The sequence below is a fragment of the Mucilaginibacter sp. P5_A6 genome, assembly GCF_056400585.1.
This window is the reverse complement of record NZ_JBFUKZ010000028.1, coordinates 57672-104397: the sequence shown is the minus strand read 5'-3', so window position 1 is coordinate 104397 and position 46726 is coordinate 57672. Positions and strand designations below refer to the sequence as shown.

General features: G+C 40.8%; 44 protein-coding genes, 1 tRNA gene and 1 pseudogene (1 of these 46 running past the window's edge). 41 read left to right on the top strand and 5 right to left on the bottom strand.

Going from position 1 to position 46726, the window contains the following annotated elements; translation table 11 throughout:
* The 27 genes and pseudogenes from AC1DO4_RS24415 to AC1DO4_RS24285 form a co-directional block, all read left to right on the top strand.
* Nucleotides 1-332: pseudogene (locus tag AC1DO4_RS24415) on the top strand (hypothetical protein); the annotation flags it as partial.
* Nucleotides 272-1108 carry an FkbM family methyltransferase gene (locus AC1DO4_RS24410; protein WP_477420173.1) on the top strand — a complete coding sequence of 279 codons (837 nt, stop codon included), beginning with the start codon at nucleotides 272-274 and terminating at the stop codon, nucleotides 1106-1108. The pseudogene AC1DO4_RS24415 and the gene AC1DO4_RS24410, both read left to right, overlap by 61 nt.
* A 3-nt stretch (nucleotides 1109-1111) precedes the next feature.
* The gene (locus AC1DO4_RS24405) at nucleotides 1112-1885 is read left to right on the top strand and encodes a DUF5672 family protein (protein ID WP_477420171.1); all 774 of its coding nucleotides are present in this window, start codon (nucleotides 1112-1114) and stop codon (nucleotides 1883-1885) included.
* Nucleotides 1882-2829 (top strand): glycosyltransferase family 2 protein, encoded by a 948-nt coding sequence (locus AC1DO4_RS24400; RefSeq protein WP_477420169.1) that lies wholly within the window; start codon nucleotides 1882-1884, stop codon nucleotides 2827-2829. The genes AC1DO4_RS24405 and AC1DO4_RS24400 overlap by 4 nt, the downstream gene beginning before the upstream one ends.
* A 10-nt stretch (nucleotides 2830-2839) precedes the next feature.
* Nucleotides 2840-4060, top strand: a complete 1221-nt coding sequence (locus tag AC1DO4_RS24395) for a glycosyltransferase family 4 protein (RefSeq protein ID WP_477420167.1) — start codon at nucleotides 2840-2842, stop codon at nucleotides 4058-4060.
* 3 nt (nucleotides 4061-4063) lie between these two features.
* Nucleotides 4064-4987 (top strand): glycosyltransferase family 2 protein, encoded by a 924-nt coding sequence (locus tag AC1DO4_RS24390; RefSeq protein WP_477420165.1) that lies wholly within the window; start codon nucleotides 4064-4066, stop codon nucleotides 4985-4987.
* 86 nt (nucleotides 4988-5073) lie between these two features.
* A complete protein-coding gene (locus tag AC1DO4_RS24385; protein ID WP_477420164.1) occupies nucleotides 5074-6210 on the top strand; it encodes a glycosyltransferase family 61 protein in 1137 nt (378 codons plus the stop codon).
* Nucleotides 6198-6731 (top strand): acyltransferase, encoded by a 534-nt coding sequence (locus AC1DO4_RS24380; RefSeq protein WP_477420162.1) that lies wholly within the window; start codon nucleotides 6198-6200, stop codon nucleotides 6729-6731. The genes AC1DO4_RS24385 and AC1DO4_RS24380 overlap by 13 nt, the downstream gene beginning before the upstream one ends.
* A complete protein-coding gene (locus tag AC1DO4_RS24375; RefSeq protein WP_477420160.1) occupies nucleotides 6728-7636 on the top strand; it encodes a glycosyltransferase in 909 nt (302 codons plus the stop codon). Before AC1DO4_RS24380 ends, AC1DO4_RS24375 begins: the two co-directional genes overlap by 4 nt.
* A gap of 29 nt (nucleotides 7637-7665) precedes the next feature.
* A complete protein-coding gene (locus AC1DO4_RS24370) occupies nucleotides 7666-8523 on the top strand; it encodes a hypothetical protein (RefSeq protein WP_477420159.1) in 858 nt (285 codons plus the stop codon).
* Nucleotide 8524: 1 nt separating this feature from the next.
* On the top strand, nucleotides 8525-9568 hold the full coding sequence (locus tag AC1DO4_RS24365) for an acyltransferase family protein (RefSeq protein WP_477420158.1): 1044 nt from the start codon (nucleotides 8525-8527) through the stop codon (nucleotides 9566-9568).
* Between the two features lie 110 nt (nucleotides 9569-9678).
* A complete protein-coding gene (locus AC1DO4_RS24360) occupies nucleotides 9679-10479 on the top strand; it encodes a hypothetical protein (RefSeq protein ID WP_477420157.1) in 801 nt (266 codons plus the stop codon).
* Nucleotides 10464-11267: a glycosyltransferase gene (locus AC1DO4_RS24355; protein ID WP_477420156.1), complete on the top strand. Its 804-nt coding sequence runs from the start codon at nucleotides 10464-10466 to the stop codon at nucleotides 11265-11267. The genes AC1DO4_RS24360 and AC1DO4_RS24355 overlap by 16 nt, the downstream gene beginning before the upstream one ends.
* 2 nt (nucleotides 11268-11269) lie before the next feature.
* Nucleotides 11270-12226: a glycosyltransferase family 2 protein gene (locus AC1DO4_RS24350; protein WP_477420155.1), complete on the top strand. Its 957-nt coding sequence runs from the start codon at nucleotides 11270-11272 to the stop codon at nucleotides 12224-12226.
* A gap of 17 nt (nucleotides 12227-12243) precedes the next feature.
* Nucleotides 12244-12630, top strand: a complete 387-nt coding sequence (locus AC1DO4_RS24345; RefSeq protein WP_477420154.1) for a hypothetical protein — start codon at nucleotides 12244-12246, stop codon at nucleotides 12628-12630.
* The gene (locus tag AC1DO4_RS24340) at nucleotides 12627-13784 is read left to right on the top strand and encodes a glycosyltransferase family protein (RefSeq protein WP_477420153.1); all 1158 of its coding nucleotides are present in this window, start codon (nucleotides 12627-12629) and stop codon (nucleotides 13782-13784) included. Before AC1DO4_RS24345 ends, AC1DO4_RS24340 begins: the two co-directional genes overlap by 4 nt.
* 10 nt (nucleotides 13785-13794) lie before the next feature.
* Nucleotides 13795-14997: a glycosyltransferase family protein gene (locus AC1DO4_RS24335; RefSeq protein WP_477420152.1), complete on the top strand. Its 1203-nt coding sequence runs from the start codon at nucleotides 13795-13797 to the stop codon at nucleotides 14995-14997.
* Entirely contained in the window at nucleotides 14987-15940 is a 954-nt protein-coding gene (locus AC1DO4_RS24330) for a hypothetical protein (protein ID WP_477420151.1), read from the top strand. The genes AC1DO4_RS24335 and AC1DO4_RS24330 overlap by 11 nt, the downstream gene beginning before the upstream one ends.
* Before the next feature lies 1 nt (nucleotide 15941).
* Entirely contained in the window at nucleotides 15942-16679 is a 738-nt protein-coding gene (locus AC1DO4_RS24325; RefSeq protein WP_477420150.1) for an FkbM family methyltransferase, read from the top strand.
* On the top strand, nucleotides 16676-17956 hold the full coding sequence (locus tag AC1DO4_RS24320; protein ID WP_477420149.1) for a glycosyltransferase family protein: 1281 nt from the start codon (nucleotides 16676-16678) through the stop codon (nucleotides 17954-17956). The genes AC1DO4_RS24325 and AC1DO4_RS24320 overlap by 4 nt, the downstream gene beginning before the upstream one ends.
* The gene (locus tag AC1DO4_RS24315) at nucleotides 17943-18836 is read left to right on the top strand and encodes an FkbM family methyltransferase (protein WP_477420148.1); all 894 of its coding nucleotides are present in this window, start codon (nucleotides 17943-17945) and stop codon (nucleotides 18834-18836) included. The genes AC1DO4_RS24320 and AC1DO4_RS24315 overlap by 14 nt, the downstream gene beginning before the upstream one ends.
* A gap of 61 nt (nucleotides 18837-18897) precedes the next feature.
* Nucleotides 18898-19998 carry a glycosyltransferase family 4 protein gene (locus tag AC1DO4_RS24310; RefSeq protein WP_477420147.1) on the top strand — a complete coding sequence of 367 codons (1101 nt, stop codon included), beginning with the start codon at nucleotides 18898-18900 and terminating at the stop codon, nucleotides 19996-19998.
* Nucleotides 19988-21397: an exosortase Y-associated Wzy-like protein gene (locus tag AC1DO4_RS24305; RefSeq protein ID WP_477420146.1), complete on the top strand. Its 1410-nt coding sequence runs from the start codon at nucleotides 19988-19990 to the stop codon at nucleotides 21395-21397. The genes AC1DO4_RS24310 and AC1DO4_RS24305 overlap by 11 nt, the downstream gene beginning before the upstream one ends.
* Nucleotides 21394-22533, top strand: a complete 1140-nt coding sequence (locus AC1DO4_RS24300; RefSeq protein ID WP_477420145.1) for an XrtY-associated glycosyltransferase XYAG1 — start codon at nucleotides 21394-21396, stop codon at nucleotides 22531-22533. The genes AC1DO4_RS24305 and AC1DO4_RS24300 overlap by 4 nt, the downstream gene beginning before the upstream one ends.
* Nucleotides 22530-23945: an exosortase Y gene (xrtY, locus tag AC1DO4_RS24295; RefSeq protein WP_477420144.1), complete on the top strand. Its 1416-nt coding sequence runs from the start codon at nucleotides 22530-22532 to the stop codon at nucleotides 23943-23945. Before AC1DO4_RS24300 ends, xrtY begins: the two co-directional genes overlap by 4 nt.
* Nucleotides 23938-24492 (top strand): WcaF family extracellular polysaccharide biosynthesis acetyltransferase, encoded by a 555-nt coding sequence (locus tag AC1DO4_RS24290; protein WP_477420143.1) that lies wholly within the window; start codon nucleotides 23938-23940, stop codon nucleotides 24490-24492. The genes xrtY and AC1DO4_RS24290 overlap by 8 nt, the downstream gene beginning before the upstream one ends.
* A gap of 15 nt (nucleotides 24493-24507) precedes the next feature.
* Nucleotides 24508-26079 carry a hypothetical protein gene (locus AC1DO4_RS24285; protein WP_477420142.1) on the top strand — a complete coding sequence of 524 codons (1572 nt, stop codon included), beginning with the start codon at nucleotides 24508-24510 and terminating at the stop codon, nucleotides 26077-26079.
* An 80-nt stretch (nucleotides 26080-26159) separates the two neighbouring features.
* Here the strand turns inward: AC1DO4_RS24285 and obgE are convergent, their stop codons facing one another.
* The 4 genes from obgE to AC1DO4_RS24265 all read right to left on the bottom strand — a co-directional run bounded on the left by obgE (nucleotide 26160) and on the right by AC1DO4_RS24265 (nucleotide 28612).
* Nucleotides 26160-27158, bottom strand: a complete 999-nt coding sequence (gene obgE, locus AC1DO4_RS24280; RefSeq protein ID WP_477406345.1) for a GTPase ObgE — start codon at nucleotides 27156-27158, stop codon at nucleotides 26160-26162.
* Nucleotides 27159-27269: 111 nt separating this feature from the next.
* A complete protein-coding gene (locus AC1DO4_RS24275) occupies nucleotides 27270-27842 on the bottom strand; it encodes an adenylate kinase (protein ID WP_477420141.1) in 573 nt (190 codons plus the stop codon).
* Nucleotides 27843-27898: 56 nt separating this feature from the next.
* Nucleotides 27899-27972 (bottom strand) — tRNA-Arg (locus AC1DO4_RS24270).
* A gap of 178 nt (nucleotides 27973-28150) precedes the next feature.
* Nucleotides 28151-28612 (bottom strand): redoxin domain-containing protein, encoded by a 462-nt coding sequence (locus AC1DO4_RS24265; protein WP_477420140.1) that lies wholly within the window; start codon nucleotides 28610-28612, stop codon nucleotides 28151-28153.
* Nucleotides 28613-28756: 144 nt separating this feature from the next.
* Between AC1DO4_RS24265 and AC1DO4_RS24260 the strand changes: the two genes are divergently transcribed.
* The 5 genes from AC1DO4_RS24260 to atpC all read left to right on the top strand — a co-directional run bounded on the left by AC1DO4_RS24260 (nucleotide 28757) and on the right by atpC (nucleotide 35813).
* Nucleotides 28757-29953, top strand: a complete 1197-nt coding sequence (locus AC1DO4_RS24260; protein ID WP_477420139.1) for a redoxin domain-containing protein — start codon at nucleotides 28757-28759, stop codon at nucleotides 29951-29953.
* Nucleotides 29954-30165: 212 nt separating this feature from the next.
* Nucleotides 30166-32556, top strand: coding sequence for an ABC transporter permease (locus tag AC1DO4_RS24255; RefSeq protein ID WP_477420138.1), 2391 nt, complete (start codon nucleotides 30166-30168; stop codon nucleotides 32554-32556).
* A gap of 209 nt (nucleotides 32557-32765) precedes the next feature.
* On the top strand, nucleotides 32766-33761 hold the full coding sequence (locus AC1DO4_RS24250) for an NAD(P)H-quinone oxidoreductase (protein WP_477420137.1): 996 nt from the start codon (nucleotides 32766-32768) through the stop codon (nucleotides 33759-33761).
* Between the two features lie 150 nt (nucleotides 33762-33911).
* Entirely contained in the window at nucleotides 33912-35417 is a 1506-nt protein-coding gene (atpD, locus tag AC1DO4_RS24245; protein WP_477407234.1) for a F0F1 ATP synthase subunit beta, read from the top strand.
* Nucleotides 35418-35558: 141 nt separating this feature from the next.
* Nucleotides 35559-35813: an ATP synthase F1 subunit epsilon gene (gene atpC / locus AC1DO4_RS24240; RefSeq protein WP_477420136.1), complete on the top strand. Its 255-nt coding sequence runs from the start codon at nucleotides 35559-35561 to the stop codon at nucleotides 35811-35813.
* Nucleotides 35814-35903: 90 nt separating this feature from the next.
* On the opposite strand, the gene AC1DO4_RS24235 is transcribed toward atpC, so the two are convergent.
* A complete protein-coding gene (locus AC1DO4_RS24235) occupies nucleotides 35904-36683 on the bottom strand; it encodes a Fic family protein (protein WP_477420177.1) in 780 nt (259 codons plus the stop codon).
* A 507-nt stretch (nucleotides 36684-37190) separates the two neighbouring features.
* Here AC1DO4_RS24235 and ilvD point away from each other — a divergent pair.
* The 9 genes from ilvD to leuB all read left to right on the top strand — a co-directional run.
* Nucleotides 37191-38900 carry a dihydroxy-acid dehydratase gene (gene ilvD / locus AC1DO4_RS24230; RefSeq protein ID WP_477402890.1) on the top strand — a complete coding sequence of 570 codons (1710 nt, stop codon included), beginning with the start codon at nucleotides 37191-37193 and terminating at the stop codon, nucleotides 38898-38900.
* Between the two features lie 114 nt (nucleotides 38901-39014).
* Nucleotides 39015-40769, top strand: a complete 1755-nt coding sequence (gene ilvB / locus AC1DO4_RS24225; RefSeq protein WP_477420135.1) for a biosynthetic-type acetolactate synthase large subunit — start codon at nucleotides 39015-39017, stop codon at nucleotides 40767-40769.
* A gap of 54 nt (nucleotides 40770-40823) precedes the next feature.
* A complete protein-coding gene (ilvN, locus tag AC1DO4_RS24220; protein ID WP_477402888.1) occupies nucleotides 40824-41426 on the top strand; it encodes an acetolactate synthase small subunit in 603 nt (200 codons plus the stop codon).
* Nucleotides 41427-41596: 170 nt separating this feature from the next.
* Nucleotides 41597-42655 (top strand): ketol-acid reductoisomerase, encoded by a 1059-nt coding sequence (gene ilvC, locus AC1DO4_RS24215; protein WP_477402887.1) that lies wholly within the window; start codon nucleotides 41597-41599, stop codon nucleotides 42653-42655.
* A 157-nt stretch (nucleotides 42656-42812) separates the two neighbouring features.
* Nucleotides 42813-44228, top strand: a complete 1416-nt coding sequence (leuC, locus tag AC1DO4_RS24210) for a 3-isopropylmalate dehydratase large subunit (protein ID WP_477420134.1) — start codon at nucleotides 42813-42815, stop codon at nucleotides 44226-44228.
* Between the two features lie 83 nt (nucleotides 44229-44311).
* The gene (locus tag AC1DO4_RS24205) at nucleotides 44312-44632 is read left to right on the top strand and encodes an antibiotic biosynthesis monooxygenase family protein (RefSeq protein ID WP_477420133.1); all 321 of its coding nucleotides are present in this window, start codon (nucleotides 44312-44314) and stop codon (nucleotides 44630-44632) included.
* A 20-nt stretch (nucleotides 44633-44652) separates the two neighbouring features.
* A complete protein-coding gene (gene leuD / locus AC1DO4_RS24200; RefSeq protein WP_477420132.1) occupies nucleotides 44653-45243 on the top strand; it encodes a 3-isopropylmalate dehydratase small subunit in 591 nt (196 codons plus the stop codon).
* 69 nt (nucleotides 45244-45312) lie between these two features.
* Nucleotides 45313-46110 carry a methyltransferase domain-containing protein gene (locus AC1DO4_RS24195; RefSeq protein WP_477420131.1) on the top strand — a complete coding sequence of 266 codons (798 nt, stop codon included), beginning with the start codon at nucleotides 45313-45315 and terminating at the stop codon, nucleotides 46108-46110.
* 46 nt (nucleotides 46111-46156) lie between these two features.
* Nucleotides 46157-46726, top strand: the 5' portion of a protein-coding gene (gene leuB / locus AC1DO4_RS24190; RefSeq protein WP_477420130.1) for a 3-isopropylmalate dehydrogenase. It continues 501 nt past the right edge of the window; the window shows 570 of its 1071 coding nt (coding positions 1-570); it begins with the start codon at nucleotides 46157-46159; its stop codon lies off the right edge, out of view.

Below are 46726 nucleotides of genomic sequence, written 5' to 3'. Positions count from 1 at the left end.
ACATATGGGACTACCAATGGATGTATACCATTTACAAACAAAACGGTATTTCCATAAATCCAACGGCTAATTTAACCAAAAACATAGGCTTTGATAAAAATGCCACACATACTACTAATGCCGATTCAATTTATGTTAAATTAAAGCTGGATTCCCTTTCCCAAATTAAGCATCCCGATGGCATGGCTATAAACATTGAAAATGATATACTATATTATAAACATTACCTTAATTTCGATTCTCAGGCTGAGCTGGAAAAAAGAAGACTTTCATGGAAATTAAAAAACAACTTAAAAAGATTAAAAAGAAGGTTTCTGGCCTGTTTCAAGTAAACATGGTACTTTCAGGTAAGGAAAAACGCAGACTTGAAAATCTGGATAGATTTCAGCCAACAGAAATTAATTTCTATGGCAAAAAAATAAAAATTGTTGATGCACTTACATTCCTGGGTTCGTATAAAGAAATATTCCTAAGCGAGATTTATAAATTCACATCAATAAAAGAAGACATCATCATAATTGATTGCGGCGCTAATATTGGCCTGGCAACTATATATTTTAAAATCCATTTTCCACAAGCTAAAATTGTTGCTTTTGAGCCCGATCCCAATATATTCAAAGCTTTAAAGCAAAATGCTTCGGCATTTGGCGATGACAATATTTTTTGTCGCAATGAGGCCGTCGCCAACCAGGATGCTACGTTAAACTTTTGGTTAGAAGGTGGTCATTCAGGCATGATCACTAACGATACTGATGGTAAAAAAACTGCACCTGTAAAAGCAATCCGTTTAAAATCTTTCTTAAGTGGTTTTGAAAATATAACTTTTTTAAAAATCGATATTGAAGGTGAGGAAATAAATGTAATACCGGATATAGCAGAAGAGCTAAAAAAAGTGGATTATCTTTTCCTTGAGTATCACTCTTTTATAGATAAGCCACAAGGCCTTAATAAACTGTTAAGCTTTATAACAGCAGCTGGTATGCGATATTATATTAAAGAAAGCGCAGACAAGGCTTACCCGTTTATCAATAAGGAAATATTTTTAGGTATGGATATGTTGATTAATATTTTCTGCTATCGGGACGAACCTATTGAGAACAAAAATTAAAGAATGCATAGCAATTTGGTTGCCGTAATTATTCCAATATATAAACAACAGCCGGATGCTAATGAGCTTATTTCTTTAAAACAATGCCTCAAAGTTTTTAAAAAATATCCTATCATATTTATAGGTCCAGGTAAATTGGATACGACCGCCTATCAAAATATATGTGATGACGCTTTATTTAAGTTAATAACCTTCCCTGATTTTTATTTCAGCAATATAGCAGGCTATAATCAATTAATGCTATCTCCGGTTCTGTACAAAACTTTTCTCAACTATAAATTTATTCTTATTTACCAGTTAGATGCCTATGTGTTTAAAGATGAGTTAACTTACTGGTGTAGTCAAAAATATGATTTTATTGGCGCGCCACATTTGCCGCACGAAAATCAACAGAATCAGCTACAGTTTTTAAAAGGCTACTCCAAATTGATAAAGATTGTTAATAGCCTTTTTAAGGCTAACCATAAAATAAGTAATGTGGGTAACGGGGGCTTTTGTTTACGAAAAACCAAAACCTGTTACTGGCTTCTTAAAATATTAAAAGGAAAAGTTAAGGCCTGGGGAACTCACAATGAAGATGGCTTTTTTAAATATTGGGGAAATTTACTTTACCCCTTTTTTAAATTGCCGACAGACGAAGTAGCCATAAGATTTTCTATAGAAGATTCGCCAAACCAATCATTAAAAAAACTAAAAGGCGAATTGCCTTTTGGTTGCCATGCTTTTGAAAAGCACGATTGGGAAACCTGGAAGCCCTTTATTTTAAATAAATCGTGAAATTGAATACACTTCTGCCTGATCTTTATGCATATAAATTATCATTTATAAATAAAGGCGCGAGTTTCCCCTTGCCAATAGTGAATGTAGAAGAGAAAGGGTTATTAAAATTACTGCCCACGCCACCGAGAGATAAAACAGGTTGGCCGTGGACAGAAGAAACCAGTCCGGCTATTTTTACAAATAATATAAAATGGCCCAAATTAACTATTATAACCCCCTCTTTTAACCAAGGCCAATTTTTAGAACAAACAATAAGGGCCGTACTTTTACAAAATTACCCCAACCTTGAGTTTATTGTAATTGATGGAGGAAGTACTGATGGATCAAAAAAAATCATCGAAAAATATGCTCCCTGGATAAGCTATTGGCAAAGCGAAAAAGACAGAGGTCAAAGCCATGCCATCAATTTAGGTTTTAGCCTTGCCGCCGGTGATTATTATGCCTGGATAAACAGTGATGATTATTATTTGAAGAATGTACTCCACCTGGTAACYGGCAAATTTTTATCCTCCGGGGTTGATTTTATATACGGATACGGCTATAATTACCATGTAAAAACCTCGGAATTTGAACTATCAAAGGTATACCCGCTTTTAGATTATTTTATCCGGATCCCAGCTTTGGCACAACCATCATGCTTTTGGAGCGCCGGCATCCATCAGCCGGTTAATGAAGAGTTACAATGCTCATTGGATTATGAACTTTGGCTGCGCCTGGTAAAAGGGAATACAAGAAAGCTGATTAAACAGCCCCTATCTGTGGCTAATGTACATGAGGATGCAAAAACAACAAGCCCCAAAATGAATGCGGCCCGGGAAAAAGACCATCAGCTTATCTGCAGCAAAGATATGCACGGGCCTGTATATGATTGGAACAGAAGAACCTTCCTGCATAGGATTTATACCCGCATTAATAACCTTATTGATAGATTCAATTTATAATTAATATACTGTGAAGGTTATTTTTTGCGCCTATGACGGAAAAAACATTATCAACGGAATTAACACCTGGTTATTAAGGCTGTTACCAGAATTAGCAAAAAAAGGAATTGAGATAAGCGTAATATTTATAGCCTGGGCAGCCGAAAAGGATTGCACTACTATTCCATTATTGAGGGCAAAGGGGATAAGATGTACAGTGATACCCACAATTCATTATACAGGAAAACAAGTTAAATGGATGTTGAAACATCTCCGTTCAGAGAAACCGGATGTATTTGTACCCGGCAACATGGTACCGGCTTTACATGCGTCTAAATGGGTTAAAGAAGCCGGTATTGCAACAATTGGAGTATTGCATAATGACGACCTGGAGTATGCAGCTATAGCTGATAAATTTATTTCAAAAGGTAATGACGTTAATCTTTCTGCTGTTGTTACCGTATCACTTGGTTTAAATCAAAAAGTAAAAGATCTCAATAAAGATATTAAAACTTATCAAATCCCATGCGGGGCGCCTGTTCCTGAAAAGAAAGCTACATTAACTCCGGGTTTGCCATTTAAAGTTATCTATGTCGGGCGAATAGTGGCGGAACAAAAAAGAATAGATGAAATAACAGCATCTTTTTGCGAATGCGCGCAAAGCTTACCCGATGTTGAATTTTACATTTATGGCTCGGGGCCAGATGTTAATTTAGTAAATAATATTATTAACAAATACCAAAACCCTCGAAACGTATTTTTTAAAGGAAGTATTCAGCCTGATACGGTTCAGCAAACTTTACTTACCTGTCATACAATAGTATTGATGTCTGATTATGAAGGCATCCCGGTTGCATTAATGGAAGCAATGGCTTGCGGGGTAGTACCGGTTTGCAGATCGATCAAATCGGGCATACCAGAACTGGTACATGATAATGTAACAGGTTTTTTAATAAATGCGCCAATGGAATTATTATCAAAAATTGATTTTCTTATACGCAACGCTGATAAGTGGAATGAACTTTCTATTAACAGCAAAAAACTGATGGATAGCTCCTTTTCCTCACATAAAAACCTGGCCAATTGGCTTGGGTTGTTAAACGAAATGACCAAAAAAAGTAAATCAACAATTACCAGCCCTTTTTGGTTAGGTTTGCCCCCTGTTCATCCGTACTTAACGGAACTCGACCGTAGGGAACCGGCTATAGCGATTAAAGCCATTAAAAAGCTAAAAAGACTATTTTACAATTAAGGTGTGTTTAGTTTATTAGTCCCTTGTTATAATTCAGAAAGATTTATTGATGGTTTTTTAGCCAACATTGATAAACTCAACAAACCTTTTGATGAAGTTATATTTTATGATGATGCAAGTACAGATAATACCGTTACACTGTTAACAAAAAGAGGTTGTACCGTAATTAAAGGCGACGAAAACAAGGGCCCCGGCTTTGCCCGCAATACGCTTGCCGCAGCCGCAAAAGGACAATGGTTTCATTTTCATGATATTGATGATTTTTTAGACCCTGATTACCTGGCAAAAACAGCCACTATGGCCCAAACAGGTAATTATGATGTGGTGCTATGTAATGTTGATTGGTACGATACCGATCAAAAAAACATATTAATCAGCTGGAAATATTCAAACGGGCAAATCAATCAAGATGCTGTTTCATACACCATTGCCCATTCCATTGGCGGCATAAACGGGTTGTACCGCAAAGAAAAATTTTTAACCACCGGAGGGTTCAATACCAACCTCCGCATTTGGGAGGATGCCGATTTGCATGTTAAATTGGCCGGTAGCGGCGCCCGGTTCTATGTTATTGAAGAAGTGCTTTCCATATCCATACGTTATTCAAATTCTGCAAGCGCCGATCAAACAGCAGGCTGGCTAACCCGGCTAAATCTCTTAACATCCTATCAAAAGCTATATTTTGATAAAACCATAAGGATTGTAATAGGTAGGCAAGCCCAGTTAGCCGCAAGTATTCTTATCATGTCACAGCAATACGATGCTGCTAAACGAGCACTAAAACTGAGCGAACAATGCGGGTTGAAAGTTCCGGATGGTAAAAGTTCAGTTTGGCGCATGTTACACATTATACTGCCCGCCTGGTTAAGGATCAAACTGCGCATGGTGCAACTCAAAATTGCATTTAAAAAAAGCGAAAATGGCTGATATACAAATTCAGTTAGGTTATGATAAAATTTAGCTTTGATAATACAATTGGAACTTTATAACCCGGTAAAATGATTGTGAGGTTTTTGAAAAAATTATGGATAATATGCTTTACAAATAATCCATATCGTATTAAAAGCTTTGGCGATTTATATGGGCCCAAAACCGGAGAAGCAATTGATTGTCCTGAATCACTTTCGTGCATTTTGCTGGATGAAGCCGGTCAACCCATGACTTACAATTTACCGCTGGTTACTTACAACCAAACCGTTCCGCAGCAAACCATTGATAAACAACCGAGGTTTAAACTCAACGGTGTTTATAAGGAGCCCGAAAGGTGCTTGTATAGTGTCTCAAAGGGTACAGTTTGGAGCGCCATAGGGTTGGTATATGATAGTGATAAGAGAAGCTTTATAGATGAATCGGCTAAGGATTGGACTGTTAATCTTACCAACTCACGCCTGGTAAATGTTGCTCACTTGCCCCCCAAAACATACCTGGCCGGTGCTACCCTTTCCTGCTTAACAAATGGTGCCGATGGAGGCTTTTACCATTTTTTATTTGAATCAATTATCAAGATCCATTTTGCGCAACCAGTAATTGACCACGTTGACCAAATTCTTTTTAACGGACCAGAAACTGAATGGAAATTAAAATGGATCAAAAAGGCAAATATTGACATCTCAAAAATAATCTGGACTGATAATTTAGCACATTACGAATGCGAACAGCTATTGTTTACCAATAGGTTAGTTAACGATCAGCAAATTAGCCCATGGTGTGTTAATGCATTAAAAGCGTTGTTCAATATCCAACCAGCAACGCAAAAAAATTCCAATAAAGTTATCTGGATCACCCGAAAAGGGGCGTCATCAAGAAATATAAATTGGGAAGATCAGCTCCTGAAGTATTTCCCATTGATTGAAACCGTTGATCTTTCGGCTTTGGAAGCGATAGAAACCATCGAAAAAATGCGATCTGCTACACACATTATTGGCCCTCATGGTGCCGGACTAAGCAATATATATCTATGTAATAAAGGCACACATGTTTTAGAACTATATCAGGCAAATACAGTGTACAAACCCTGTTTTCACAGGTTATCATCGGTTTGCCATCTTAAACATCATGTTGCCTGGCTCAATTTTAAGGATGAAACCGACACCAAACAAGGCCTGTCCTTTTTAAAAACCTTATTGACTCAATTTGTATGTCAAAATTAATAAGTAACCTGTATGTTATGTTTTACCGGTTCCTGGGTATAACTATCCACCAGGCTGTTATCATAAAACCCGGCGCCTTTTTATCGAGGGGATTTTTAAACGGACAAAAAGGAAGTATTACCATTGCCCCTCAATGCGAGTTATCGCGCGGCGTAATTGTTAAGGCTTACGGCGGATCTGTCTCCATAAATAAAAACACTTTTTTGGGTGAATATGTATGTATTTACGGTCATGGAGGCGTCGAAATAGGCGAAAATACATTAATTGCCATGCATACCTGTATTGTTAGCTCCAATCATACTATACCTGGCCCGGGCATTTCTATACGCTCAAAAGGTGATATTTTATTACCGGTTAAAATCGGCAGCGATGTATGGATAGGGGCGGGTGCAAAAGTTTTAGGTGGCGTAACCATTGGTGATGGATGTGTGATAGGGGCAGGCGCTGTTGTTTCAAGGGATCTACCTCCCTATTCAATATCAGTTGGTGTGCCCGCAAACGTGATCAATTACCGCAAATGACAACGCTATTATCTGTTATAATATGTACTTATAATCCTGATGCAATCCGCCTGCAGCAAACTATAACAGGCTTGCAAAATCAATCATTACCATTTGATAATTGGGAACTGATCATTGTTGACAATAATTCATTCCCGGCGATAAACATTGATCTTTCCTGGCATCCCCGTAACCAAATAGTAAAGGAGCAAAAACCCGGTTTAACTTATGCCAGATTAAAGGGCTTTGGGCAAGCAAAAGGCGCATTTATTGTGATGGTTGACGATGATAACATTTTGAATAAAGACTATCTTAAAAAAACATCAGCCATATTCACATCAAATAGTAAGCTGGGCGCAATAGGAGGTAAATCACTCCCTTTGTTTGAAAAAAAACCACCCAAATGGTTAAAGGATTTTTATGGTAGCCTGGCTTTAAGAGATCCTGGTGAAGATGAAATGATTGCCGGGTGGAATAACGAATATCCGGCATGTGCACCTATTGGCGCGGGTATGGGGATAAGGAAAAAGGCGCTTGAAACATATATTGAAAAGGCAAAAAAGGGGAATATTACTATAGCTGACAGAACAGGAAACGCCCTGAGTTCGGGCGGAGATAATGATATAGTTATTGAAATTTTAAAATCAGGCTGGCAGGTTGGGTATTCCCCGGTATTAACATTAAAGCATATTATACCCAAACAGCGCATGCAGGTTCATTATATGGCCCGACTATTAAATAATACCAACCGGTCATGGGTACAGCTTTTAGAAATCCACGGTATTAACCCCTGGATAAAAATTCCAAAATGGACTGTTCCGTTCAGAAAAATAAAATCCTGGTTTATTTACCGGGCCTGGCAAAATACCAGCAATTACATCAAATGGCATGGTGCATGTGGCATGTACGATGGTTTATCCCAATAGCATAATTATAATTGCCCAAATCAGATACTTTGCTTAATAAAATTAAWGGATCGTTAGCTTTCAGATTGCCTCACTTATACAGGAGGCTGCTTGGTTTAAGGAAAATAAATGTACCTGCAAACAAAGAACAATCAGACATAGTTGTTTTGATGATGACAGGCAAGCACTTTATTGATATGACCCGCCTGTCTGTATTATCCATTGTCAATACATGGATTACGTTACCTAAACTTATTGTCAATACCGATGGAACAATGTCTGCCTCGGAAATTCGAAAAGCTTTGAGTTTTTGGCCAGCCAACGTAACCGTTGAAGATTGGAGAAGCACAGAGGAATACCATTTGTTTAAAGGAAGAAAAGCTCTTGTAAGCTATGGAAACTTACATCCCTTCGGTAAAAAGTTAGCCTTGATACTTCGTTATGCCGAAAAATGCCCGGTGCTATGGATTGACAGCGATATTTTATTCTTTAAGGATTTCACTGCTTTTCTGCCTCAACCTGTTACAGATTTTGCATGCGGTGGAACAGAAGACTTTGCAGCGGCCTACCACCAGGAAGTTATTAATGGAACAGGCAGCAACCTATATGATTTGTATAAATTTAATGCCGGGTTATTATATGTTTATGGTAAAAACATTTATGAGAATTTTGAATTAGAAAGGCTCATTGCAGGCATTCACCCCCGTTATGACTTTTGCACAGAGCAAACCATATTTGCACATATCGCCAGTAAATCATTGGGCATCATTTGGTCAAAAGAAACGATTAAAAATTTCAATCACGACTCGCAGGAAATTAATGCAATGGCGTTGGATAATGTTGTAGCAAGGCACTACACCAGTAACGTAAGACACCTGTTTTGGCGAGATGCTTTTTTCAGGATATAGTATGAAACACACACACAACTACGTTATTGATATGCTCCGTTTTTTTGCAGCCTTCATCGTAGTGCTATTTCATTTAAATTTATTTGTGCCTTACGTAGATAACTGGTATCGCAATTTGGTTAAATATGGATGGCTTGGTGTCCCCATGTTTTTTGTGATAAGTGGATATTGTATCATGCTATCAGCCAGTAATTCTTCGAGAAGCTCAAGCTTTTTAATAAAGAGATTTTTCCGCATCTACCCTACTTATTGGGTAAGCCTGGTTATTGTTTTGGCYGCAGCTTTATTTCAAAAAATTTACACCGGTACAAACTCGGTTGCCAACATACCGGCTACAATAACTCACTTTATAGCCAATATTACCTTGTTTACATGGCCCCTTAACAACATCAAAATCTCAAACTTTGTTTATTGGACCCTTACCTGCGAAGTGATTTTTTACGTCATTATCGGCATCACACTAATGTTTAAAGTTAGTTACTTAAAACAGGCATGTTTAATTATTATTTCATTGGTTTCGTTTCTATTACCCTATCAACGCGAGGGATATTTATTCTTTTTTGATCAGTGGCCATCCTTTGGCCTGGGCATTAGCTTGTATTTCTTATTCAATAAGAGAGGCAATGCAGATCTGGCATGTGCACTATTGCTGTTCCTCATCAATATGTACAGCATGATCATTAAAAATTCGGCGCTGCATCAAATGGAATATATAATGGCTGCACTACTTACCTTTTTTATTATCGCGGGCAGTCATTTTATCCAATCCTCAAAAAACATTTTTTCTGTTTTAGGCGAACATTCCTATGCCGTTTACCTGATTCATGTGCCCATTGGTTTTTTTATACTCGGTTATTTTAAGACCTCCTATATTATAAAACATCCGTTTGCAACCTTATTTTATGATGTCCTCGTATATTCATTAATAAGTATTGTGGCCTGGCAAATATTCAAATTCATTGAAAAACCTTCCATGAATTTTGGCAAAAAAACGGCCGGAAAATATTTCAGTAATAATTTAAAAATAAAGCCTGTAAATACTTGATCCAAGATATTATAAACATCCTTTATCGCTACCCGCTATCAACTATTAACAAATACAAACGGTTTGGGGGGTATTTTAACTACCGGGGCATGTTGCATAGCCAACGGCAAATGAAAAAAGCCTCGTTGAAACTTTCGCCAGTACTATCAAATCCCATAGGGCCTGCGGTTTATTTTTTAACAGGTAAAAACTATCTTTATCAAACCTTATTTTGCATTCAATCATTATCAAAAGTTACTAAAACAACCTTTAAAATGGTACTGGTTGATGATGGCAGCTTTGATTATGACCTTATACAAACTATCCATCGCCTGTTGCCGGGTGCAGAAATAATCAAGCAATCAGTTATCGAAAAAAATCTGAATGACATTTTACCCGATTATTTATTTGCAGCAATGCATCAAAAACGCAAAGTTTATCCGCATATTAAAAAACTAATGGATATACATACGTTGCCGGGCACCTGGAAACTTGTGCTTGATTCTGATATGCTTTTTTGGGCCAATCCCGAGGCAATTATAAGTTGGCTTAAAAACCCCTGCAAACCTATTTATATGCAGGATTGCCAAAACTCCTACGGATATTCAAAAGAATTAATGGAAGAGCTTTGCGGCTCAACAATCCCAGACCTGGTCAATGTTGGCGCAATTGGGCTAAACAGTACAGCTATAGATTGGGTTAAATTAAATAATTGGATTAAGGTACTGGAGGAGAAAGAAGGTACATCATACTATCTTGAACAGGCTTTAACGGCTATGTTACTTAGCAAAACAGAAGCCATTATTTTACCGGCTGATGAATACATCGTCAACCCTGATGTTAACCACATCAATAATAAAACAGGTGCATTACATCATTATGTGGATTTATCAAAAAAGGGCTATTTTAATAAAGCATGGAAAATGATATAAAGCTCGAACCTGTTCAATCACTTTGGATTGGGAAACAACTTTCAAAGGTTGAACAACTGTGCATCCAATCTTTTTTAGATCATGGCCACCCTTTTCATTTATATACCTACGAGGACATCGGCAACGTGCCGGCTGGTACGCAAATTTTTGATGCCGGGTCTGTTATTGCCCATGATAAGATCTTCCGGTTTGAAGATGGCTGGGGAAAAGGGTCAGTATCGGGTTTTGCAGATCTCTTCAGGTTATTGATGCTTCAAAAAAATGGTGGCTGGTGGGTTGATATGGATATTATATGTTTAAAGCCATTTACTTTTAAACAAGCCACCATTATTTGTTCAAGCAATGAAGGCGAATATGGTTCACTGGCCAATAATTGTGTTATTAAAGCACCTAAAAACAGTCCGCTAATAAAATATTGCCTGGATGAATTAGCCAGGACCGATCTGAAAAAAATGACTTTTGGCAGCGCTGGGCCTTTCCTGTTTCAAAAAGCTGTAAAGGAGTTAAAAATGGAAGATCATATAGTTCCTTATCAATACTTCAACCCTATCTCCTGGAAGTTTATAGATGAGTTAGTGCTGGGCAACATGACTTCTGTTAATAAGCTCAAAGAATTATTAAGACCCATTTTAAAACCCGAAACCATGCCTGGCAGAAGGATTATGCCAAATACCTACGCTGTTCATTTTTGGAATGAAGTATGGAATGCAGGAAAGCTTGATAAAAACGGGAAATATGGTGCGGGCTCGTTGTTTGAAAAACTAAAACACAAACATGGTATAAAATAAAGATGTCGGCGCAAGGTCCATTAGTTTCTGTTTGTATTCCGGCTTATAATTGTGAAAATTATATCAGGGATACCATTGAATCTGTAGTAAATCAAACCTATAAAAACATCGAAATAATTATAGTTGATGATGGCTCTACGGATAACACTAAAACATTATTGAACAATCTTCCATATAAGCATATCAGCGTATTCTTTCAGCAAAATGCAGGAGCTGCCGCTGCCCGCAATATAGCCTACAGTAAGGCAACCGGGCAGTATATTAAGTTTTTGGATGGGGATGATCTCATAAATCCGGAGATGATAGAAAGCCAGGTAAAACTTGCTAATGAAAACCAGCGTTGTATAATTTCTTCTAAATGGGGCCGGTTTTATAATAACGATCTGGATACTTTTAAACTAAGTCCCGAAGATTGCTGGGAAACCCTGCCTGCCTGTGATTGGATCTGCTCATCATGGACAACCGGGCATTCCATGACCCAATCCGGTATGTTTTTATTACCGAGACAGATAATTGAAAGCGCCGGCTACTGGGACGAACAACTCACCTTAATTGACGACCTGGATTTTTTTACCAGGGTAATACTAAAAAGTAAATTGGTAGTGTTCGATCCGGGCTCGATTTTATATTATCGTTCAGGAAATAGTGGCAGTTTATCGGGTCGAACACAACTTGAAGCCTTGCTTTCTGCATTCAGATCATTAGATAAAGCCACAAAAAATTTATTAGCTGTACATTCAACCGCCGAAGCTAAATTAGCTTGTGCTAATGTTTGGCAACATTTTATTTATATTATTTATCCAAGGTACCCGAATCTGGTAAAAACTGCACAAATAAAAGTTAATGAGCTTGGTGGTTCATCGCTTAAATTTATGGCTGGTGGATCAACAAAAATTATGGTCTCCTTTGTAGGATGGAAAATTACCAAGCTGGTGAAGCATTTTATTAATCGTTCATAACCCCACTTAAGCTATCTATGAACCTTTCTGTTGTATACAATCCCTATAAACTTATTAAAAGGTTAGCACTTGAATTAAACAGGAAACGAAGATTTGCAAAACTCCGAAACGCTCCCGGGATCAATTCTAAGCCTGGTCATCTCAATTCGCTTGAATGGCTTGAAATTATCTGCAATGGCAGATTGATAAAAGCTAATCCTGCAATATTTGATATCGGCAACAATACGGGTACCTGGACTCTGCTTGCAAAATCAATTTTGGCATCAGCTATTGTGTATACCCAATTCTTTGACATCGCCAATTACCTCGCCGGTTTTAAATTTCAGCTCTTTGCATTAGGTAACAATACACCTGTGGGTACCGAGCTAAACCAGATTGACGTTTTGTTCAAATGCCTGACATGAGGATACTACTATCGTTTTTACAGGATTTTGATACTAAACCGCATGCCATACCTGCATACCGTTTCTGGCCCTATTATATCAAAAATGGTATTGAAGAAGCCGGAATGCAATGGCTTGAAGTACCAGGGCTTGACTGGGCCGCGGGTTTAGTCCCCTACGAAAACGATCCGGCGCTGCAAAAATGGAAAGAGCAAGCCTGGGGGAAAACCTTAACTTATATTAAGGCAAACCGCCAGCACCTTGATATTTTCCTTTGCTATTTATACCCTAAACAAATTGATCTGCAGGCCATAAAACAAATAAGGGCATTAGGGATTCCTTGCATTAATTTCTATTGTGATAATGTGCGGTCGTTTACCAAATTGCCGAATGAATTTAAAGTGTTCGATCTGGTTTGGGTTCCCGAATTTGAAGCTTTGGATATGTACAAAAAAGCAGGTGCGGCCCATATCAATCTGCCTATGCCCATGTGGGTTGCCCCCCGATACCGAACCCACCCCGAACAGGAAATAAACAGCATTTCATTTATTGGTTCAAAAGATTATTTAAGGGCACAGCTTTTGGCAGATACCATTGGTAAGGGCCTGCCGGTACAGATCAGGGGAAATGACTGGGATAACTCAGCAACGCAGGTAACAACATCACCTGCATCAAATTTTTCATCCAAAATTAAAAACCAGGTAAACCTCATCCAAAATTCGGGACTCAAGGGTTTTGCAGCTTACCATCTTAAACGTTACGAAAAAGTAATACCGGCCAACGTACCCGGTGAAAACATATTTGAAAAGCCCGGTTTTGAAGAATACATGAGGCTTACCCGCGAAAGCAGCATAACCTTAGGCATAAACAGGGTGCCTACATTCCATACTTTTAATAAAAACATGTTAACCTATAGCAGGCTCCGCGACCTGGAAGCCCCCATGCTCGGCGCATGCTATTTAACTGAATATACTGCAGGTTTGCCCCATTTATATGAATTGGGCGCCGAGATTGAAACTTATACCAATGCAGATGAGTTAGTTCTCAAATGCAGGGAACTGGCAGCTTCAAAAAGCAAGCGGAAAGAATTGAGAATAAAGGGACAACAAAAAGCACTTAGTGCACATTCCATCCCTCAATCATTACAAAAAATCAAGTCCCGGCTATTTAACTAACGGTAAATCATTGCCTAAAAAAATCTGCATTATAACCCAATCACACCTCTGCCGCAACCCAAGGGTTTTAAAGGAAGCTACAACTTTGGCCTCAGCAGGTTATGAGGTTTGTATTTTAACGGGTATTATTTCGGCAGATTTGTACCAACAGGATCTTGACGCCATAAAAACCTTTCCCAATTTAAGTTTACAGGTTGTGTCTGATCTTTCGGCATCAACAATTTACTCATTTACAGATAAGCTTTTCAATAAGCTCGGCCGCTTGCTTACCCGTAATTTCAAAATAGAAACAAACTTATCGCTCGGTTATGGGGCTGTCCGTTATTATTACAAAGCTAAAGCCATTAAGGCCCATCTGTACATCTGTCACCAGGAACTGGCTACCTATATCGGCACTAAATTATTAAATGCCGACTTTAAAGTTGCTTTTGATTTTGAAGACTGGTATTCTGAAGATCTGTTACCCGATGCACGCGCCGAAAGACCAATCAATTTACTGCACCGGGCTGAATTGGTAGCCTTAAATAAAGGTGTATTTTGTATTACTACTTCAAATGCGTTGGCAAAAAAACTTTCAGCTGTTTGTGCGTGCCCAACACCACAGGTTGTATACAATGTATTTACATCACCTGGTATTCCATTTAAAAAGGAGTTTTCAAAACCTTTAAAACTGTTCTGGTTCTCCCAAACGATAGGACCAGGCAGAGGGTTGGAGCAATTCATTAAATTGTTAAGTTCAATTAAATCCCGACTCGAATTACACCTGCTTGGTAATATTGATAACCGGTATCATGAAAAACTGAATACACTGTTGCCAAAACAACACCGGCTATTTTTTCACGACACGGTTAAGGCGTATAAACTGGCTGAAAAAATTGCTGAATTTGATATAGGCCTGGCTTTGGAACTTGATACCCCCATGAGCCGTAATTATACAATTACCAATAAGTTTTTTCAGTATATCCAATCTGGCTTACCGGTTATTACCAGCGAAACCGAAGGGCAAAATGAGGCGTTTGAAATGTTTAAACCTGGCTTTAAATTGCCACAGCAACCAAGCGATACACAAATAGCAGGGCTGGAAAAATGGCTTAATGACCCTGTAGAATTACAGGCCGCCAAAAACAGGGCAATTGAAGCTTCCGCCTTTTATAATTGGGAAAATGAATCAAAAAAATTGCTCGCTTTAGTAAAAGATGCTCTTGAAAAATAAGGTTAGCCTCCAGATCAATCTTGCACCAGGCGATTATCCCCATGCAAAACACATACTAAAACACCAGTTAGATGTACTTTCTGGTCAGGTTGATGAGATTATTTTGACTGTGGATACCCGGCAAAGTAAAGGTAGATTTGCCGAGGGATGGGAAGCAAATAAAGAGCTGTTAAACCAGTTTCTTTCTGTAGAAATTGGAAGCGAATACAACGTTAAAATTGTGCCGGTTGATTATTCATCTTCAACTAAAAAACAAGTTGCCGAATACTTTTTTGGCGAAAGCAATTTACCCGATAAAGACTTCAGGGGAGGCCCGTTCTATGCCTATTTCTTCGGGATCTATATTGCTAAAAATAATTTTGTTTTCCATTTAGATTCGGATATGTTTTTAGGAGGAGGAGGCCAGGAATGGATCACGGAGGCGGAACAGTTTTTTGAAAGCGAGCCATCTTGTTTTATTATTTCCCCACTTCCCGGTCCACCCAAAAGTACCGATGTATTGATAGACCAGCATGTGGTCAATAAAATTGCTCCTTATACCTGGCAGCTAAATGGCATGAGTACCCGGATATTTATGATGGATAAAAGCAGGTTTAAATTGCACAAGCTAATATTAACCAAACCACCGGTACGTGGCCAGGTAAAAGCAATTATGGAAGGAAATTCAAACGCCGATCTGCCGGAGCATATAATATCAACATATATCAGCAAGCATAATTTAAAGCGGATAGACTTTTTAGGAACAGGCAAAGGACTTTGGTCACTGCATCCCCCCTATCGTACCAAAGGTTTTTATAATGATTTGCCAAAGCTTATTAACCGGGTAATATCAAATGACTTACCCGAAAAACAGCAGGGTTTTTATGATATAATTGATGAAGTTTGCGACTGGACACCAGCCCGGGAAAAATTAAAAAACAATCGTTGGTGGAAAAGAAAATAATATGCTAACCTTATTTAAAAAAGTATTACGCCTGGTTATACCAGAGCAAAAGGTTTGGGAAATTAAAAACCGGCAAAACATTCCTTCTATGGAGTGGAGCTTAATGAACATTAAAAGGCTTGGTTTCTACCCTGAATTTGTAATTGATGTCGGCGCTTATGATGGTGAATGGACACAAATGATTAAGGTTATCTTTCCATCGGCAAAAGTTTTAATGCTCGAAGCTCAACAGGACAAGGCGGCTGTTTTAAAAGCCATCACCCAAAAATTACCTGATACTTATTTCCATATTGATTTGCTGGGTGCAGAAAGCGGTAAACAGGTTACCTTCAATGTAAATTCAACCGTAAGCAGTGTTCTGGAGGAATATAAGCCCAACAATTTCAAAAAAGACCTGCGCGGCTTGCAAACACTTGATAACGTTATTGAAAACTATAGCAAATTAGGTCCTCCGGATTTTATCAAATTGGATGTGCAGGGCTATGAGCTTGAAGTGCTAAAAGGCTTTTCAAAAAATTTGGACCATGTGCAATTTGTACTTTGCGAGGTATCATTGATAGAAATAAACAAAGGCTGCCCCTTAATTTCTGATGTTATCAGGTTTATGGATGATGCTGGTTTTACCACTTATGATATCTGCTCCTTTATCAGGCGGCCGCTCGACAGGGCTTTGTGGCAAACGGATATACTGTTCATTAAAAAAACTCACCTGCTAAATCAAAATAAATATTGGGATTGAAAAAGCTGCTCATCATTTCACCCTACTTCCCCCCCGTAAACGGCGCTGATATGCAAAGGGTACGCATGAGTTTGCCTTATTTTGCAGCCAATGGCTGGGAGGCCGAAGTAGTGATGGTTGATGAAAAGTATGCTGATCTGGATATAGACGAGCTGTTAATGCAGAGTGTACCGGCGAATACAAAGATCCATAAAGTTAAAGCTTTCAAAAAGCAATTCACCTCTAAATTAGGGCTGGGCAGCATCGCTTTACGCTCGTTATGGTTTTACAAACAAAAGGTAAACCAACTTTTAAAAGCTCAAGAATTTGACCTTATTTATTTTTCCACCACCCAATTCCCGGTTTGTATTTTAGGGGCCTACTGGAAAAAACGTTTCGGGGTGCCTTATGTGATCGATATGCAGGATCCATGGTTTTCTGATTACTACCAGGATAAACCGAAAGCCCAACGGCCGCCCAAATATTGGTTCTCGTATCGCCTTAACAAATACCTGGAGCCAATAGCAATAAACAATGTGGATGGCTTGATCAGTGTATCTGATGGTTACATCAGCGATTTGAAAAACAGATATCCTGAAATTAAAACCATACCTGCTGCTACCATAACTTTTGGGGCATTTGAACCGGATACGCAGATAGCCGGGGCAAATAAAAAAACATTCGATAACCTACTTACAGAGGGCTCAGTCAACATAGTTTATATAGGCCGTGGCGGGGCAGATATGCATAAAGCCATAACACCTTTATTTAAAGCGTTTAAAACAGCATTACAAAATGGCAATGAGGCTTTTAAATCGTTAAAATTTTATTTTATCGGCACAAGTTACGCYCCAAATGGCAAGGGCAATCCAACTATACTTCCACTTGCCAAACAGTATGGTGTAGGGGGCCAGGTGTGTGAAATTACCAATCGCATTAGCTATTACCATACGCTGGCTACCTTGCAACAGGCTGATGCTCTTTTTATACCAGGGTCTGATGATCCTAAATACACCGCTTCAAAAATATATCCATACCTGCTAACTCAAAAACCAATATTGGCTGTTTTTAACCCGGCAAGTTCAGCAATAAGTATCATGAAGGAATATGGAGTTAAACATGCTTATGATTATAATACCATATCAGATGCAAATATTAACGCGTTCTTATCAGCGTTGCTTAATGGCAATACCGAACTGCCCCAATATCACGCCGTAGCTGTAAATAAATATTCGGCAAAGCAAATGACCGCAAACCAATGCAAACTTTTTGATAACGTTATCAGTGGAAAAAATTAAAAGAACGTTTGGCTTTATATTTAACCACAGTTTAGGTAAAAGGCATCCGGTTAAAGTACTCACGCGGTTTTTGTGGTGGCAAATCCAAAGCAGCTTAAGGCCGTCAAAGCTAATTGTAAAGCCCTATTTAGCAGGAATAAATTTTTATGCCCGCAAGGGCTTAACCGGTATTACCGGCAATATTTATACCGGCCTACATGAATTTAATGATATGGCCTTTTTACTGCACTTTTTAAGGCCCAAGGATGTTTTTTTTGATATTGGCGCCAACGTAGGTTCCTACACTTTATTGGCATCCGGGGTATGTAAGGCCAAAACCATCGCCATTGAGGCATCTGCAAATACTGCGGTTATTACCAATAAAAACATCGGCTTAAATCAACTTCAGGATAAAGCTACTTTAATTAGCGCTGCTGCCGGGGCAAAAGCGGGCATACTTACATTTTCAAAAAACGAGGATACCACCAATCATATCATCAGCCCGAATGAGTCCCAAAATACCGAGATAGAAACAGTAGCTGTGATCAGCATAGATTCACTTACCGTAAATGATAAACCCGCATTAATAAAAATTGACGTGGAAGGTTTTGAAACCGAAGTATTGAAAGGGATGAATAATACTTTAAAACAGGATTCGCTTAAAGCTATTATCATCGAACTTAATGGCAGCGGCATGCGTTATGGATTTAATGAAGAGCGTATCCATCAGTTACTCCTGGCAAATGGGTTTAAACCTTACCAGTATGATGCTTTTAAGAGGGATTTAAATTTGATTTCCTCATTCGGTAATTATAATACCATTTACTGCAGGGATCCCGACTATATTAATGCCCGCTTAAAAACTGCCAAAGGATTTAAAATTATGGGCGAAACCATCTGATATGCGCCTGGCCATTATAACCACCCATCCCATCCAATATTACGCTCCGGTTTTTAAACTAATGAATAAACGGCAAGGGATTGAGATTAAAGTATTTTATACCTGGGGCGAGAAAGCTCAGGAAAAATTTGATCCCGGTTTTGGAAAAACTGTATCCTGGGATTTGCCGCTGATGGATGGCTATCCATACGAGTGGGTGAAAAACATTTCTACCAACCCAGGTTCACATCATTTTAAGGGTATAGTTAACCCCGAACTTAATTATCAAATAAAAGCCTGGCGGGCCGATGCAATATTGATTTACGGCTGGGCTTATGACAGCCATTTAAAAGCAATAAGGCATTTCAAAAATAAATTGCCGGTTTATTTCAGAGGCGATTCAACTTTGCTTGATGCTCAAACCGGATTTAACGCTTTATTAAGGTCTGTTTTTTTAAGATGGGTGTATCATCATATTGATCATGTATTTTATGTAGGCAGCAATAGCAAAGCCTATTTTAAAAAATATGGTTTAAAAGAACAGCAGCTTAGTTTTGCCCCCCATGCTATAGACAATGAAAGATTTGCAGCAGATAGCGCTATTGAAGCCGGTAAACTAAGACAAAGCCTGGGCATTAATGCCGGTGATACATTGATATTATTTGCGGGGAAGCTTGAAGAAAAAAAATCACCTCAATTATTGCTGGATGCTTTTTTAACTTTGAACATGCCAAACACGCATTTACTGTTTGTTGGTAATGGTATTTTAGAAATTTCACTAAAAACCAATGCCGGGAAAAACAACAATGTTCATTTTATGGGATTCCGGAATCAATCATTAATGCCTGCAGTATACCAGTCCTGCGATTTATTTTGCCTGCCCTCAAAAGGACCTGGCGAAACCTGGGGGCTAGCAGTAAATGAAGCTATGGCCGCAGGTAAGCCTGTACTGGTTTCTGATAAATGCGGCTGCGCTATTGATTTGGTAATACCCCGCTCTACCGGAGAAATATTTGTAGCCGGAAATCTCACAGATATCACCACAAAACTAAGCGTGCTTGTTAATGATAAAACAACGCTGAAGGTTTTAGGCAACAATGCAAAAGATAAAATAGCCTCATGGAGCTTTAATAACCAGGCTGATGCTATTTTAAACATTATAAATAATAACGATGCAAAGTAAACAGGCGCCTGTAGAACGCATCCTGGTATTATTCATCCCCTGGGTATTAGCTGCTTTGCTGAAGAGTGACTATGAATTATCATACATAATCGCCTGGCTTGGATCATTCCTGATATTTTTTCTGACGTTAACTGGTTGGGTTAAGCCCTTGCCTGATGACAGGAGTGTTGCCGAACAATTAATGCGACCAATTTTTTTAGTACAGATAATTTTTGCCGGATATATGGCCTGCACCTCTATATTCTATTTCATGGATGTATTAGGGTATCAAAACTTTGAAAAAGTAAGCACTACGTTAGTTGACCAAAACAGGCTGCAGTTGACGGCGCAATGCCAGCGGTATTACTGTTTAGGGCACGCGGCCTTTATCTCGGGCGTTTTGATCTTTATGGATTATTCGGCAAAATCCAAGTATCATATTCCAAAAGATAAACTGGCAAACTTATTAATGATGTTTGCTATTTTCAGTTTCCCTGCTTCCATATTGTTTATTAAAATTCCTGGTTTATCACAATTTGCCAATCAGTTCAGTTCATTGAGTTTTATTGCTGGTACATTAGCTCTTGCATTTGCTATACCACTTAAAAAAATTGGTAATACATTAATTTGTGTTTGCTTTTACTTTTTTAACTTTTACCAGGCCCTCGTATCTGGTTTTAAAGAACCCATTATTATAAGTGTTTTGGTTTTGGGTATTTTCCTTTACCCAAACTATAAAAAGTTGGTGGCGGGTATTTTCATCCCCCTGTTACTTCTTCTATTTATGTTTTTGCCTACTTATAACCGCATATTCAGGCAAAATGCATGGTCGGGTGAGACATCCGCAGATGAAGCCAGCCAGCTTGCACTTGATGCAGCATTAGGAAATGATTCCGGAGGTGAAGACAATTCAAACTGGGGCTTCCTTGCTTTCAGGTTAAGCGAGATTGACATGTTTATAAAGTTTACGCAATCAACACCAAAAAACGTCGATTTTTATGGCACAAAATTGATTAAGCAATCGGGCATGGCCATTATTCCACGTATTTTTTGGCCAGGCAAACCAAGTACCGAGGATTTGATCATGGAACGTGTTTATGATGCCGGTGTGGTAAACAGGGCGTCAACCGTATCAGCAAAGCCGGCTTTTGTTGTTGATGCATACCTCACTTACGGAACCGTGGGGGTATTTTTATTCATGTTTATTTATGGGGCAGTAGCACAGCTGATCTCTGTTAAAGCTGAAAAACTTTTTGGCGGGTATATTTTAGGAACGGCCCTCGTGTTTAGCGGGCTATTCCAGGTCATGTGGCGCGGCCTCAGCTTTGAGTTCCTGGTCAATAGCGTATTTTGGAGTTACATCAGTATGCTGCTTATCCATAAAATACTTGTAACGTCTAATATATTAAAAGAGGTTTGAGAATTTTACAGATTTCGCCCTCATACAAACCAGCCTATATTTATGGCGGGCCAATTATGTCTGTAGCTATGCTTTGCGAACAGCTTGTAAAGAGTAGCAACGCTATAAGTATGTACGTAACCACAGCTAACGGACCTCACGAACTCGAGGTAATCCCTAATCAATCGGTGATGGTTGATGGTGTAAGCGTTACCTATTTTAAGCGTATTACTAAAGACCATAGCCATTTTTCTCCCGCATTGCTAAAAGCAGTTTGGAAAAACTCCCGGGCCTATGATTTGGTGCATGTACATGCCTGGTGGAACCTGGTTTCGGTATTATCCTGCCTTATTGCAGTAATCAGGGGGGTGCCTGTTTTAGTTTCAACAAGGGGTACGTTGAGCCCTTATTCGTTTCAAAATAAAAACCAGGGCATCAAATCAATCATTCATAATTTATTGGGGCGGCCGGTATTAACGCGTTGCCATATCCACGCAACATCTCCAAGAGAAAGCGATTCGGTTAACTGTATTATTAATCCCAAAAGTACTACCATAATACCCAATTTTGTAAAACTCCCTCTTTTTCACTCATCTTCTCAAGCCTCGATTTCGTCGCCAATTAAACTGATCTTCCTTTCAAGGATCGAAGAAAAAAAAGGGCTGGATATCCTGCTTAATGCCCTCGGGATGGTTAATGCCCCTTTTCAACTTACCATTGCCGGCAATGGCAATGAACAATATGTTGAAAGTTTAAAATCATTGGCTATAATTAATGGTATTGCCGATAAAATAACATGGGCCGGCTTTATTAATGAAGATAAGTTTAAAATACTACAACAGCATGATTTGTTTATATTACCATCGTACGATGAAAATTTTGGCAACGCGGTAATTGAAAGCCTGAGTGTGGGCACCCCTGTTTTGATCAGCGGGGAAGTTGGATTAGCTGACTACGTAAGTAAAAACAATTTGGGTTGGCTTTGCAAAACAACCGCAGCATCTGTTGCCGAAGCGATTGATAAAATTGCAAACATGCAAAGTGAACTTTTAAGCATCAGGAAAAGTGCACCCGATATTATTTACAATGATTTTAGCACCGATAGCTTAGTTGAAAAATATATAGGTTTGTACAATAAAATAAGCAAGCAGCATTGATCCCGGTATACGCATTCATCATTCTTACTTACAATGAAGAGCAGCACCTGCCGCGTTTGCTGGCTTCCATCAGTGGGTTGAATGCACCTGTTTTTATTTTGGATTCGGGCAGTGATGATGCCACTATCGCGATAGCAAAAAAGGCTGGAGCAACAATCTTGCAGCACGCTTTCGAGAATCATCCTAAACAATGGGATTTCGCACTTAAAAACTTCGATATTAAAACCCCCTGGATCATTTGTTTGGATGCCGACCAGGTTGTTACCCCAGAATTGAAGGAGAAGCTGATCAATTTTAAAGAAGATGAGTACAGCGATGTTAATGGGATTTATTTCAATCGTAAAAATTTTTTTAAAGGCCGCTGGATAAAACATGGCGGTTATTATCCTTTTTACCTGCTTAAAATGATCAGGTACGGGGTTGGCTATTCTGATTTGAACGAGAATATGGATCACAGGTTTATTGTTCCCGGCAAAACCGAAGTATGGAAGAATGGTTATATCCTGGAAGAAAACCTAAAGGAAAATAACATCAGTTTTTGGATAGCCAAACATAACCGGTACAGCGATCTGCTGGCCCAGGAAGAGGTAGAGCGAATGCAAAACATGCGGCAACAAACTATTAAGCCGTCATTATTCGGCTCGCCGGATGAGCGTACAGCCTGGCTAAAGCAGCTCTGGTGGCAACTGCCTCGCTATGCAAGGCCCATGCTTTACTTTATGTACCGCATGATATTTCAATTAGGCATACTGGAAGGGCGCATTGGGGTAATATTTCATTTTTTACAAGGGTTTTGGTTTAGGCTGATTGTTGATGTTAAAATTGACGAGATTCTGAAAAGCAAGCAAAAAACGACACAGACAAATCAAACCAACATTTCTCCATTCAAATTTGTATTTACATTTCTACTCCTGTTCCTGCTGTTCTATTATTTTAATATTTTGTTTTTTGGCATCACAAGCCCTGGCAGTCACTATTATAGTTTTTTGGCTGATTATTTAAACTTTATACAAGGGCTGCGATGGGTATTGTTAAGCGTTAGTGCACAGGTGCTCGGCTGGCTTGGTTTCACAGCAATACATAATGGCACCGAATTATTGGTAGCCGGCAAGGGTACCATCGTATTGGTATATTCCTGCCTTGGGCTTGGTTTAATCAGTTTCTTTTCGGCATTTGTAATAGCTTATCCCAAAAGGCTGAAACAAAAAATGATCTTTTTGATTGCTGGTATTTTAAGCATCGAACTCCTAAATGTTATTCGTTTTGTGCTTTTAGCTTTGTTCTGGAACAAAAAAGCTAACCAGATAGTTGATCATCATACCATTTTTAATCTCACTTTGTACATCATCATCATGATAACCCTGTACTTTTGGGTAAAGCAAAATGACAAGGCAAAAAATAAACATGCTTAAAACCAACCTTTCCGCCTATAATAACTACCCTTTCCATCCCGGTGGAAATGCGATAAAAAGGCTTTTATGGTTTTATGTGAACGCCATCTTTTTTAAGACCAGTATTATCCCTTCCAGTAGCTTTAAGGTATTTTTATTGCGGATATTTGGCGCGAGGATTGGCAAAAACGTAACTATTAAACCCTGTGTAAATATCAAATACCCCTGGTTCCTGCAAATAGGTGATGAAACCTGGATAGGCGAAAATGTATGGATCGATTGCCTGGTGATGATTAACATTGGGGCCAATGTATGTCTTTCGCAAGGGGCTATATTGCTCACCGGGAGTCACAACTATAAAAAAACATCCTTCGACCTGATAACCAAAGGGATCATTTTAGAAGACGGTGTTTGGATAGGTGCGGGGGCCATAGTCAACCTCGGTATCACGGCGGCAAGTCATTCGGTACTTACCAGCGGCTCTGTGGCAACAAAAAACCTGCAGGCTTACGGCGTTTACCAGGGAAACCCCGCTATAAAGATCCGCGAACGCGAGATCGGCTCATAAAATACTTCAAAATATATGATATTAAAAAAATCACAAACCCATCGAAATATCCTGATAGCATTAGGTGTAATTGTATTGGTAATGGGTGTAATGATATTTATTGCTCCTACGGCTATCTTCCCTGACCCAAGCTGGGGTTTCCAGGTTTTGCAAAAAATGCAGGCTGGTGGGGGCTTTAATATGGCAACCAAACCAGATCCGGCCGACATCAGTAAAAACTATACCGAATTTTTATCATGGTGGTCGCCGGGACAGTATTTGGTTCCTTACCTTTTTAAATCTGTTTTTGGTATTAATACCGGGCAGGCATCGGCAATTACCATTACCGTATTTAGTTTATTGGGAATAGCCGGATTTTATGTCTTTTTTAAAAAAGCAGGATTCTCCCAGCTTCTGGCAGCGGTTAGCGTGCTGGTAATTGTAATTMAACAGGCTTTTTTTATTCCTTACGTTTTTTATAATGGTGGCGAAGTTTTACTTTTTGGCTTTATTGGGTGGTTCCTGTATGGTTGTATAAGCTTTGATAAAACCACCTGGAAACTTGCACTCTTCCTGCTGCTTTCGGGATGGATAGGTTTTTTCTGCAAATCATCCTTTTTGTGGATGTATGCTGCGGGTTGTTTGTATATCTGGATCAAGCTATCCCAAAAGCAATTAAATTTAATGGTGTGGATTAAGAACGGAGCCTGGGTTGGCATTCCTGTTATAATATCAATAGGTACTATTATTATTTGCTACCTGTCTAAGGGGGCAAACCCTGCATCAGGCTCATCAGGGTTATTGCTAAACTGGGAAACCTTTAGCTTCCCGCTGGCCTCCCCTATTTTAGCCGGTTTCTCTTTAGATGATATGGTAAACGGGCTACTGGTTCACAGTAATGCATCTATACTCAGCCCTTTATGGTCGTTAATTGTACTGTTATTAGCTGCCGCATTAAGTATATTGCTCATTATTAATATTATCCGAGTTGTACCGAATAAGAACTATACCCTATTGCTTTTTATTTTTTATGTGCTTTCGGTGCTGTTTTTTGGTTATAGCTTTTTGCGACAGGCAAATATTTCGTACGAAGCAAGGCATTTTAGGATCATAGGTTTATTGGTAACACCGGGAGTGGTTTACCTGGCAAGCCGGTGGAAACAACCTTTTAAAATAGCGTTCACCATTGTATGCCTGTTTATTGCATTCTGGAGCATCCGGTATTTTGTACCCAGCTACCATCAAAATAAAACATTAAACGCGAAGGGGACATCAGGTATAGCGCAACTATTTATAGATCAGCAATCGCTTGATTATATTATGGATCTGGATAGAAAAACAAAGAATGCGCTATTCGTTTTCATAAGCCCCGACCTTGGCCTGGAGATTAACCATAACCGTTATATCATCTTAGATCCTATCGATTCGGATATCAAAATTGAATATGACAGCTATGTACACTATGGCCATGCCGGACCAATCTACATCCTGCTCCCGGCAAGTTACATGGGGCCAAAATCAAACATTATACGTAAATGCTTCCCAGGTTACAAGGGTTTCCGTATGGATATGCTGAGTAATAAATACGTACTGTATTCGGCTAAGTAAGTATAGTTTTATTGCAAAAAAAAGAAGTTTTAATCACTTTTAAACAGGTTTTATTTACAAATATCAAACCCGTTTAAATTTTACTTATTTATCTCGGCCCAAAGCAGGTCTTTCAATCCCATCAGGTTTTTTTGTGCCACTGATGAAATGAATATCGAAGGAATACCTTCCGGTAATTCGTTTTGCATTTCTGCCTGCAGTTCATCATCCAGCAGGTCTGTTTTGGTAACTGCTAACACGCGGGGCTTATGCATCAATTCGGCATTGTACTCCTGCAGTTCGTTCAATAGTATTTCGTATTCCTCTTTGATGGTACGGGTGGTATCTGCAGGTACCATAAATAACAATACCGAGTTACGCTCGATGTGCCTCAAAAACCTGAACCCTAAACCCTTTCCCTGCGAAGCCCCTTCTATAATCCCCGGAATATCGGCCATCACGAACGACCGGTTATCACGATAAGATACAATGCCCAGGTTAGGTACTAATGTGGTAAAGGCATAATCAGCAATCTCTGGCTTGGCAGCAGATACAACCGATAGCAGTGTTGATTTACCTGCGTTAGGGAAGCCAACCAAACCAACATCGGCCAGTATTTTAAGTTCAAGTACGTTCCAGTCCTCTTTGCCGTCTTCGCCGGGTTGGGCAAAGCGGGGAGTTTGCTGGGTTGGCGTTTTAAAATGCCAGTTACCTAAACCGCCACGACCGCCCGGAGTTAATATTTTAGTTTCGCCATCCTGGGTTATCTCGAAGATGATTTCCCCGGTTTCGGCATTTTTAATGGTTGTACCAAGTGGCACTTCCAGTATCTCATCCCTGCCGGTTTTACCGCTCCGTAATGAACTCCCACCCGAATCGCCATCTCCGGCAATTACGTGCTTGCGGTATTTAAGGTGCAGCATGGTCCACAATTGGGCATTGCCTTTTACGATCACGTGACCGCCGCGACCGCCGTCGCCGCCATCAGGACCGCCTTTTGAAGTTAATATATCACGATGTAAATGCGCAGAACCCGCCCCTCCGTGGCCACTCCGGCAACAGATCTTCACATAATCAACAAAATTGGAACCTTGCGACATAGTTTTTATTTTTTTTGTCGGAAAGTCTGAAAGTCAKTAAAGTCCGGAAGTTTAAGAATTTTAACGCTCTTAACTTTCGGACTTTACTGACTTTCGGACTTTCCCGACTCCTTAATACGCTTCAATAACTTCACCTATCTGACCAAAAATATGGTCGATAGGGCCGATACCGTGTACGCTTTTAAATTTATCCTGGTTTTTATAGAAATCGGCAACAGGGGCCGTTTTATCATTATACTCTTTAATACGCTTACGGATCACCTCTGGATTGGCGTCATCAGGCCTGCCGGATGCTTTACCCCGCTGCAATAAACGCTGCTCCAGTTCATCATCATCTACCTCAAGCGCTATCATACCAGATATGGCATCACCTTTACTGGTCAAAAGCTCATCTAAAGCTTCGGCCTGTGCAACGGTACGCGGGAAACCATCAAAAATAAAACCTTTTGCATCCTTGTTGGCATCCAGCTTATTGCTGATCATACCTATAACAACCTCATCCGGAACCAACATTCCCTCGTCCATCAGCTTCTTAGCTTCTAACCCAAGTGCTGTTCCCTGCGAAATTTCGCCTCGTAAAAGGTCACCTGTTGATAAATGGATCAATCCATGTTTTTCAATAAGCTTTTGCGACTGAGTCCCTTTCCCGGCTCCGGGAGGACCAAACAATACCAGGTTTAGCATGCTCGTAATAAATTAAAAGCCTTTCGGTACAACACAGAAAGGCTTAACGTTATGGGTGCACTTGAAGGGAGTCGAACCCCTAACCTCCTGATCCGTAGTCAGGTGCTCTATCCAATTGAGCTACAAGTGCATTATTTCATCTATCCACACAAAACCGGGTAATCTCCCACTTATGGTGCTTTTTGAAACGGAATGCAAAGATAGGATTTTATATTACCGATGCAAAAATTTTATAAAAAAGTTTATTAAACAACAAAGTTTAACTGCCCTATGCCTGGCTTTGTAATCAACAACCTGGTCATTTAAAACTACTTTACAACTGCTGCAATTGCCTCAAAATTTGGCAAATCGGTAGCTGCTTCCAAAACTTCGGCATAAATGATGTTCTGTTCCTCATCAATTACAAAAGCGGCACGTTTAGATACCCCTTTTAAACCCATCACAAAATCAGCATATATAGCCCCGTAAGCGGTGGATACTTCTTTATTAAAATCAGACAACAAGTCGAACTGGTAATTATTTTCTTCCTTAAACTTAGCCAATGTAAAAGGCGAATCAACCGAGATCCCTAATATAGTGGCGTTTAAGCCATCATAATAGCCAAAGCTATCGCGCATGGTACATAACTGTGTAGTGCAAACACCTGTAAATGCTAACGGGAAAAAGTGCAGCACTACTTTACGGCCCCTAAAATCGGCCAGTGATGAGCTTTGCAATGATGATGATACTAATGTAAATTGTGGTGCCGCCTGGCCTTCTTGTAATAACATGTTTGATTTATTTTATAAATGCAAATGAATAACAATAAAACTAAAATCAGCATAATTGAAACGTCAAAATATTAGCTTTTTAAATACAATTCAGCATTGCAAACGCTAATAATATGCGTTAAATTTAGTGGCTGAACCTACTTAATGAAATATAAATTATACATCTCCTTGTTACTCATGTTATTTAGCTATATAGCTTATGGGCAGGAAAAAAAGGCTACAAATAATTTCATATTAAAAGGCACCACTACAGACCCTAAAACGCATGCTGTATGGTTAACGTACTCCATCGGCAAACAACAAAGGATAAAACGTAAGGCCTACGTAAAAAATGGTTCTTTTTCCTTTAATGGCTTTATCCCAAGTCCGCTTTATGCCGAACTTTACTTTAACAGCAAGCCGCTTTCAAATCATGATTGGGGCATTAATGAAGTATTTTTAAGTCCTGGGAATATAACCATTAGGCTCACCGGCGATAGCACCACTAATGCGTTAATTACCGGATCGGATATGCATGATGATTGGAGCAAATTAGAAAAGCAGAAAAAGCTGGCTAAACAGTTAAAAATTGCTTTGTATGGCAAGATAAATGAGTACAGATCATCGGATAAAAATTCTAAAAATCAACAAAGCTCTAATAAAGTAACGAACAGCCTTGATTTGCTGGAAAATGCAATGCGACAACTTGACTATCAATTCGCAAGTACGCATCCATCCTCGTATCTAAGTGCATACTTAACCAATTATTATTTTGATGGCATGGAAGATCTGTCGCTTGACTCCACCACCACTTTTTACAACTCATTTACCGATTCGGTAAAAAACAGTGTTGCCGGCAGACTTTTATACGCCAACATTTTAAAACATAAAAGTTCGGCGAGGGGAGCCAAAGCACCATTATTTATAGGAAAAGATATGCAAGGAAAAATACTTAACCTTAAATCGTTCAAAAATAAAAAATATGTAATTCTCTATTTTTGGGCAAGTTTCTGTTTTCCAGAAAAAGCTGAAGCCCCCTTTTTAAACCGGCTATATAAAAAATACCATACCAAAGGGCTGGAAATAATAGGTTTATCGATGGATGGCATTGATACTCCCTGGAAAAACTCTATAGCTAAAAGCAAGATGAATATGTGGCACAATGTGTTGATAGAAAGCGCAGATTTAAAAAGCAAATACAACATCGACGGCATGCCTCCGTCAATTTTAATATTAGTTGACAAAAAGGGAGAGATCATAGGCAGGTATATGGGCGATCATCAAGCGTGGAACACAAGAGGTGATAGTGATGGCAATATAGATATGCTGGAAACGAAGCTTGTCGAAACCATGGGTAAGTAATACTATCTATTTGGCCGATTCCTGTCTACTTGTAGTTTTAACTTTATTTAACAATCAGTTTTACAAAGCATTACATAGCTTAGTGATACATAAAAAGCACCCCACTTTTCACGTTGTTTAATCAGCAATAACTAAATGATTAGTTATTTTATTCTCAATTCTTGACTAACTAAATATTTAGTTATAGCTTTAGGGTATCAATCCCATAAGTTATGATCAGGAATTATCTGAAGATCGCTCTGCGTACCCTTTTAAAAAACAAAGGTTTTACATTCATCAATATTTTAGGATTAGCATTGGGCCTGGCTGTTTGCCTGCTCATTGTGCTTTACGTAGTTGATGAATTAAGTTATGACAGGCACAATACTAAATATGAAAGGATTTACCGGGTAAACAGCGATTTAAAATATGGAGGTGTTTTAACTTCCTTTGCCATTGTTGCCCCGCCTGTTGCCGATGCTTTAAAAACCAATTTCCCCGAAGTGGAAAATGCAGTAAGGATCTCTCCCGCTTTAAATATCCGCTTTAAAAAAGGAACAGAGGAAATTGCCGAAGACAAAGTACTATACTGTGATCCTACCTTATTTGCTGTATTTACCCTGCCCATGATTGATGGCGATCCCAAAACGGCCTTAAATGACCCTAATGCCATTGTGATTACCGCATCGGCGGCAAAAAAGTATTTTAACAAAACTGCCGTTGTGGGGCAAACGCTTACCATAAATAACGATAGCATCCCCCACAAAATAACCGGGGTTATTAAAGATATGCCTGCACAATCGCACTTTACTGCCGGCTTCTTTTTATCTATCCTATCACAGGAATCATCCCGCGATAAAACTTTTAATCATTTTAGTTTCAGCACCTATGTATTGCTTAAACCCGGTGCAGATTATCAACAGCTTGAAGCTAAGCTCCCGCCCTTAACCAGGCAATGGCTCAGCAGCAGTATGAATATAGATAAGTTTGAAAAAGGCGGCAATTATATCAGGCTAAATTTAACGCCGCTAAAGAACATTCACCTGCAATCCAATCGTCAACGGGAGTTGGCTCCCAATAGTAATATCCAGTACATCTATATTTTTTCGGCCATAGCGATATTCATACTGGTATTGGCCTGCATTAATTTCATGAACCTCTCAACGGCCCGGTCTTCCAACCGCGCCCGCGAAGTTGGGGTACGCAAAGTACTGGGTTCATCGCGCGGGGCTTTAATAACGCAATTCCTATCCGAGTCGTTTATAGTTACCCTTACGGCCACAATCATTGCTGTATTGGCGGCATGGGTGCTATTACCATTATTTAACCAGTTAGCCGGCAAGCAGATAATCATAACAAGTCAGATTTTTACCTGGTTGCTGCCGGCGTTGGGCATCATTGTTATTATTGTTGGTTTGCTTTCTGGCTCATACCCGGCTTTCTTTCTTTCAGCTTTTCACCCTGTTGATGTTTTAAAGGGCAAAATATCCACAGGCTTTAAGGGCGGTAAGCTGCGTAGTTTTTTGGTTGTATTCCAATTTTCGATATCTATCTTTTTAATCATTGGCACCATGGTTGTTTACAACCAGCTGCAATATATTCAAAATAAAGATCTTGGCTTTAACCGCGACCAGCTACTATTGGTTAAAAACGTGAACGCTTTAAATGATTCACAGACCTTAAAACAGCAGATGAAGCAATTACCTGGTGTTGTTGATGCTACCCTGAGTGCCTACTACCCTACCAACACTACCCATTTCCCTAACAGCGTTACAAGCGAACGTAAAAGCGGCTTGCTTACCGAATATTGGTCTGTTGATGAAGATTACCTGCATACCTTGGGCATGCAGGTATTAATAGGCCGCGGTTTTTCAAACCAATTCGCATCMGATTCATTGGCCATGGTAATTAATCAAACGGCCGCCACCATGCTGGGCTTTAATAACGATGCTTTAAACCAAACCTTAAGCGTAGGCAATGGAGCCAATGCCAGGAAATATCATATAATAGGTGTAGTAAAAGATTTTAACTTTAGCTCATTAAGGGATAATATCAGTCCGCTGGTTATGGTCATGAACCAGGATTGGAGGCAATGGCTTTGTATAAAAGTGAACACTAAAAACCTGCCTGCATTTTTAAACCAGGCTAAAAATGAATGGAAAAAACTTGCCCCCAACCAGCAATTTGAATACTCATTTATGGATGCCGATTTTGATGCCTTATATCACACCGAGCAGCGCATGGGCAGCTTGTTTGTTGTATTTACCTCGTTAGCCATCATCATAGCCTGCCTGGGCCTCTTCGGCCTTGCCGCCTACGCTGCAGAACAGCGCAACCGCGAAATTGGGATTCGTAAAATATTGGGTGCAGGGGTATCCACTTTAGTTACCATGCTATCAAAGGATTTTATTAAACTGGTTTTAATTTCCATAGTGATTGCAACGCCTTTGGCCTGGCTGGTGATGCAAAAATGGTTACAGGGATATGCATACAGGCAAAACATCCAGTGGTGGGTATTTGTAGTTACAGCTTTTACAGCGGTGGTGATTGCTTTTATCACTATCAGCTTCCAATCTATAAAAGCGGCCATGGCTAACCCCGTTAAAAGTTTAAGAAGCGAATAATCTGTCGCTTTACCGGTTCATTAGTGATTCCTCCTCACCAACATATAGAGCAGGTTGCCTGGCATAAAATACCATGACGGCACAACAGATATATGTCCTGTTGACAAATAAAAACGCTGTTAAATAAAATTTAGGTAACTTCTTAGCGTTTAGGAGTTGGACGCTCATATTTTTCAATTTAGGATACATTTGCCACATATTATTACCTCATGAAAGCCGTAATTATAACACAGCCCGGCGGGCCTTCTGTTTTGCAAATAGCCGAAAGACCAAAGCCTGCTTATGGCGATAATGAAGTACTCATACAGGTGATGGCGGCAGGCGTAAACCGTCCGGATGTTTTTCAGCGTAAAGGTAATTATCCGCCACCGGCTGGTGCACCTGTTGATATCCCCGGCCTGGAAATTGCAGGTATAGTAATTGCAATTGGCTCAACCGTAACCCAATTAATGGTTGGCGATAAGGTTTGTGCCCTTGTTGCAGGTGGTGGCTATGCCGAATACTGCAACGCACCCGAAGCACAATGTTTGCCTATACCTGATAGCCTTTCTTTCGCCGAAGCCGCATCACTGCCAGAAACATTTTTCACGGTATGGAGCAATGTATTTGACAGGGCTGCTTTAAAACGAAAAGAAACGTTGCTGGTTCATGGCGGTTCAAGCGGCATTGGTGTAGCTGCCATACAAATGGCAAAAACACTGGGGCATAAAATTTATGTAACGGCCGGATCGGATGAAAAATGCCGCTTTTGCGAAGCGTTGGGCGCGGTAAAGGCTATCAACTATAAAACAGAAAACTTTGCCGATGTTATTACGGAACTTACCGGCGGCAAAGGCGTTGATGTGATACTGGATATGATAGGCGGCAATTATACCGAAGGGAATATCAGGTCGCTTGCAGTTGAAGGCAGGCTGGTATTAATAAATACCAGGAATGGCAGTAATGTACAGGTTGACCTGGCCCAGGTGATGAGGAAGCGACTGGTAATTACCGGCTCGACGCTGCGTGCACGGGAAGTGGAATTTAAGGGAAAAATAGCTCAAAACTTGAAGGAGACCATTTGGCCGCTTTTAGCATCGGGCGATATTAAGCCCGTTATCCATTCGGTTTTCGCGGYCGCTGATGCCTGCAAAGCCCATGAGCTGATGGAAAGCAGCACACATATTGGCAAAATTATACTCAATTTTAACCATCAGCAACAATAATTCAAGCCGGCATAAATTATCGTGCAAAAATGTTGCCTTTGCTATTTAAATATTTGGATAGAAATCATAACTTTGCGCCTCTGAAATAGCATCTTATATTTTTTATATAGAGTTATTAAAAAGGAAAATTTTTTAAACACCAGGTTATATATGCCAAACATTGGAAAAATATCACGGATCATCGGTCCGGTAGTTGACGTAAGTTTCGCTGATGACGCTCATCTTCCCAAAATTTATGATGCGTTAGAGATCACGAAAGATAATGGCCAAAAAATCATTTTAGAAGTTCAACAACATTTAGGCGAGGATCGTGTGCGCGCGATTGCGATGGATTCAACAGACGGATTGCTACGTGGCATGCCGGTTGTGGATCTGGAATCGGCTATTAAAATGCCGGTTGGCGAAAACATTAAAGGCCGTGTATTTAACGTAGTAGGCGATGCTATTGATGGCATCCCTGATCTTGATAAAACCAATGGTCGCCCTATTCACAATATTCCTCCGCGTTTCGAAGATCTGTCTACCGAAACTGAAGTATTGTTTACAGGTATCAAAGTTATCGATTTATTAGAGCCTTATGTAAAAGGTGGTAAAATTGGTTTGTTTGGTGGTGCTGGTGTAGGTAAAACAGTATTAATCCAGGAGCTGATCAACAACATCGCGAAAGCTTATGCCGGTCTTTCGGTATTTGCAGGTGTTGGCGAGCGTACACGTGAAGGTAATGACCTTTTGCGCGAGATGCTTGAAGCAGGCATTATAAAATATGGTGATGCATTTATGCATTCAATGGAAGAAGGTGGCTGGGATCTGTCTAAAATAGACAGGGAAGCCATGAAGGATTCTAAAGCGACGTTTGTTTTCGGACAGATGAACGAGCCTCCCGGTGCCCGTGCGCGTGTAGCCCTATCGGGTTTAACTATTGCCGAATATTTCCGTGATGGTGATGAGGATGGCAAAGGCCGCGATATCCTTTTCTTTATCGATAACATTTTCCGCTTTACACAGGCAGGTTCTGAAGTATCGGCGCTATTAGGTCGTATGCCATCTGCGGTAGGTTACCAGCCAACACTGGCAACAGAGATGGGTACCATGCAAGAGCGTATCACTTCAACCAAACGTGGTTCAATTACATCTGTACAGGCCGTTTACGTACCTGCGGATGACTTGACCGACCCTGCACCGGCAACAACATTTGCCCACTTAGATGCTACAACCGTACTTTCACGTAAAATTGCCGAGTTAGGTATTTATCCTGCTGTGGATCCTTTGGATTCTACATCACGTATCCTTAGCCCCGCTATTTTAGGTGACGAGCACTACAATACAGCTCAGCGTGTTAAAGAAACTTTACAACGCTACAAAGAGCTGCAGGATATCATCGCGATTCTTGGTATGGACGAGTTATCTGAAGAAGATAAACTGGTTGTATCACGTGCGCGCCGTGTTCAGCGTTTCTTGTCACAACCATTCCACGTTGCCGAGCAGTTCACCGGTTTAAAAGGTGTATTGGTTGACATTAAAGAAACCATCAAAGGTTTCAACATGATCATGGATGGCGAAGTTGATGAATACCCGGAGGGTGCATTCAACTTAGTTGGAAGCATTGAAGATGCCATTGAAAAAGGCAAGAAGTTATTGGCTGAAGCCAATAACTAAGATATGAGATTTGAGATATGAGATTTGAGATTTAACATTTCAAATCTCATACTCATATTAAAATAACAAGAGGTATCAGGTATTAGATCAAAGACATTCCAGTCTCACATCTCTCATCTCATATCTCACATCCAAAAAAAAATGACTTTAGAAATTCTTACTCCCGATAAAAAAATCTACGAGGGCGAAGCCACATCGGTAACTGTTCCTGGTATGTTGGGATTATTTGAAATATTAAACCACCACGCCCCTATCATATCAACCCTTCAGGATGGTAAGCTAACCGTTCGCGGCGGCAGCGCTGTTAAAGAAGAAGTGTTTTTTATTAAAGGCGGTGTTGTTGAAGTACTGAACAATAAGGTCATTATTTTAGCTGAAGGCATTCAGCATAAATAACTATACCCTTATTTTTTAAAAAACGTCCGGGTATAACATCCGGACGTTTTTTTTTGCCATTTTTTGGGCCGCTAAAAGAAATTATCTAATCTACAACGCCGCCGGCAACATCAATAAAAATGCCAATGCTTGCGAATAATCCAAAACATCATACTCCAAACCCAGCAGCCTGATGTTGTTGTAATAAGTGTGATGCTGATTGTAATACAATTTTTCTGATTGAAGAAACCATGCTTTTAAACCCAACTTTCGTGCTACAAACCATTTCTCGAGTAATCGGGCTGTTCTGCCGTTGCCATCCTCAAACGGATGGATCTTTACAAATACCAGGTGGATCAACGCGGCAAAAAAGAAAGTTTCTGCTGTATTCAGCTCAGCCTTTAACAAAGTCTCTATATCAGCATATAGCTTACTTAACTCCTGTTCAACCAGGTTTGGAGAGCAGGCAACATATTCTATTTTACCATCGGGAGTAATCACAAACATATTGCCTGTTCTTAACTGGCCACGGCGCCCCGGTTGCAGAATATGTTTGGTAAGCAATGTATGCGCATCCTTAACAGTAGCCGCATTCAATGCCGAACGCTGGGCAAACTGGTAAGCTTCGTACAGATCATCGATCTTTTGAGTATAATCGGGCAGGAATTTAACACCAAGCATTTTATGCTTCATAAAAGAATCAAGCTCTATATCTTCTCCCTCAATTTTGGATGAATATACCGCTGATACAGAAGTGTAGAAGCTAAAGGTATCAGCAGAGAGCTCACTTTCTTCTAACTGCTCAAATTTTTGTTCCAAAGAACTGTCAACCTGCTGCAAATAATCGCCCAGCAAACCAGTTGGTAATATATTTAAATGAATAGCTATCACTATACTCAATAAAAAAACTTAACGGTCGCCCTTTTAGGCCCGACCTTTAAATTTTAGTAAAATTAGCAAAAGATGCCGCATTGATGTGCAGATGTTAGATTAACTCCGTTGAGGGCTTCGCCGTTTCAGATGTGCAGATTTCGATTAGAGTAACATCCGCATATCTGCACATCTGAAATCTCCACATCTAACAAACTTTTCCCGTCATCTACCCCATTTCGGGAAGAAAATCGACAACTTACTATGCATGCATAAAATATGTACCGAATACCGTTTTGAACTTTGGTCTATTCTATTAAAATTTATATATCGAATAAACATGTAAATACGTAACTTTATATCACAAAAGCATAAAATAACAATATAATATACTTTTTTAAAAAATAAATCCTAACTATTGTTATTCCTTGCTGCTATATCTACCTTACGTATATTGATTCAAGCAATCAAATAAACCTGGTCAACAACAAGAATAATTTATAAAGTTAGTTTATCTAAACAAATAAAATGAGTTCATCATCAGATACCATAGCGGCTATAGAATTGAATAAGTATAGCAAGAATTTAACGCAAGACCCAACCCAGCCGGCAGCGCAGGCCATGCTTTATGGCATTGGCTTAACTGATGATGACATGCAAAAAGCACAGGTTGGTGTGGCCAGTATGGGTTACGATGGTAACACCTGCAACATGCACTTAAACGACCTTGCCAAGATAGTTAAACAAGGTATCTGGGACGAAGATTTGGTAGGCCTTATTTTTCATACCATTGGTGTAAGCGATGGCATGAGCATGGGTACCGAAGGCATGCGCTACTCATTGGTAAGCCGCGATGTAATTGCCGATTCAATTGAGGCGGTTTGCGGAGCGCAATATTATGATGGATTGATCACCCTTCCGGGCTGTGATAAAAACATGCCAGGCTCTGTTATAGCCATGGGCAGGCTTAACCGCCCGTCGATTATGGTTTACGGCGGCACTATAAAGCCAGGCCACTATAAAGGTGAAGACCTTAACATTGTATCGGCGTTTGAGGCTTTAGGCCAAAAAATTGCCGGTAACATCACGCCCGAGGATTTTATGGGCGTGGTAAAAAATGCCTGCCCAAGCGCAGGTGCCTGCGGCGGTATCTATACTGCTAATACCATGGCATCGGCAATTGAGGCTTTGGGCATGAGCTTGCCTTACTCCTCTTCGAACCCGGCATTAAGCCCCGAGAAAAAAGCCGAATGCCTTGCAGCCGGTAAAGCGATAAGGGTATTATTAGAAAAAGATATTAAACCATCAGACATCATGACCCGTGCGGCATTTGAAAATGCTATAGTAACCATCATGGTTCTTGGTGGCTCAACCAACGCCGTACTGCACCTGATAGCCATGGCAAAAGCCATTGGCGTTAAAGTAACCCAGGATGATTTCCAGGCGGTAAGTAACCGCATCCCGGTATTGGCCGATATGAAGCCAAGCGGTAAATACATGATGGAAGACCTGCATAAAGTAGGCGGTGTGCCTGCGGTAATGAAATACCTGTTAAAATTAGGCTGGATAGATGGCAGCTGTTTAACAGTAACCGGCAAAACCATAGCAGAGAATTTGGAAGAAGTTCCTGAAATGGAGTTTGAAAACCAAAAGATCATATTCCCGGCAGAAAATCCAATAAAAGCCACCGGTCACCTGCAGATCTTATACGGAAACCTTGCCGAAGGTGGCAGCGTTGCCAAGATCAGCGGTAAAGAAGGCGAACGTTTTGAAGGCCCTGCCCGCGTATTTGACGGCGAGTTTGAACTTATCCACGGAATCACAAGCGGGCATGTACGTGCCGGCGATGTGGTGGTTATCCGCAACATTGGCCCTAAAGGCGCACCGGGAATGCCCGAAATGCTGAAACCAACAGGCGCCATTTTTGGTGCAGGCTTAGGCGCTTCGGTAGCGTTAATTACCGATGGCCGCTTTAGCGGTGGTACGCATGGTTTTGTGGTTGGCCACATTACACCCGAGGCTTATGACGGTGGTTTGATTGCCTTTGTTAAGGATAATGATACCATTGAGATTGATGCGACAACAAACACCATGACGCTAAAGGTATCCGAAGAAGAAATTGCGGCACGCCGAGTCAACTGGGTACAGCCCGAGCTTAAAGCGAAAAGAGGGTTACTGTACAAATACGCCAAAACGGTAAGCACAGCTGCAGAAGGTTGTGTAACAGATGAAATGTAGCCCCACCCCCTACCCCCCTAAAGGGGGAACAGGAACAAGGGAAGAAAAGGGCAAAATATAAACAATAAAAATATACACTTAACACTCCCCCTTTAGGGGGCTGGGGGGCAAAAAATGGAGACGCAAACAATAATTCAGGAAATTGGTGAAATCACAGGAGAAGCTGAGAAAGCACCAGTAGTTGAAGTTTCAGGATCGGTAGCATTATTGGAGGCATTGATTGTTGAAGGTGTTGAAACCATCTTCGGTTATCCGGGTGGCGCAATTATGCCTATCTACGATGCTTTATTTGATTACAATGATAAGCTGAACCATATCCTGGTCCGCCATGAGCAGGGCGGAATCCACGCCGGCCAGGGTTATGCACGTACATCCGGCAAAGTGGGTGTAGTGTTTGCTACCAGCGGTCCAGGTGCAACTAACCTGGTAACAGGCTTAGCTGATGCGCAAATTGATAGCACACCATTGGTATGTATTACCGGCCAGGTTTTCGCGCACCTTTTAGGTACCGATGCTTTCCAGGAAACCGATGTGATCAACATTACTACCCCGGTAACCAAATGGAACTACCAGGTAACCGATGCCAATGAGATCCCAGAAGTGATTGCCAAGGCATTTTACATTGCCAAAAGCGGCCGCCCCGGACCAGTATTGATCGACATTACAAAGAATGCGCAGATCCAGCTGTTTAACTATAAAGGTTATACACCTTGCAACCATATCCGCAGCTACAGGCCAAAACCTATAGTTCGCCCGCAGTATATCCAGGAAGCCGCCGCTTTAATTAACGAAGCGAAAAAACCATTTATCCTTTTTGGACAAGGTGTAATTTTGGGCAGCGCCGAGCAAGAGTTTAAAACTTTTGTTGAAAAAAGCGGGATCCCGGCAGCATGGACTGTTTTAGGTGCGGGCGCAATCCCAACAGATCATCCGCTAAATGTGGGCATGCTGGGGATGCACGGTAACTATGGCCCAAATGTGTTGACCAATGAATGCGATGTATTGATAGCTATAGGGATGCGTTTTGACGACCGTGTAACCGGCCGCCTTGATAAATATGCAAAACAGGCTAAGGTGATCCATTTAGATATCGACCCGGCCGAGATAGATAAAAACGTAAAATCAACCGTACCGGTTTGGGGCGATTGCAAAGAAACCCTGCCGTTGCTTACTGCATTGGTTGAGGCCAAACAACATACCGAATGGCTTGCTAAATTCAATGAATACACCCGCCAGGAAGTAGAGCAGGTAATTGAACCTGAACTAAACCCAACATCGGCAGAAATGACCATGGGCGAGGTGATTAAGCAACTTAACGAAATAACCAAAGGCGAAGCTGTAATAGTTACCGATGTAGGCCAGCACCAGATGGTAGCCTGCCGTTATGCCAAACTTAATAAAACCCGCAGCAATGTTACCAGCGGTGGTTTAGGTACCATGGGCTTTGCCCTGCCGGCTGCCATTGGTGCTAAATTTGGCGCACAGGACCGCACAGTTGTTGCCATCATAGGCGATGGCGGTTTCCAGATGACCTGCCAGGAATTAGGTACTATAATGCAATGCGGCATCGATGTAAAAATCATCATCCTGAACAACCGTTTCCTGGGCATGGTAAGGCAATGGCAGGAGCTGTTCAACTCACGCCGTTATTCGTTCGTTGATATCCAAAGCCCCGATTTTGTGGCGCTGGCAGCAGCATACCGCATCCCCGGCAAGTGTATTGATGACCGCAAAGATCTGCCATCGGCATTAAATGAAATGCTGAGCAACAAGGGGTCATTCCTTTTAGAAGTAATGGTTACCAAAGAAAACAACGTGTTCCCGATGGTACCGCAAGGATGCAGTGTAAGCGAGATCAGGTTAAAATAGAAAAAGCCTCACCTAAATCCTCTCCAAAGGAGAGGACTTTAAAAAACTAAAGAAATGACCCAGGATACAGAAAAACAGGAATTTAACATCACGGTTTATACCGAGAACCAGATTGGTTTGTTAAACCGGATTGCTATTATATTTACCCGTCGTAAAATCAATATTGATAGTTTGAATACCTCTCCATCGGAGATAGAGAGCATTCACCGCTTTAATATCGTAATCAACGAATCGGAAGATGTGGTGCGCAAACTTACCCGCCAGATAGAAAAACAGGTTGAGGTATTAAAATGCTATTATCACACCAACGAAGATGTTATTTGGCAGGAAATGGCGTTATATAAAGTATCAACCGATGTTATTGCCGAGAAGGTGAGCGTTGAGCGTTTATTGCGCGAGAACGGAGCCCGTGTAGTAGTGTTGCGCAAGGATTATACCGTGTTTGAAACCACCGGACACCGCGAAGAAACGGATAACCTGATCAGTATTTTGCAACCTTACGGCCTGATAGAATTTGTTCGCAGCGCACGTGTTGCAATTATTAAAGATAGTGACGGATTTAACCGTAAATTGCGCGAGTTTGAGCGCCTTGAACCGGGCGAAGACGTTATTGAGAACGAATTTTTAAACCAGGGGCAAAAAGTATTTACGATGTAAAAGCCCCCCGGCCCCCTGAAGGGGGAGTAAGAAGCATAACCTTAAATTAATAATAATCAAAATCGGTGAAATCATCTTTAATCGGTGAAATCCCCACTTTAATATAAACTTTAACAATAAAATCGGTGAAATCATCCTTAATCGGTGAAATCACAAAAAATCAAAAAACAATGGCAAAATTAAATTTCGGCGGTACCGAAGAAAATGTAGTTACCCGCGATGAGTTCCCTTTATCAAAGGCTCAGGATGTTCTTAAAGACGAAGTTGTAGCAGTAATTGGCTATGGCGTTCAAGGTCCAGGTCAGGCGTTAAACCAAAAAGACAATGGTATCAATGTAATTGTTGGTCAGCGTAAAGGCACCAAAACATGGGATAAAGCTATCAGCGATGGCTTTGTACCGGGCGAAACCCTTTTTGAAATTGAAGAAGCTTTAGAAAAAGGAACTGTAATTTGCTACTTATTAAGCGATGCAGCGCAGATTGCCTTATGGCCAACTGTTAAAAAACACCTTACTCCGGGTAAAGCATTATACTTCTCTCACGGGTTTGGTATTACTTTTAACGAGCAAACCGGCATTGTTCCACCTGCTGATGTTGATGTATTTTTGGTTGCCCCTAAAGGCTCCGGTACATCATTACGTCGTATGTTCCTTCAAGGCCGTGGCTTAAACTCAAGCTACGCCATCTTCCAGGATGCAACTGGCAAAGCATTTGATCGTGTTATCGCTTTAGGTATCGCTGTTGGTAGTGGTTACTTATTCGAAACTAACTTCAAAAAAGAAGTATTCAGTGATTTAACCGGCGAGCGTGGTACGCTGATGGGTTGTATCCAGGGTATTTTTGCTGCTCAGTACGATGTACTGCGTGCTAATGGTCACTCACCTTCTGAGGCTTTTAACGAAACTGTTGAAGAGTTAACCCAATCATTAATGCCTCTTGTTGCAGAAAACGGTATGGATTGGATGTACGCCAATTGCTCAACTACAGCACAACGTGGTGCTTTGGATTGGTGGAAAAAATTCCGTGATGCCACAAAACCGGTATTTGAAGAATTATACAAAAGCGTTGCAACCGGCAAAGAGTCACAACGTTCAATTGATTTGAACAGCCAGCCGGATTACCGCGAAAAATTAGATGCCGAACTGAAAGAATTACGCGAAAGCGAATTATGGCTTGCAGGTAAAACTGTACGCAGCTTACGCCCTGAAAACCAGGTTGTAGAAGCATAAGTTTCAGTAGCAAGTAGTTAGTATCAAGTAGCAAGATTTTTGATCTGCAAGCGGTACTAACTACTTGTTATAAACACCAATATAGTATCAAAAATCAAGCTGGCTACCCGCTGCCAGTACTTGATACTTGATACTAACTACTTGATACTATAAAACCATGGGACAAACATTATTTGATAAGATCTGGGATGCGCACGTCGTCAGTAGCAACGAGGGTTTTCCTGATATCTTATACATCGACACACACTTCATTCACGAGGTAACCAGTCCGCAGGCATTTGATGGTTTGCGTGCAAGGGGTTTACCTGTTTTCAGGCCAAAACAAACCGTGGCCACTGCTGATCATAACGTTCCTACAATTAATCAGCACCTTCCCATAAAAGAAGAACTTTCCCGCTACCAGGTTGATATGCTCACCAAAAACTGCAAAGAGTTTGGTATCGAGCTTTATGGTTTAGGTCACCCTTTCCAGGGCATTGTACACGTAATAGGGCCCGAGCTGGGTATCACCCGTCCGGGTGGCACTTATGTTTGCGGCGATAGCCATACTTCAACACACGGCGCCTTTGGCGCCATAGCATTTGGTATAGGCACATCACAGGTTGAGCAGGTGATGGCAACGCAGTGTTTGCTGCAATCGCGCCCAAAACGTATGAAGATTGAGGTTAACGGCAAGCTGCAAAACGGTGTTGGCGCAAAGGATATTATCCTGTATATCATCTCCAAAATTTCGGCAGCCGGCGGTACAGGCTATGCGGTGGAATATGCCGGCGACACCATCCGTGCGTTAAGTATGGAGGGCCGTATGACCATCTGTAACATGAGCATCGAAATGGGTGCCCGTTGCGGATTGATAGCACCTGATGATACAACCATTGAATATGTAAAAGGCCGCGAATTTGCCCCTAAAGGCGAAGAGTGGGACAAAGCAGTAGCTTACTGGAAAACTTTATACTCAGATGCTGATGCAGCTTTTGATGAAGTATTATCCTTTAAAGCCGAAGATATTGAGCCAATGATCACGTACGGAACAAATCCGGGTATGGGTATTGGCGTTACACAACACGTTCCCGAAACTGCTTCGTTCGAGGCAAAAGAACAGGGATCATATAAAAAAGCCCTTGATTACATGGGCCTGCATGATGATGAGCAATTATTAGGTAAACCTATTGATTATGTTTTCATCGGCAGCTGCACCAACTCCCGCATAGAAGACCTGCGCCAGGTAGCCGAATTTGTAAAAGGCAAACACAAGGCAGATAACGTAGTGGTATGGGTAGTCCCCGGCTCCAAACAAGTACAGCAACAAGCCATCCGCGAAGGATTGGACAAGATCTTTGATGCCGCAGGCTTCCCGCTTCGCGAACCGGGTTGTAGCGCATGCCTTGGTATGAATGAGGATAAGATTCCCGCAGGTAAATATTGCGTATCTACCTCCAACCGCAACTTTGAAGGCAGGCAGGGACCAAACAGCCGCACCTTCCTGGCAAGCCCCTTAACAGCGGCAGCAAGTGCAATTACGGGGAAGGTTACGGATATCAGGGAGTTTTTGTCTGAATCAGAATTAGTTTGAATAGATATGAGACGTGAGATATGAGATTTGAGACAGCTTCAAAAACCTCATATCTCACATCTGATATCTCAAATCTAAATAAAGTGATACTTGAAGTTGCCATACTGAATGTGATACCCGGGCAGGAGGATGACTTTTTAAAAGCGTTTTCACAAGCACAGGGCATCATATCAAAAATGGCCGGTTACCATTCCCATCAATTGAAAAGATGCATTGAGCACAAAAGCCAATTCATTTTACTGGTAGAATGGGAAAAACTTACCGATCATACAGTGGGCTTCAGAGAATCAAAAGAATATCAGGAATGGAAAGGTCTATTGCATCATTTTTATAACCCTTTCCCTACTGTAGAACATTATACGAATATTGAGATAGCGGGCGAAAGTCTCAAATCTCATATCTAACATCTCAAATCTAAAAAAAGATGGCAACCAAAATATTCAAACATATACAAACCAGCGTGGTGCCTCTGCCTATCGAGAACATCGATACAGACCAGATCATCCCCGCAAGGTTTTTGAAAGCCACTACCCGCGATGGTTTTGGCAATAACTTATTCCGCGACTGGCGTTTTGACGGAGACAATAACCCTAAACAGGATTTCGTACTCAACAATCCAAACTACAGCGGTAAAATACTGGTTGCAGGCAAAAACTTTGGTTGCGGCAGTAGCAGAGAGCATGCTGCCTGGGCCATTGCCGATTATGGCTTTGATGCCGTAGTAAGCAGCTTTTTTGCCGATATTTTTAAAGGCAACGCCCTTAATAACGGCTTGCTGCCGGTACAGGTGAGCGATGAGTTTTTAAAGAAGATCTTCGACGCGGTTTATGCCGATGAGCATGCCGTTGTAGAGATTGACCTTGTTGACCAGTTCATTAAAATTGTAGCCACCGGCGAGCAGGAAACCTTTGAGGTTAACCCCTACAAAAAAGCCTGCATGACCAACGGTTATGATGATATCGACTATATCCTGAGCAAAAAGGAGCTGATACAGGAATTTGAAGACCAGAAGTAAAAGCTGAAAGGTGAAAGGCGAAAGGTCAGAAACCATGCCCGCTGCCAGGACTAATGAACCAGTGAACTAATGAACAAAACAATCCACAGAGAAGGTAAAGGTACGGCGAAGTTGTTTGACGAACGTAGTTTGGCGAATGATTATGCAACGCTCGCGTCGGCCCTTAAACCTGGGCTGAAAGTTTTGGATGTGGGTTGCGGTACCGGCGCTATCAGTAAAGATATAGCTGCCAAAGTTGGTTCAACCGGTCATGTTACTGGTATTGATAATACGGAGTATTTTATACAAAGCGGTAGGGAAACCTACGCTTCGGTAAAAAACCTTGATTTGATCTATACCGACCTGTTTGCTTTTGAACCTGAAGAAAAGTTCGACCTGGTTGTAGCTGCAAGGGTTTTGCAATGGCTAAACAACCCTGTTGAAGCTTTGAAAAAAATGTATTCGTTGCTAAAACCAGGTGGAATAGTGTCTATATTGGATTATAACCATGAAGCGCTGGAATGGCAGCCACAACCACCGCCAAGCATGCTGCGGTTTTACGCTACCTTTTTAAGGTGGCGCGGTGATGCCGGCATGAACAACCACATAGCCCAAGACCTGCCGGAATATTTTACGGAGGCCGGCTTCAAGGCTATTGAGGAGTTTAATGCCGATGAGGTTTACAAAAAAGGCGAACCCAACTTTGTTAACAAAGCAGGCATCTGGGCAAAGGTTGCCATGTCAAAACAAATGGTTGAGGAAGGTTATATTGATGATGAGCTGCGCTTGTTAGCGATAGATGAGTATACCGAATGGGTAGAAACCGACGCCGAGCGCATGACAATGAAATTAAAAGAAATACGCGGCACAAAACCGCATAATATCTAACTATAAAAAAACATTCCTCCGACTACTGGCGGAGGTTAGGGGGCGCATGAAAAAACACATTTTAGTAATACCCGGCGACGGGATAGGCCCCGAGGTTACCACCTGGGGTAAAGCAGTTTTAGAGAAAATCGGTCGGGATTTTGGTCATGAGTTTACTTTCGACGAGGCCCTGATGGGTCACGCGGGTATCGAGGCTACAGGCAATCCACTGCCCGACGAAACTTTAGCAAAAGCAAAAGCCAGTGATGCCATTTTATTTGGCGCCATCGGTCACATAAAATATGATAATGATCCATCGGCCAAGGTACGCCCCGAGCAGGGATTATTAAAGATCCGTAAAGAACTGGGCTTGTATGCCAACCTGCGCCCCATCATGTTATTTGATGAGCTGCTGGATGCTTCAAGCCTGAAACCGGAAATTTTGAAAGGAACCGACATTCTTTTCTTCCGGGAACTTACCGGCGACGTTTACTTCGGCGAGAAAAAACGCAGCGAGGACCGCAATACAGCTTCCGACCTGATGATTTATTCCCGTTACGAGGTTGAGCGCATCGCCATAAAAGCATATGAAGCTGCCATGGTACGCGGTAAAAGATTATGCTCTGTTGATAAAGCC

Bases quoted from the DNA above. Each gene is read 5' to 3' on its own strand.
- AC1DO4_RS24410 (WP_477420173.1), top strand. From the start codon at position 272: ATGGAAATTAAAAAACAACTTAAAAAGATTAAAAAGAAGGTTTCTGGC.
- AC1DO4_RS24405 (WP_477420171.1), top strand. From the start codon at position 1,112: ATGCATAGCAATTTGGTTGCCGTAATTATTCCAATATATAAACAACAG.
- AC1DO4_RS24380 (WP_477420162.1), top strand. From the start codon at position 6,198: ATGTCAAAATTAATAAGTAACCTGTATGTTATGTTTTACCGGTTCCTG.
- AC1DO4_RS24375 (WP_477420160.1), top strand. From the start codon at position 6,728: ATGACAACGCTATTATCTGTTATAATATGTACTTATAATCCTGATGCA.
- AC1DO4_RS24360 (WP_477420157.1), top strand. From the start codon at position 9,679: ATGAAAAAAGCCTCGTTGAAACTTTCGCCAGTACTATCAAATCCCATA.
- AC1DO4_RS24355 (WP_477420156.1), top strand. From the start codon at position 10,464: ATGGAAAATGATATAAAGCTCGAACCTGTTCAATCACTTTGGATTGGG.
- AC1DO4_RS24350 (WP_477420155.1), top strand. From the start codon at position 11,270: ATGTCGGCGCAAGGTCCATTAGTTTCTGTTTGTATTCCGGCTTATAAT.
- AC1DO4_RS24345 (WP_477420154.1), top strand. From the start codon at position 12,244: ATGAACCTTTCTGTTGTATACAATCCCTATAAACTTATTAAAAGGTTA.
- AC1DO4_RS24340 (WP_477420153.1), top strand. From the start codon at position 12,627: ATGAGGATACTACTATCGTTTTTACAGGATTTTGATACTAAACCGCAT.
- AC1DO4_RS24325 (WP_477420150.1), top strand. From the start codon at position 15,942: ATGCTAACCTTATTTAAAAAAGTATTACGCCTGGTTATACCAGAGCAA.
- AC1DO4_RS24310 (WP_477420147.1), top strand. From the start codon at position 18,898: ATGAATAAACGGCAAGGGATTGAGATTAAAGTATTTTATACCTGGGGC.
- AC1DO4_RS24305 (WP_477420146.1), top strand. From the start codon at position 19,988: ATGCAAAGTAAACAGGCGCCTGTAGAACGCATCCTGGTATTATTCATC.
- AC1DO4_RS24290 (WP_477420143.1), top strand. From the start codon at position 23,938: ATGCTTAAAACCAACCTTTCCGCCTATAATAACTACCCTTTCCATCCC.
- obgE (WP_477406345.1), bottom strand. From the start codon at position 27,158: ATGTCGCAAGGTTCCAATTTTGTTGATTATGTGAAGATCTGTTGCCGG.
- AC1DO4_RS24275 (WP_477420141.1), bottom strand. From the start codon at position 27,842: ATGCTAAACCTGGTATTGTTTGGTCCTCCCGGAGCCGGGAAAGGGACT.
- AC1DO4_RS24265 (WP_477420140.1), bottom strand. From the start codon at position 28,612: ATGTTATTACAAGAAGGCCAGGCGGCACCACAATTTACATTAGTATCA.
- AC1DO4_RS24260 (WP_477420139.1), top strand. From the start codon at position 28,757: ATGAAATATAAATTATACATCTCCTTGTTACTCATGTTATTTAGCTAT.
- atpD (WP_477407234.1), top strand. From the start codon at position 33,912: ATGCCAAACATTGGAAAAATATCACGGATCATCGGTCCGGTAGTTGAC.
- atpC (WP_477420136.1), top strand. From the start codon at position 35,559: ATGACTTTAGAAATTCTTACTCCCGATAAAAAAATCTACGAGGGCGAA.
- ilvD (WP_477402890.1), top strand. From the start codon at position 37,191: ATGAGTTCATCATCAGATACCATAGCGGCTATAGAATTGAATAAGTAT.
- ilvB (WP_477420135.1), top strand. From the start codon at position 39,015: ATGGAGACGCAAACAATAATTCAGGAAATTGGTGAAATCACAGGAGAA.
- ilvN (WP_477402888.1), top strand. From the start codon at position 40,824: ATGACCCAGGATACAGAAAAACAGGAATTTAACATCACGGTTTATACC.
- ilvC (WP_477402887.1), top strand. From the start codon at position 41,597: ATGGCAAAATTAAATTTCGGCGGTACCGAAGAAAATGTAGTTACCCGC.
- leuC (WP_477420134.1), top strand. From the start codon at position 42,813: ATGGGACAAACATTATTTGATAAGATCTGGGATGCGCACGTCGTCAGT.
- leuD (WP_477420132.1), top strand. From the start codon at position 44,653: ATGGCAACCAAAATATTCAAACATATACAAACCAGCGTGGTGCCTCTG.
- AC1DO4_RS24195 (WP_477420131.1), top strand. From the start codon at position 45,313: ATGAACAAAACAATCCACAGAGAAGGTAAAGGTACGGCGAAGTTGTTT.